The following is a 56,207-nucleotide window of genomic DNA, read 5'->3' on the forward strand; positions in this document are numbered from 1 at the left end:
GCGGCCCCCTGCGAGGGGGCCGCCGCCTTCATGTGTCGGTTCACCGGGGCAGCCGCGCCCCCGGCTTCTCCAGCGGCACGGCCCTGCCGTCCGTGCCGACCACCTTCCGGTCGCCGAGCGGCTGCTCCAGCTGCACGGTCCGGTGCTGGACCTTGGCGATCAGGATGCAGACCTTGTCCTTCCAGGGCTTCTCGGTCACCGTCACGGTCACCTCGCCGGGCGCCTCGGCCGCCTTCGCCCTGTAGTCGGCGCACACCCCGCCCGTGAAGCTCACGGTCAGCTCCCGCCCCTCGGCGGTGTAGCCCTCCACCCGGACGTCCCGGGTGCTCGGCTCGGCGCCCGGCTCGGACGGCCGGGGGCTGGGCTGCCCCTCCGGCGGCGCCGGGCTCAGGTACTTCGGGTCGATCGCCGGATACGTCACCGTGAAGCTGTCCTGCGCCCCCGGCGCCCGCACCTCGAACAGCCAGGCCGGCACCAGCGCCGGCCGGGTGCCCACGGAGTGCGAGGCCAGCCCGAACACCGCGTCCTCGACGGCGATCTGCTCCCGCTGCGGAACGCTCGGCGCGTCCCCGCAGGGCGCCGACTGCTGCTCACCCTCCAGCGGCACGGGACTGGCGCAGCCGCCGATGCCGGCCCGCGGGGCGGTTTCCTGCGCCCCGTTCATCAGCTCCAGCGTCCGCTCGGCGCTGAGCACGGGATACGTCGCCCCCTTCTGCGGTGCCGTCAGCTGACCGCTGGCGGCCACCACGTCGCCCTGGGCGCCGACCGTGACGCCGGTGGGCCAGCCGTACGTCGGCAGCCCGCCGACCACCGGGTCGGCGTTCACCACCCGCCGGGCGCCCATGACCAGGCCGGCCTCCACCTTGGCGGAGTCCTGCCCGACCGCCTTCAGGATCGGCGCGGCCGCCTTCCTCGCGGCCGCCTCGCTCACCGGCTCCTCGGAACCCGTCGCAGGGCCCTTGGCGCACACCGTGAAGCTTCGGCAGTTGTCCGTTCCGGGGTGGTAGCGGTGGAACGTCCAGGTGCCGGGCGCCTCCCGGTTCACCTGGAGGCTGGGGCCCTGGCCGTCGCGGCCCCCGATCCGCCAGGCCGTTCCCTCGGCGACGGGCGTCCCGTCGAGGCTGAGCGCGCCGGCGAGCTGCACCACGTCCTCCTCGGTGACCTCGCCCCTCGGCCAGTGCACGGCCGCCGAGCCGGGGCCCTCCGGGAGGGTGCCGTCGGCCTTGTAGGTGACGCCGTTCGGGTCGGGCTCGCCGGGGGCGATGCCGTTCGGGGCGCCGGATGACGAGTAGCCGTCGAGGGCGAGCGGCGGGGGAGTGGCGTTCCCCGCCGGGGCACCGGAGCCGGTGCCACCACCGGCCGAGGCCGCGAGGTAGGCGCCGCCACCCCCGGCCAGCAGCACGGCGGCGGCCACGCAGGCGATGACGACGGGGGAGCGACGCCGGGCGGCCCCTGGGGCACGCTGCGCGCCCCCGCTCCCGTGATCCGACCGGCCGAGGCCACGTCCCCCAGCGCCGACCCTGACGCCCTCCGAGGCCTGCGCGTCGTCCGGCTCCGAGCCTCGCGCGTCGTCCGGCTCCGGGGCGTGTACGTCGTCCGGCTCCGAGCCTCGCGCGTCGTCCGGCTCCGGGGCGTGTACGTCGTCCGGCTCCGAGGTCTGCGCGTCGCCGCTCCCGTGGTCCAAGCGGGCGACGTCCTGGCCCTCAAGGCCGACACCGACGCCCTCCGGAGCCCGCGCGTCGTCGGGCTCCGAGCCTCGCGCGTCGTCCGGCTCCGGGGCGTGTACGTCGTCCGGCTCCGAGCTCTGCTCGTTGTCCGGCTCCGGGGCCTGCGCGTCGCCCGGGACGGTGTGGCCCTCCGGGGCCCGCGCCTCTTCCGGGGCCTGCGCCTCTTCCGAGGCCTGTTGCGGGCTCCGTCCCTCTTCCGAGGTCGGCGCCTCGTCCGGGTCCTGTGCGTCTTCTGAGGCTTGCGCGCCTCTCGGAGCGAGACCTTCCGGGGAGGCTTCCGCGTCTTCCGGGGCCCGCACTTCGTCCGGATCCTGCGCCGGGGCTCGCGCCTCCTCCGAGTTCCGTGCATCTTCCGGGGCTCGCGCCTCTTCCGGGGCCGCCCCCGCTTCCTCTGAAGTCCGTGCTTGCTCCGCCGCCTCCGCGCCCTCCGGTGCCCGCGTGCCCTCCGGGCTCTGCACGTCCTCCGTGGCCTGCGCGTCCTGGGTGCCTGAGGTGTCCGGGGAGGTGCGCGCGGCGTCCTGCCCGTCGGCGTTCCGCTCGGCGGCGCCGGTCCCGCCCGCGACGTCGTCGTCGTTGTCGGGTCGCTCGGTGTTCACCGCATCGCTCCTTCGGCTGCACAGCTCACGCTGGTGGGTCGTATCCCGTATCCCCTTTACGGGGGACAGCGATGGGACGCAGCGGGGGAGCGCGCGGTTCCCGGCGTGGGCCGGCTCAGTCGCCGTAGTCGGACATCGCGTCCAGCAGACGGGCCGACCTCGGCGGCACGGTCACGCCGTGGATCAGCGACGGCGGAACCGGGCGGGCGGCGTGCCGGTCGGGTGCCGACCAGTGCGGGACCATCCGGGCGCAGTCGCCTCGCAGCGAGGCCAGGTCACCCTCCAGGTCGACGGAGGTGGGAACCGAGGCGTCGAGTTTCGTCATAGCGGCACCGTAGGCACGTCGGGGTAGGCGAAGAAAGATCTACTATCAGGTAGTTTTAGTCATTTCGAAGCCGCCCGCACCCTCTGGCCGGCGCTTCGTGCCCATCCGGCCATCCGCTTCAACCGCGCCACCGCAACCCGGTAGCGTGAATCGTCAACCCCCTCCACTCGGGAGATTCCACGCCGTGCGCATCGCAGTCACCGGCTCCATCGCCACCGACCACCTCATGACCTTCCCCGGCCGCTTCGCCGACCAGCTCGTCGCGGACCAGCTGCACACGGTCTCGCTGTCGTTCCTGGTCGACAAGCTCGATGTCCGCCGGGGTGGCGTGGGCGCCAACATCGCCTTCGGCATGGGCCAGCTCGGAACCCGGCCCATCCTGGTCGGCGCCGCCGGCGCCGACTTCGACGAGTACCGCGCCTGGCTGGACCGGCACGGCGTCGACACGGCCTCCGTGCGCATCTCCGAGACCCTGCACACCGCCCGCTTCGTGTGCACCACGGACGCCGACCACAACCAGATCGGCTCGTTCTACACCGGCGCCATGAGCGAGGCCCGCCTGATCGAGCTGAAGACCGTCGCCGACCGGGTCGGCGGCCTCGACCTGGTCCTGATCGGCGCCGACGACCCGGAGGCGATGCTCCGGCACACCGAGGAGTGCCGCTCCCGGAACATCGCGTTCGCCGCCGACTTCTCCCAGCAGATCGCCCGCATGGACGGCGAGGAGATCCGCATCCTGCTGGACGGGGCGACGTACCTCTTCTCCAACGAGTACGAGAAGGGCCTCATCGAGTCGAAGACCGGCTGGAGCGACGAGGAGATCCTCGGCAAGGTCGGCCACCGCGTCACCACCCTCGGCGCCCGGGGCGTGCGCATCGAGCGGGCCGGCGAGGACCCGATCGAGGTCGGCTGCCCGGAGGAGGAGCGCAAGCTCGAACCCACCGGCGTCGGCGACGCCTTCCGCGCAGGCTTCCTGTCCGGCCTGGTCTGGGGCGTGGGCCTGGAGCGCGCCGCGCAGGTCGGCTGCATGCTGGCCACGCTCGTCATCGAGACGGTCGGCACCCAGGAGTACGCCCTGCGCCGCGCCCACTTCATGGACCGCTTCACCAAGGCGTACGGCCATGACGCCGCCGCCGAGGTCCGGACGCACCTGAGCTGACTACGCCCGCCGGCGGACCACGTAGGCCGTACCCCGGTCCGCCGGCTCCTCACCCACGTACTCCTGGCCCCGCATCGCGCACCACGCCGGGATGTCCAGCCGGGCCGCCTCGTCGTCCGCGAGCACCCGGACCGTGCCGCCCACCGGCACCTCCCCGATGACCTTGGCCAGCTCGATCACCGGGACGGGGCAGAGCTTGCCCACCGCGTCCACGACGAGCGCGTCGTCCCGGACGACCGTGCTGGGCGCCGGCGCCCCGAGCTTCTCCCGGACCCCCGCGACGGCCCCCGGCAGCACCTGGAGGAAACGGTCGACGTCCTCCGCCGCGGCCCCGAGCGGCAGCGACACCCGCACGTTGCCCTCGCTCAGCACCCCCATCGCCTTCAGCACATGGCTCGGCGTCAGCGTGCTGCTCGTGCAGGACGATCCGGACGAGACGGAGAACCCGGCGCGGTCCAGCTCGTGCAGCAGGGTCTCCCCGTCGACATAGAGACAGGAGAAGGTGACGATCCCCGGCAGCCGCCGCGCCGGATCGCCCACCACCTCGACATCCCCGAGCAGTTCCGGAACCCGCGCCCGGATCCGGTCCGTCAGCTCCCGGAGCCGCAGCGCCTCCTGGGCCGCCTCGGCCCGCACGGCCCGCAGCGAGGCCGCCGCGGCGACGATCGCCGGGATGTTCTCGAACCCGGCGGCCCGCCCCGACTCCCGTTCGTCCGAGGGCCCTTGCGGCGCGAACCGCACCCCCTTGCGCACCGCCAGCAGTCCCACCCCCGACGGCCCGCCCCACTTGTGGGCACTGGCCGTCAGCAGCGACCAGTCGCCCGCCACCGGCCCCCACGCCAGCGACTGCGCCGCGTCCACCAGCAACGGCACCCCGGCCGCCCGGCACACCGACGCCACCTCGGCCACCGGCTGCACGGTCCCCACCTCGTGGTTGGCCGACTGCAGACACGCCAGCGCGGTGTCGGGCCGCAGCGCCTCGGCGTACCCCTGTGCGCGCACCGCGCCCTCACGGCCCACCGCCACCTGAGTGGTCGTACCGCCGTCCTTCTCGTGCACCTCCGCCGCATGGAGCACCGAGGAGTGTTCGACCGCTGACACGATCAGGTGACGCCCGGCGCGGCGACGTCCGGCCAGCGCACCCGCGATCCCCGTGTGCACGGCGCGTGTTCCGGAGGGGGTGAACACCAGCTCGTCCGGCCGGCACCCCACCGCCTCGGCCGCCGCCTCCCGCGCCGCGTCCAGCAGCATCCGGGCCCGCCGCCCCTCCCGGTACAACCGCGCCGGATCGGCCCACCCCTCGTCAACAGAGGCCAGCAGCGCCTGCCGCGCAACGGGATGAAGGGGGGCCGCGGAAGCGGCGTCGAAGTAAGCCACACAACCACGCTAACGCCCCTGGGGGTGCGGGGAACCGCGCGACCAGCCACGATGCGCCCGTACCCGCCGGACAAGCCGTGCTTCCGGGTCGTCAGACGCCCGGAACTCCCCCCGGAGAACGGGCAGGAGCCGGGCAACCGACTCCTTCGGCTGACCCGGCGGCGCGTTCGGGCACCCTCCCCGCGAACCCCCGGAGGGCGTCGGCTAGGGTTTGGTCCGCATAAACATCCAAACCCCTGCCCGACGCAGGGCGGCGACCGACCAGCGAGAAGGCCGCAGCCGACAGCGCGGGCGAGACTCTCGGGAAGGCGCTACGTGAGTCCCAACGGCTCCGACCGCTCGCCGCGGCGCCCGATGCGGCGGAAGCTGCTGCAGGCACTGACCGCGGGCCTGGTCCTGGCGACCGCCACCGGTTGCACATGGGAGGACTTCCCCCGCCTTGGTATGCCCACCCCCACCACGGAAGAGGCGCCGATCGTCCTCTCCCTGTGGCAGGGCTCCTGGGCTGCCGCGCTCGCCGTCGGCGTGCTGGTGTGGGGCCTCATTCTGTGGAGTGCCATCTTCCACCGGCGCAGCCGCACCAAGATCGAGGTTCCTCCGCAGACCAGGTACAACGTGCCCATCGAGGCGCTGTACACGGTGGTCCCGATCATCATCGTCTCGGTCCTCTTCTACTTCACGGCGCGCGACGAGACGAAGCTCCTCGACATGTCCAAGAAGCCCGACGTCACGGTCAACGTGGTCGGCTTCCAGTGGAGCTGGTGCTTCAACTACATCGAGAATGTCGAAGGTTCCACGGGGGACGCCAAGACCTCCAAGGAACTGAACGCCATTCCGGACCGCTACAAGAAGGAGTTCCCGGCCGACGCCGGCGGCGTCTACGCCTGCGGCACGCCGGGGGAGCGGAACCCGCAGACGGGCAACCCGGGCCCCACCCTCTGGCTCCCTGAGGGCAAGACGGTCCGCTTCGTGCTCACCTCGCGTGACGTCATCCACTCCTTCTGGGTGGTGCCGTTCCTGATGAAGCAGGACGTCATCCCCGGCCACACCAACGCCTTCCAGGTGACCCCCAACAGGCAGGGCACCTTCCTGGGCAAGTGCGCCGAACTGTGCGGCGTCGACCACTCCCGGATGCTGTTCAACGTGAAGGTCGTCTCTCCGGAGCGCTACGAGCAGCACCTCAAGGACCTCGCCAAGAAGGGGCAGACCGGTTACGTTCCCGCGGGCATCGAGCAGACGCCTCACGAGAAGAACCGGGAGACGAACCAACTGTGAGCATCCTCAACGAACCCGCGGGTGCCGCCGAGGCCGGCTCGTACGAGAACGAGCTGCCGGTGCGGCGCAAGCAGCCCGGCAACGTGGTCGTCAAGTGGCTGACGACCACCGACCACAAGACGATCGGCACGCTGTACCTGGTCACGTCGTTCGCGTTCTTCTGCATCGGTGGCGTGATGGCGCTCTTCATGCGCGCCGAGCTCGCCCGTCCGGGTACGCAGATCATGTCGAACGAGCAGTTCAACCAGGCGTTCACGATGCACGGCACGATCATGCTGCTGATGTTCGCGACGCCGCTGTTCGCCGGTTTCGCGAACTGGATCATGCCGCTGCAGATCGGCGCGCCGGACGTGGCGTTCCCGCGGCTGAACATGTTCGCCTACTGGCTCTACCTGTTCGGCTCGCTGATCGCGGTGGCCGGCTTCCTCACCCCGCAGGGCGCTGCCGACTTCGGCTGGTTCGCCTACTCCCCGCTGTCGGACGCGGTCCGCTCGCCGGGTGTCGGCGCCGACATGTGGATCATGGGTCTGGCCTTCTCCGGCTTCGGCACCATCCTCGGCTCGGTCAACTTCATCACCACCATCATCTGCATGCGCGCCCCCGGCATGACGATGTTCCGCATGCCGATCTTCACCTGGAACGTGCTGCTGACCGGTGTCCTGGTCCTGCTCGCCTTCCCGGTCCTGGCGGCCGCGCTGTTCGCGCTGGAGGCGGACCGCAAGTTCGGTGCCCACGTCTTCGACGCGTCCAACGGCGGAGCACTGCTCTGGCAACATCTCTTCTGGTTCTTCGGGCATCCAGAGGTGTACATCATCGCGCTGCCGTTCTTCGGCATCATCAGTGAGGTCATCCCGGTCTTCTCCCGCAAGCCGATGTTCGGCTACTCGGGTCTGATCGCGGCGACCATCGCGATCGCGGGTCTGTCCGTGACGGTGTGGGCCCACCACATGTACGTCACCGGCGGTGTGCTGCTGCCGTTCTTCGCCTTCATGACGTTCCTCATCGCCGTCCCGACCGGTGTGAAGTTCTTCAACTGGATCGGCACGATGTGGAAGGGCTCGCTGTCCTTCGAGACACCGATGCTCTGGGCGACCGGCTTCCTGATCACCTTCACCTTCGGTGGTCTGACCGGTGTCATCCTGGCCTCGCCGCCGATGGACTTCCACGTCTCCGACTCGTACTTCGTGGTGGCGCACTTCCACTACGTCGTCTTCGGCACCGTCGTCTTCGCGATGTTCTCCGGCTTCCACTTCTGGTGGCCGAAGTGGACCGGCAAGATGCTCGACGAGCGGCTCGGCAAGATCACCTTCTGGACGCTGTTCATCGGCTTCCACGGCACCTTCCTGGTCCAGCACTGGCTGGGCGCCGAGGGCATGCCGCGCCGGTACGCCGACTACCTGGCGGCCGACGGCTTCACCGCCCTGAACACGGTCTCGACGATCAGCTCGTTCGTGCTCGGCCTGTCGGTCCTGCCGTTCTTCTACAACGTGTGGAAGACGGCCAAGTACGGCAAGCCGGTCGGCGTCGACGACCCCTGGGGCTACGGTCGCTCGCTGGAGTGGGCGACCTCCTGCCCGCCGCCGCGGCACAACTTCCTCACCCTGCCGCGGATCCGCAGCGAATCCCCGGCGTTCGACCTGCACCACCCCGACATCGCCGCGCTCGAGGAGCTCGGTCATGGCGGACACGGTGCCAGCGCCCTGGCGGGTAGCAAGGAGGCCGGTAAGTGAAGATCCAGGGCAAGATGTTCATGTGGCTGAGCGTCTTCATCCTGGCCATGGCGATCGTCTATGGCTTGTGGTCGAAGGAGCCGGCCGGCACCACCGCCCTCTTCCTGGCTTTCGGTCTGTCCATCATGATCGGGTTCTACCTGGGCTTCACGGCCCGGCGGGTCGACGCGGGTGCCCAGGACAACAAGGAGGCCGACGTCGCGGACGACGCGGGCGAGCTGGGCTTCTTCAGCCCGCACAGCTGGCAGCCGCTGTCCCTCGGCATCGGTGGCGCCCTCGCCTTCCTGGGTGTCGCGGTCGGCTGGTGGCTGCTGTACTTCTCCGCCCCGCTGATCCTGATCGGCATCTGGGGCTGGGTCTTCGAGTACTACCGCGGTGAGAGCCGCACCCAGTAGGACGCGCCGAGCGCTCAAGGAGCCCGGTCTCTCCGTCAGGAGGGTCCGGGCTCCTTCGTTCTGCACGTTTCACACCCACGGTGTCCCTCGTCCGGATGACTCACCGCGCCGAGATTGACGAATCTTCCTAGCGTGAAGGCATGAGCCACTCCTCGCGCACCCGCAGAATCGCCGGTTGCACGCTGGTGGTGATCGCCCTCGGCGCGGGCGTCACCGCCTGCAGCAGCGACGGCAACCCGCTGTCCGCCACGCCGTACGACGCGGCGGAGCACATCTCCTTCAGCGGCCCCACCAAGGCCGGCAAGAAGGCGGACCCGGACAAGCCCCTGGAGATCACCTCCGAGGGCTCCGAGGGCCGGATCACGGACGTCACGGCCGTGGACGCCGCCGGACGCCATGTCTCGGGTGAACTCTCCGCCGACGGGGGCCGCTGGCACAGCACCTCTCCGCTGGCCGCCAACGCCCACTACACGGTCCGGGTGAGCACCGAGGACGAGGACGGGGCACCCGGCCGACGGGTCGTCACCTTCGACACCGGCAAGCCCCGCACCCAGAAGCGACTCAACGTCACCTTCGGCCCCGAGGCGGGCAAGTACGGCGTGGGCCAGCCCATCACGGCCGACCTGAGCCAGCCCGTCAAGGACAAGGCGCAGCGCGCGATCGTCGAACGCGGCCTGAAGGTGGACTCCAGCATCGTCGTGGAGGGCTCCTGGCACTGGGTCGACGACAAGAAACTCCACTACCGGCCCAAGGAGTACTGGCCCGTCAACGCCACCCTCCAGGTGCGCAGCAACCTCGACGGCATCAAGATCAGCGATCGGCTGTGGGGCGGTACCGCGAAGCCCCTGAAGATCACCACGGGGGACCGGATCGTCGCCGTGGCGGACGGCGGCAGCCACTACATGACGATCTACAAGAACGACAAGGAGATCAACTCCATCCCGATCACCATGGGCAAGCCCGGCTTCGAGACCCGCAACGGGGTCAAGGTGGTCATCGGCAAGGAGTACTTCGTACGCATGCGCGGCACCACCGTCGGCATCGCCGACGGCACGTCCGAGTCGTACGACCTGCCCGTCTACTACGCCACCCGGGTGACCTGGAGCGGCGAGTACGTGCACGCCGCCCCCTGGTCGGTCGGCGACCAGGGTTCCGCCAACGTCAGCCACGGCTGCGTCGGCATGAACACCAGCAACGCCTCATGGTTCTACGAGACCGTCCGCCCCGGCGACATCGTCCAGGTCGTCAACTCCTACGGCAAGACGATGGAACCGTTCGGCAACGGCTTCGGCGACTGGAACGTCGAGTGGGCGAACTGGCGCAAGGGCAGCGCCCTGGTCACCGGCAACCCCGAGGGCCCCGCGGAGACGGAGCGGGTCAGGCTGCAGCCCGAGACCGTCTGAGGCCCGGCGGAGGAACGAACGCCCCTCAGGGGCGCGGGGAAACCACGCGACAGGCCACACAAGGCCCGCAGCCGCCCGAAACCTGTCGCCCCCGCCCCCTCAGGCGCTCGCGAGCTTCTTCTCCCGCAGCAGGGCGGCCAGGGCGTTCGCGAACTCCACCGGCTCCACAGGCAGGGTCACCGCGGCGTCGGCCCGGCTCCACGTGGCCAGCCAGGCGTCCTGCGGCCGCCCGATGAGCAACAGCACGGGCGGGCAGGCGAACACCTCGTCCTTGATCTGCCGGCAGACTCCCATGCCCCCCATGGGCACGGCCTCACCGTCCAGGACGCAGACGTCGATCCCGCCCTTGTCCAGCTCCTTGAGGACGGCGGCGGGGGTGGCACACTCCACGTACTCCACCACCGGAACGTCCGGCGCGGGCCGCTTCCCCGCGGCCAGCCGCACCTGGGCGCGGGTGTTGGAGTCGTCGCTGTAGACCAGCACCGTGGCGGTCGGCTGCATGCTTCCTCCGAGACGTCGGCGTCGTACGCAAAGGCCGGGACGGAACGGCCCGATGCGGCGGATGCTACTCCTTTGAACACCTCGTCAACACCGGTTCGGACACGCCTTCCCTGGGCCATCCGGGCAGTACACACGCTGCGGACACTCCGAACGGCACCCCCCGGAGTGAGGGCGGGATAAGCGACCGACATAATGTCGGTCGTGGCGACAGCAACGACAGTAGATACCGGGCACGCGCACCCGTCGGTCAACCGGCCGAACCTCACCAGCGTCGGAACCATCATCTGGCTGAGTTCCGAGCTGATGTTCTTCGCGGCCCTCTTCGCGATGTACTTCACCCTGCGATCGGTGACCGGTCCCGAGTTCTGGCATGAGAAGGCCTCGGCCTTGAACTTCCCGTTCTCGGCGACCAACACCACGATCCTGGTGCTCTCCTCCCTCACCTGCCAGCTGGGCGTGTTCGCCGCTGAGCGCGGTGACGTCAAGAAGCTCCGGATGTGGTTCATCGTCACCTTCGTGATGGGTGCGATCTTCATCGGCGGCCAGGTCTACGAGTACACCGAGCTGGTGAAGCACGAGGGCCTCTCGCTCTCCTCCGACCCGTACGGCTCGGTCTTCTACCTGACCACCGGCTTCCACGGCCTGCACGTGACGGGCGGACTCATCGCCTTCCTGCTGGTCCTCGGCCGTACCTATGCGGCTCGGAGGTTCACCCACGAGCAGGCGACCGCCGCCATCGTCGTGTCCTACTACTGGCACTTCGTCGATGTCGTCTGGATCGGCCTCTTCGCCACGATCTACATGATCAAGTAGCCGGGACCCGCTCCCGCGCATTCCAGAAGACTCGACGCAGAAGATCCTGACACCGGGGTAATCCGTGAAAAAGCTCTCCGCACGACGACGCCATCCGCTGGCGGCGGTCGTCGTCCTACTCCTTGCGCTGGCGGCCACTGGGGGGCTGTACGCCGTGTTCGCGCCCGCGGACAAGGCGCAGGCCGACGAAACGGCCCAGTCCCTCGCCATCGACGAGGGCAAGAAGCTCTACGCCGTCGGCTGCGCCAGCTGTCACGGCACCGATGGTCAGGGCACCTCCGACGGTCCCAGCCTGGTGGGCGTGGGCGCCGCGGCCGTCGACTTCCAGGTGGGCACCGGCCGCATGCCGGCGGCGACCTCCCAGGGCGCCCAGGTGCCGAAGAAGAAGGTCATCTACACGCAGGCCGAGATCGACCAGCTCGCGGCCTACGTCGCCTCGCTCGGCGCCGGGCCGAACATCCCGACCAAGGAGCAGTACGGCACGGAGGGCGCGGACATCGCCGAGGGTGGCGAGCTCTTCCGCACCAACTGCGCGCAGTGCCACAACTTCACCGGCAAGGGCGGTGCGCTCACCGAGGGCAAGTACGCGCCGTCTCTGGAAGGCGTCGACCCGAAGCACATCTACGAGGCCATGCAGACCGGCCCGCAGAACATGCCCTCCTTCCCCGACACGACGCTGTCCGAGCAGAACAAGAAGGACATCATCGCGTACCTGGAGGCGGTCAACAGCTCCACGACGGAGAGCCCCGGCGGTCTGGAGCTGGGCGGCCTCGGGCCGGTCAGTGAGGGCCTGTTCGGCTGGATCTTCGGTCTCGGTGGCCTGATCGCCGTCGCCGTGTGGGTCGCCGCCCGGACCGCAAAGGCCAAGAAGTCATGAGTAGCCAAGACATCCCAGAAGAGAACCTGCCCGCGAAGCGGGCCGGCGCGGTCGACGTCGCCGACGAGAAGAACCCGTTCGCGGACCCCGGTCTGCCCCCGCACGAGCACCGGGTCCAGGACATCGACGAGCGGGCCGCCAAGCGGTCCGAGCGCGCGGTGGCCATGCTGTTCACGCTGTCGATGCTGGCCACGGTGGCCTTCATCGCCGCGTTCGTGGCGGTGCCGGTCGACAAGGCCGTCTACGTCTGGCCGCTCGGCCACGTCAGCGCCCTGAACCTCGCGCTGGGCCTGACCCTGGGTCTCGCGCTGTTCTGCATCGGCGCGGGCGCGGTCCACTGGGCCCGCACCCTGATGTCCGACGTGGAGATCGCCGACGAGCGTCACCCGATCGAGGCCTCCCCCGAGGTCCGCGCGAAGGTCCACGCGGACTTCAAGCAGGGTGCCAAGGAATCCGCGCTCGGCCGTCGCAAGCTGATCCGCAACACGATGTTCGGCGCGCTCACGCTGGTGCCGCTGTCCGGCGTCGTCCTGCTGCGCGACCTGGGTCCGCTGCCCGAGGACAAGCTCCGCCACACCCTGTGGAAGAAGGGCAAGCTCCTCGTCAACATGAACACGAACGAGCCGCTGCGTCCCTCGGACGTCATCGTCGGTTCGCTCACGTTCGCCAAGCCCGAGGGCCTGGAGGAGCACGACCACGACTTCCAGAACGAGATCGCCAAGGCGGCCCTGATGATCGTGCGGCTGCAGCCGGGCGACATCAAGGACAAGCGCGAGCTCGAATGGTCGCACGAGGGCATCGTGGCGTACTCGAAGATCTGCACCCACGTCGGTTGCCCGATCTCGCTGTACGAGCAGCAGACGCACCACGTGCTGTGCCCCTGCCACCAGTCCACCTTCGACCTGTCCGACGGTGCCCGGGTCATCTTCGGCCCCGCCGGCCACGCCCTTCCGCAGCTGCGGATCGGCGTGAACGACGAGGGTTACCTCGAGGCGCTCGGCGACTTCGAAGAGCCCGTCGGTCCTGCATTCTGGGAGCGCGGATGAGCACTACGACCACTTCCGATTCCCGCTCTCGCGGGAAGGCGCCGGCCGGCGAACGCGTCGCCGACTGGGCCGACGGCCGGCTCGGGATCTACTCCCTGGCCAAGGCCAACATGCGCAAGATCTTCCCGGACCACTGGTCCTTCATGCTGGGCGAGATCTGCCTGTACAGCTTCATCATCATCATCCTCACGGGTGTGTACCTGACGCTGTTCTTCCACCCGTCGATGAACGAGGTGGAGTACCACGGCAGCTACGTCCCGCTGCAGGGCCAGCTGATGTCGGAGGCGTTCGCCTCCACCCTGGACATCAGCTTCGACGTGCGCGGCGGTCTGCTGATCCGGCAGATCCACCACTGGGCGGCGATCATCTTCCTCGCCGGCATGTTCGTGCACATGATGCGTGTCTTCTTCACCGGCGCGTTCCGCAAGCCGCGTGAGATCAACTGGCTGTTCGGCTTCCTGCTCTTCGTCCTCGGCATGTTCACCGGGTTCACCGGCTACTCGCTCCCGGACGACCTGCTCTCCGGCACCGGTGTCCGCTTCACCCAGGGCGCGATCCTGTCCGTGCCGATCGTCGGCACGTACATCTCGATGTTCCTGTTCGGCGGGGAGTTCCCCGGGACCGACTTCGTCGCCCGGTTCTACTCGATCCACATCCTGCTGCTGCCCGGCATCATGCTCGGGCTCGTGGTCGGCCACCTGATCCTGGTCTTCTACCACAAGCACACGCAGTTCGCGGGCCCCGGCAAGTCGAACAAGAACGTCGTCGGCATGCCGCTGCTGCCGGTCTACACGGCCAAGGCCGGAGGCTTCTTCTTCCTGGTCTTCGGTGCCATCTCGGCCCTGGCCGGCATCGCGTCGGTCAACCCGATCTGGGTCCTCGGCCCGTACCGGCCGGACCAGGTGTCCACGGGCGCCCAGCCCGACTGGTACATGGGCTTCGCCGAAGGCCTCGTCCGTGCCATGCCCGGCTGGGAGATCAACTTCTGGGGCCACACACTGGTCCTGGGCGTGTTCGTCCCGCTGGTGCTGTTCGGGTTGTTCCTCGGCGTGATCGCCCTGTACCCCTTCATCGAGTCGTGGGTCACCGGCGACAAGCGCGAGCACCACATCCTGGACCGCCCGCGCAACGCCCCGACCCGTACGGCCTTCGGTGTCGCCTGGGTCACCGGCTACATGATCATGCTGATCGGCGGTGGCAACGACATCGTCGCCACGCACTTCCACCTGTCGATCAACGCGGTCACCTGGTTCGTCCGGATCGGCTTCTTCGCCGGACCGGTCCTCGCCTTCGTCGTCACCAAGCGGATCTGCCTCGGCCTGCAGCGCCGGGACAAGGACAAGGTGCTGCACGGCCGGGAGACCGGCACCATCAAGCGCCTGCCGCACGGTGAGTTCATCGAGGTCCACGAGCCGCTCAGCCAGGAGGCGCTGTACACGCTCACGGCACACGAGCAGTACCAGCCGGCCGAGATCGGCCCGGCGGTCGACGAGAACGGCGTCGAGCGCAAGGTGACGGGCACCGAGAAGCTGCGCGCCAAGCTCAGCAACTCCTACTACGGTGAGGACGCCCAGATCCCCAAGCCCACCGTCGATGAGTACAAGGAGATCACGAGCGGCCACGGCCACCACTGATCGCCGCACTCGCCACGCCACGGCGAAGGGCCCCGTCCGGTGTTCGGACGGGGCCCTTCGCCGTGCCCGGGGCTGGATAGGGTGGACCCAGTTCGAGACAAGTGTCCCGTACGACGGGACTGGACCAGGAGCGGCTTATGAGCGCTGTGACCCCCGCTGGAGGCGACACCGCGGCGGGCCGCTCCTGGCCCGCCCTGCTGAACGGCCTGCTGGACGGCCGTGACCTGAGCGCCGACGACACCGCCTGGGCGATGGACCTGATCATGCGGGGCGAGGCGACGGACGCGCAGATCGCCGGCTTCGCGGTGGCGCTGCGGGCCAAGGGCGAGACCGTCGAGGAGATCAGCGGGCTCGTGCGCACGATGTACGAGCACGCGAACGTCATCGAGGTGCCGGGCGAGACGGTCGACATCGTCGGGACCGGCGGCGACGGCGCGAAGACGGTGAACATCTCCACCATGTCGGCGATCGTCATCGCCGGTACGGGCGCGAAGGTCGTCAAGCACGGCAACCGGGCCGCGTCCTCCGCCTCCGGAGCCTCCGACGTGCTGGAGAAGCTGGGCGTCAATCTGCAACTGACACCGCGGCGGGTCGCCGAGGTCGCCGAGGAGGCGGGGATCACCTTCTGCTTCGCGGTGAAGTTCCACCCGGCACTGCGTCATGTGGCGGCGGCGCGAGGCCAGTTGGGCATCCGGACGACGTTCAACTTCCTGGGCCCGCTGACCAACCCGGCGAAGGTCAAGGCGCAGGCGGTGGGTGTCGCGGACCTCCGGATGGCGCCGATCGTCGCCGGTGTCTTCGCCGGGCGCGGCAACTCCTCGCTGGTCTTCCGCGGCGACGACGGCCTGGACGAGCTGACGACCACGTCGACGTCGCGGGTGTGGGTGGTCCGCGACGGCAAGGTGACCGAGGAGTCCTTCGACCCGCGCGAGGTCGGCATCGACCTGGTGCCGGTTCAGGCGCTGCGCGGCGCGGACGCCTCGTACAACGCCGAGGTCGCCCGGCGCCTGCTGGACGGCGAGCCGGGCCCCGTACGGGACGCCGTGCTGCTGAACGCGGCGGCGGCGCTGGTGGCGCTGGAGCCCGGCGACGGGCCGCTGGCCGAGCAGATCGGCGCCGGGATGGCGAGGGCGGCGCAGGCGATCGACTCGGGTGCCGCCAGGCGGGTGCTGGACCGCTGGGTGGCGGCGAGCAACGCCTGAGGCCGCGTGCGGTGACGCGGGGCGCGGTCCGGATTCTGGACCGCGCCTTGCGAGCCGAAGATCATGTGGCAGGATGCTGTACCAGGTCATGAGCGACAGCTGAAAGGCCCCGGCCGGCTGTCCGGCAACCCTCCGTCCGTGGCGGGGTGCCCCGGGTGAGGACCAGGTCGTAGGCAGCAAGGTCTACGACAAGCGCGGACCCCTCGCGTCACCAGGGGTCCTGGTCGTCGAGGGAGCCTTCCGTGAGCCAGCGAATGCGATAGGGCCGCAGAGCCCCGCCTCCGCACCCCTCTTTCCTTCCACCTCCGCGCTCGAGCGTGCCGCTCGCGTGGTGGTCTCCGTCTGTCTTACGGGAGTACACCCATGTCCGTCTCCACCGCTGCCGCCGGCCAGTCCGTTTGTGCCCCGCTGCCCGTTCTGGGCCGGGACGTGACCGTCCCGCTCGTCACCGGGGGCGAAGTCACCTACGCCGCCCTCGACTACGCGGCCAGCGCCCCCGCCCTCCAGCGCGTCTGGGACGACGTGGCGGCCTACGCGCCGTACTACGGCAGTGTCCACCGCGGTGCCGGCTATCTCTCCCAGTTGTCCACCGACCTCTTCGAGAACGCCCGCAGGACCGTCGCCGAGTTCCTCGACTGCCGTGACGACGACCAGGTGATCTTCACCCGGGCCACCACCGACTCGCTCAACCTGCTCGCCGGCGCCCTTCCCGCCGGCTGCCAGGTCTTCGTCTTCGAGACCGAGCACCACGCCTCCCTGCTGCCCTGGCGGGACGCCGACGTCACCTACCTCGACGCCCCGCGCACCCCGCAGCAGGCGGTGCGGACCCTGGAGCGCGCGCTGGCCGGGCGCGGGTCCCGCGGCCCGGCCCTGGTCTGCGTCACCGGCGCCTCCAACGTCACCGGCGAACTGTGGCCCGTACGGGAGCTCGCCGCGGCCGCGCACGCGCACGGCGCCCGGATCGTGCTGGACGCCGCCCAGCTCGCGCCGCACCACCCGGTCTCCGTGCGGGAGCTGGACGTCGACTGGGTGGCCTTCTCCGGGCACAAGCTGTACGCCCCGTTCGGCTCCGGCGTGCTGGCCGGCCGGGCCGACTGGCTGCGCGAGGCCGAGCCGTACCTCGCGGGCGGCGGTGCCAGCCGCACGGTCGCCCGGCGTGCCGACGGCGGCGTCGACGTGGAGTGGCACGACAGCGCCGCCCGGCACGAGGGGGGCTCGCCGAACGTCATCGGCGCCTACGCCGTCGCGTCGGCCTGCAAGGCCCTCACCGAGGCCGGATACGACACCCTGGTCGCCCGGGAGCAGCGCCTGATCCGCAAGGTCCGCGACGGCCTCGCCGGGGTGTCCGAGGTCCGGATCCTGTCCCTGTTCGGCGACGACGCCCCGCGCGTCGGGGTGCTCTCCTTCGTCGTCGAGGGCTGGAACAGCTCGCACCTCGCCGCCGCCCTCTCCGCCGAGTACGGCATCGGCGTCCGCGACGGGCTCTTCTGTGCCCACCCCCTCGTCCGTACGCTGCTCGGCAGCGACCCGCAGACCCAGGGCGAGTGCGGTGCCCCCGAGGCGGCTCCCGGCGAGAAGTCGCTGAACGCCGTCCGGGTGAGCTTCGGCGCGGGGACGCCGGACGAGCATGTCGAGCGGTTCGTCGGGGCGGTGCGGGAACTGGTCCGAGACGGCGCGAAGTGGAAATACCGCACGGTGGAAGGCCGTTGCGTCCCCGCCGTGTGATCCCGCCGTGTGATCCCGCCGTGTGATCCCGCCGTGTGATCCCGGCGGGATCACCGCCGCGCGGCTCGACGCCTAGGGGCGGTGTCCGGGGGCTAGCTGTCCAGCCCGATCGCGAACGCCGCCTCCAGGTCGTGCTGGGAGTACGTACGGAACGCCACGTGGGTGTCCGTCGCCTCCACGCCGGCGATCTTGCTGATGCTGCCGGGAATGACGTCGGCGAGGTTCTCGTGCTGCTTCACCCGGACCATGGCGATCAGGTCGTAGGTGCCGGTGACCGAGAAGACCTCACTGACGGAGTCCAGCGCGGCGATCTGCTCGGCGATCTCGGGGATCCGGTCCACGCTGGTCTTGATCAGGACGATCGCGGTGATCACGGCTGGTTCTCTCCCTCGGGGGCCGGAGCAGGGGCGGGCTTCACTCTAGTCGTACGGCCGAATCGCGCCCACGCGTAGGCGAAGCCCAGGCCGAAGCCCACCAGGTGGGCCAGATAGGCCACCCCGGGACCGCTGGAGGCCTGGCCCGCCGCGAGCCACTGGAGAGCCACCCAGAAGGGCAGCACCACCCAGGCCGGGAAGCGCAGCGGCAGGAAGAACAGGAACGGCAGAAGGCTGGTCACCCGGGCCCGGGGGAAGAGGAAGAGAAAGGCGCCGAGGACCGCCGAGATCGCTCCCGACGCGCCGACCAGGGACTGCTCGGAGTCGGCGTTGGCCACCGCGTACCCCAGCAGCGCGAGGTAGCCGCAGCCGAGGTAGAAGAGGGTGAACTCGACGCGGCCCATCCGTTCCTCGGTCATCACGCCGAAGACGTAGAGGAAGAGCATGTTGCCGAGCAGATGCACCCAGGTGCCGTGCACGAAGAGGCCCGTGGCCGGGGTGAGGACGGCCCGGGGGGAACCCTCGAACAGTTCTGCGGGTACCACCCCCCAGCGGCGGAAGTACGCCCGCTGCGCGGCGAGCAGCTCGTCGCCCAGGCCGTACACCGGATTCAGGCCCGAGGCGGGGCCGATCAGGAAGATCAGGCAGCACAGGACGATCAGTGCGTACATCACCGGCGCCTGCCGTCGGGGGCCTGTCCGGCGGCCCGCCGTGCTCCAGAAGCTGATCATGGACACAGAGCATGACGTAAGTGGACGCAACCGTGCAGACCGCCTCGCCGCCCGGGACGGACGGGCGTCGAGGACCCGCCAGGCCGTAGGGTTACGAGCCACACGCTCCAGGGAATCTGGCGCAGCACGGAAACGACGCATCACCGAAACTAGAAGGAAAGCGAACAGCCACGATGACGGTTCCCCTGCCGACGGACACCACGCGGTGGCGCTGCACCCTCTGCGGCAATCTGACGCGCTTCGACGTGACGCGCTCCTCGAAGGTCGTCGAGTACGTCCACCTCGATCTCGCCGGTGCGCCGAAGGTCGAGGAACGCGAGGTGGTCAGTGAGACCATCGAGTCGGTGCGGTGCCGGTGGTGCAATGCCGTGGATCAGGTGGAACTCGTGGACAGGCCGGGCGCCGGCTCCTGACAGGGACCGGCCCCGAAGGGGTAGTGGGGTGACGGATGGTGGAGACCGCAGGCGGGGGGCCGGGCGACGGCGCCGCTGAGGTGCTCGACCGTCCGCTGCCCGACGGCGTGCGCCGGAAGGTCGTGCAGATCGTCTCCGACGGTTTCGGCGGCCTGACGATGGCCGAACTGCCCGCACAGCTGCGGCAGTACGCCCGGTTCGCCCCGAATCGCCGGGTCAAGTTCGCCGGCAACGCGATGGCCGCGGCGCTGGAGACCGACCCGCTGTTCCGGCAGCGCATCGGGGAGAAGTTCCGCGAGACCCAGCCCGAGCTGGCCGGTGCCCTGGCCGCCGGTTCGCCGCCCCCGGCCGCGGACCCGCTGGACGTGGCGGCCGCCGCCTACGTGCTGCGCCCGACCGGTTGGGTGAAGCTGGTCGCGGCGGCCGGCGAGGAGGCCCAGCGTGCCGACGCCGAGCGCGCGGACGAGGAGAGCCGCGCCGAACTGGAGCGACTGCGCGCCGAACTCGCCGCCGCCCGCGACCACACCCGCGTCGAGACCGAGCGGCTGCGCACCGAGCTGGACGGCGCCCGCAAGGAAGCCGAATCGCTTCACCGCAAGCTGCGGGCCGCGTTCAGCGACGTCAAGCGCGGCGAGGCGGCGTTGCGCAAGGTGCAGAGCGAGATGGAGGCCGTACGCGCCGAGGGGCACGCCCAGGTGTCCGCCGCCGAGAGCGAGACGCGGCGGCTGAAGGCGCGGCTGGGGGAGGTCGAGGCCTCCCTGGAGGCCACCCGGCGGGCCGCCCGCGAGGGTCGCAGCGTCGAGGACATGCGGGTGCGGCTGCTGCTGGACACCGTGCTCGACGCGGCGCAGGGGCTGCGGCGGGAACTGGCGCTGCCGCCGGTGTCCGTGCGCCCCGCCGAGACCGTGGACGCGGTCGAACCGGGACGAATGACCCCGAAGGACATCGCCGCGCGGGCGCTGTCCGACAGCGACCCCGCGGTCCTCGACCAGCTCCTCGCGCTGCCGCAGGCCCATCTGGTCGTCGACGGCTACAACGTCACCAAGACCGGCTATCCCCAAATGCCCCTGGAGAAGCAGCGGCTGAGGCTGCTCGGGCAGCTCTCGCAGCTGGCCGCGCAGTCCGGCGCCGAGGTGACCTGTGTCTTCGACGGCGCCGAACTGGCCGCGCCGGTGCTGCTGGCGCCGCCGCGCGGCGTGCGGGTGCTGTTCTCCAAGCCGGGCGTCACCGCCGACGAGCTGATCCGCCAACTGGTGCGCGCCGAGCCGCCCGGGCGGCCGGTCATCGTCGTCTCGACCGACCGTGAGGTGGCCGACGGGGTGGCCCGGGCCGGGGCGCGGCCGGTGGCGTCGGCGGTACTGTTGAAGCGGCTCTCGCGCAGCTGAGACGCGCCCCTTGCGCAACCTAAGTCCCAACCGCCCAATGTGCCCCGGGAATGCCCGAATTGATGGGACCGTCACGCAACGTAGCGTCAACATGCATCACTGCACGTGAGTTGTAGGTAAAGGATGCGCTCGGTCACCGAGATTTTTCATGTGAGGATTTGATCTGATCACAGCTGGGTCACTAGGGTCTGGCCTCGAACCTCCGATCGGGTGATCACTCACAAGAAGGAGATTGCCCCCGTGGCGTCCCACCGTCGACCCAAGCAGCCGAGTCGCACCCGTGTGACCGTGCTGACCACCGCAGCCGCCGCTGCCGTCGCCCTCAGCTCGCAGGCCGCCAACGCCGCGCCGAGCGAGAAGCCGAGCAAGGACGAGGTCAAGGCCAAGGTCGACAAGCTCTACGAGGAGGCCGAGCAGGCCACCGAGAAGTACAACGGCGCCAAGGAGAAGCAGGAGAAGCTCCAGAAGGAGATCTCCACGATCCAGGACAACGTCGCCCGTGGCCAGGAAGAGGTCAACGAGCTGCGTGACGGCCTGGGTTCGATGGCCAGCGCCCAGTACCGCTCGGGCGGCATCGACCCCTCCCTGCAGCTGTTCCTCTCCGCCGACCCGGACGACTACCTCGACAAGGCCTCCACCCTCGACCAGTTGAGCGCCCAGCAGGTCGAGTCGCTGAAGAAGATCCAGGAAAAGCAGCGCGTACTCGCCCAGGACCGCGCCGAGGCCTCGGACAAGCTCAAGGACCTCGCCACCACCCGCAGCGAGCTGGGCAAGAAGAAGAGCCAGGTGCAGGGCAAGCTCGCCGAGGCGCAGAAGCTGCTCAACTCCCTCACCGCCGCCGAGAAGGCGGCCCTGGCGGCCGAGGAGGACCGGGCCAGCCGGGCCAGCGAGCGCACCGCCCTCGGTGGCTCGGGCGCCCCCGCCACCGGCCGCGCGTCCTCGGCCTACGCCGCCGCCCAGAGCGTGATCGGCTCGCCCTACGTCTACGGCGCCTCCGGCCCGTCCTCGTTCGACTGCTCGGGCCTGACCTCCTGGGCCTTCGCCCAGGCCGGTATCGGTATCCCGCGTACCTCGCAGGCGCAGGCCAACGCCGGCACCCGGATCTACTCGCAGAGCGACCTCCAGGTCGGCGACCTTGTGATCTTCTACGGCGACCTGCACCACGTCGGCTTCTACGCCGGCAACGGCCAGGTACTGCACGCCCCGCGCAGCGGCACCGTCGTGCGCTACGAGTCGATCAACAACATGCCGTACCAGTTCGGCGTCCGGATCTGAGGCCTCCCGGCCCCTTCGAGATCAGGACTCCGTACCGCCCGTTCGGGCGAATTACGGGAACGGGCTGTGACCCCACACCCCGCCGGTGACCTGCGTCAGCGGCGGGGTGTCACGTTGTGTGCCCGCCGAGGCCTTTGGCCGCTGCCCCACGGCGGGGCTACTGTCTGCCGCGTTTCCCCCACCACCGGGCCGCCGCCCGGGGTCGGGGGATTTTCCTGTCCGCCAGTGGAAGGAGCGCGGCTTCCCGTGGGGTCCCATCGCCGCCTTGCACCGTCCGGGTCCGACCGGGGCGCCTGCGTGGCCCGTCTCGCCGTCGGCGTGCTGTCCGCCGCCGCGGCCGCCTTCGCCGCCGTCCCGGCGCACGCCGTTCCGCACGACGACACGCGCTCCGAGGTGGACCGCCTCTACGCGGAGGCGGAGAAGGCCACCGAGGCCTACAACAAGGCCGACGAGCGCGCCGACGCGCTGCGTGGGGAGGTGGGCCGGGCACAGGACCGGATCGCCCGCCAGCAGGAGAGCATCAACTCCATGCGGGACGCGCTGGGTTCGCTGGCCGGGGCCCAGTACCGCTCCGGCGGCCTCGACCCCTCCCTCGCGCTGCTGTTCTCCGACGACCCGGAGGACTACCTCGACAAGGCCGCCGCCCTGGACCGGATCACCGTCCACCAGGCCGCGCAGCTGAGGGAGCTCCAGGAGGCCATGCGCGACCTCACCCAGGAGCGCACCCGGGCCGCCGAGAAGCTCGGCGAACTGGAGAAGAGCCGCAAGGCCGTCGCCTCCCACAAGCGCACCGTCGAGAGGAAGCTCGCCACGGCCCGTGAGCTCCTCAACGCCCTCCCGGAAGGTGAGCGCGCCGCCTACGACCGGGCCTCCCGCTCCGGCCGCTACGCCATGCCCGACCTCGGGGAGGCCGCCCCCGCCTCGGGCCGGGCCGCCGCCGCGGTCGCCGCCGCCCGTGCCGCGCTCGGCAGGCCCTACGTCTGGGGCGCGTCAGGGCCGGGCGGCTTCGACTGCTCCGGGCTGATGCAGTGGTCGTACGCCCAGGCCGGGATCGCGCTGCCGCGCACCTCGCAGGCCCAGCGCGTGGCCGGCCATCAGGTCCCGCTCTCCGAGGCCCGGCCCGGCGACCTGATCACCTACCGGGGCGACGCCAGCCATGTCGCGATGTACATGGGCAACGGCCAGGTCGTCCACGCCCCCTATCCGGGCGCGCCGGTGCGCTACGACCCGGTCGGCATGATGCCGGTCTCGGGGGTCACCAGGGTCTGACCCGGCGCCGCCGGCCCCCGTACGATCGGGAACGTGGCAGGTCGAAGGCGGGCGTCGGGTTCCTCGGTGGTGGCGCTCTGTCTGCTGCTCGTCGCCCTGGTCGGCTGCGGGCACGGCCCCGTCGCCGACACCGCCCGCGACGACGTGCAGCGGCTGCTCGACCGGCGGGCGGCCGCGGTCCTCGGCAGGGACGAGAGCGGGTACCGGCGCACCGGGTCGGCGGCCGGGTTCGCCGCCGTGCGGGCGCTGCCGCTGGCGGACTGGTCGTACCGGGTGACGGCCCTGCACCACACCGGCGACCGGGCCACCGCCGACGCCGAACTGCGCTACCGGATCGACGGGTTCGACAAGGCGCCCGTGTCGGCGCGGCGCACCCTGGGCCTGACCCGGGACGCGGGTGGCCGGTGGTCCGTCACCTCCGACCGGCCCGCGCCGCGGTCCCCCGAGCAGCTGTGGGACCGGGGCGCGGTGACCGCCGTCCGCGGCGAGCACACCCTGGTGCTCGGGGCCGGTCAGTCACGGGAGACGCTGGGGACCTACGCGGACCTGGGGGACCGGGCCGTCCCCGCGGTGTCGCGGGCGTGGGGGACGGACTGGAGCGGGCGCGTCGTCGTGCTCGTACCCGAGTCGCTGGAGGCGATGGCCGGGCTCCTCGACTCGCCCGCCTCCTCGTACCGGGGGATCGCCGCCGTGACGACCGGCGAGACGGGAGCGCCACGGGCGCCCGCCGACCGGATCATCGTCAACCCCGAGGCGTACGGCGTCCTGGGCTCCGTCGGAAAGCAGGTGGTCCTCACCCACGAGACCACCCATGTCGCCACCCGCGTCCACACCGGCACCGGCACCCCGCTGTGGCTGTCGGAGGGGTACGCCGACTGGATCGGCTACCGCGACAGCGGCCGCACCCCGGCCGAGGCCGCACCGGAGCTGGCCCGCGCGGTGGCCGCGGGGGACGTCCCGTCCGCACTGCCGGACGACGCGGCCTTCGGCTTCACCGGCGACGCGACCGCGCTGGCCCAGGCCTACGAGGGCGGCTGGCTGGCGGGCCGGCTGATCGCGGAGCGGTGGGGCGAGCGGCGGCTGGGCGAGTTCTACCGCTCGGTGGCGGCCGACGGCGTGGACGCCGCGACGGCGGACGTCCTGGGGACCACACCACAGGAGTTCACCGCGCTGTGGCAGGAGTATCTGCGGGCTGAGCTCGGCTGAGGCGCGCGAAACGGGCCAGGACGGTCGGGTCCGGGACGGGCCGGTCCGGGAAGCGGTCAGGAATCGAGAAGCGCCCCGGTCCGGGTCCCGCCTAGCGTGACGGGCATGGACATCTCCCTGCGCGCGAGCTTCCTGCCGCACGACGACCCCGACGCCTCCCTGGCCTTCTACCGGGACACCCTCGGCTTCGAGGTCCGTGCCGACGTCGGCCACGGGGGAATGCGGTGGATCACGGTCGGCCCCGCCGGGCAGCCCGGCACCTCCCTCGTGCTCCAGCCGCCGGCCGCCGACCCCGGCGTCACCGAGGACGAGCGGCGCACCGTCGTCGAGATGATGGCCAAGGGCACCTACGCCGGGATCCTCCTGGCCGCCCCCGACCTCGACGCCGTCTTCGCCCGGCTGCGGGCCGGCGACGCCGAGCTCGTGCAGGAGCCGACCGAGCAGCCGTACGGCGTGCGGGACTGCGCCGTCCGCGACCCCGCGGGCAACATGATCCGGATCCAGGAACTCCGCTGAGCCCGTGACCTGGACGGATGTCCGGGCCGGCGAAGCGCCGTCCCGTGCCACGCACGAAGCTGGTTGGATCGAGCCAGGCGACGCCCGCGGAGCCCGCGACGGCGGCCCCGCCCCGAAGGATGGAGACATGAGCATGCCCACGAGAAGGAACACGCAGTCGCCTGCGCCGCACGCCGCCGACAGCCACGACATGATCCGCGTGCACGGCGCGCGCGAGAACAATCTGAAGGACGTCAGCATCGAGATCCCCAAGCGCAGGCTGACGGTGTTCACCGGTGTGTCCGGCTCGGGCAAGAGCTCGCTGGTGTTCGACACGATCGCCGCCGAGTCGCAGCGGCTGATCAACGAGACGTACAGCGCCTTCGTGCAGGGCTTCATGCCGACGCTGGCGCGACCCGAGGTCGACGTGCTCGACGGGCTGACCACGGTCATCAGCGTCGACCAGCAGCGGATGGGTGCCGACCCCCGCTCCACCGTCGGCACCGCCACCGACGCCAACGCCATGCTGCGGATCCTCTTCAGCCGCCTCGGCAAGCCGCACATCGGCCCGCCCAGCGCCTACTCCTTCAACACCGCCTCCGTCCGGGCGAGCGGCGCGATCACCGTGCAGCGCGGCGCCAGGACCAAGTCCGAGAAGGCGACCTTCGAGCGCACCGGCGGCATGTGCGCCCGCTGCGAGGGCCGCGGCACGATCTCCGACATCGACCTCACCCAGCTCTACGACGACTCCAAGTCGATCTCCGAGGGTGCCTTCACCATCCCCGGCTGGAAGTCCGACAACGTCTGGACCGTCGGCCTGTACGCCCAGTCCGGTTTCCTCGACCCGGACAAGCCGATCAGCCGGTTCACCAAGAAGGAGATGCAGGCCTTCCTCTACGGCGAGCCGACCAAGGTGAAGGTCAACGGCGTCAACCTCACCTACGAGGGCCTGATCCCCAAGATCCAGAAGTCCTTCCTGTCCAAGGACAAGGAGGCGATGCAGCCGCACATCCGCGCGTTCGTGGAGCGGGCGGTCACCTTCACCGTCTGCCCCGAGTGCGACGGCACCCGGCTCAGCGAGGGCGCCCGGTCATCGAAGATCAACAAGATCAGCATCGCCGACGCCTGCGCCATGGAGATCCGGGACCTGGCCGAATGGGTCCGCGCCCTGCGGGAACCCTCGGTGGCGCCGCTGCTCACCGCGCTCCAGCAGACCCTCGACTCGTTCGTGGAGATCGGCCTCGGCTACCTCTCGCTGAACCGGCCGTCCGGCTCGCTGTCGGGCGGTGAGGCGCAGCGCGTGAAGATGATCCGCCACCTCGGCTCCTCGCTCACCGACGTCACCTATGTCTTCGACGAGCCCACCATCGGCCTGCACCCGCACGACATCCAGCGGATGAACGACCTGCTGCTGCGGCTGCGGGACAAGGGCAACACGGTGCTCGTCGTGGAGCACAAGCCGGAGGCGATCGCCATCGCCGACCACGTCGTCGACCTCGGTCCCGGCGCCGGCACGGCGGGCGGCACGGTCTGCTTCGAGGGCACCATCGAGGGCCTGCGGGCCAGCGGCACCGTCACCGGCCGCCACCTCGACGACCGGGCATCCCTGAAGGAGACCGTGCGGACGCCGAAGGGAGTGCTGGAGATCCGCGGCGCGACGGCGAACAACCTGCGCGACGTCGACGTCGACATCCCGCTCGGGGTGCTGTGCGTCGTCACCGGCGTCGCCGGGTCCGGCAAGAGCTCGCTGATCCACGGCTCGATCCCGGCCCGCGAAGGCGTGGTCTCGGTCGACCAGAGCCCGATCCGCGGCTCCCGGCGCAGCAACCCGGCGACGTACACCGGACTGCTCGACCCGATCCGCAAGGCCTTCGCCAAGGCCAACGGCGTCAAGCCGGCGCTGTTCAGCGCCAACTCCGAGGGCGCCTGCCCCACCTGCAACGGCGCCGGTGTCATCTACACCGACCTGGCGATGATGGCCGGCGTGGCCACCACCTGCGAGGACTGCGACGGGAAGCGGTTCCAGGCCGAGGTGCTGGAGTACCGGCTCGGCGGGCGCGACATCAGCGAGGTGCTCGCGATGTCGGTGGCCGAGGCCGAGGAGTTCTTCGGTGCCGGGGAGGCGGCCACGCCGGCCGCGCACAGGATCCTCGACCGGCTCGCCGACGTCGGGCTGGGCTACCTCACCCTCGGCCAGCCGCTCACCACGCTGTCCGGCGGAGAGCGGCAGCGGCTGAAGCTGGCCACGCACATGGCCGACAAGGGCGGCGTGTACGTCCTCGACGAGCCGACCACCGGCCTGCACCTCGCCGACGTCGAGCAGCTGCTCGGTCTGCTCGACCGGCTCGTGGAGTCCGGGAAGTCGGTCGTCGTCATCGAGCACCACCAGGCGGTCATGGCGCACGCCGACTGGATCATCGACCTCGGCCCCGGCGCCGGTCACGACGGCGGCAAGGTCGTCTTCGAGGGCACGCCGGGCGACCTGGTGGCCGGCCGCTCCACTCTGACCGGTGAGCACCTCGCGGCGTACGTCGGCGGCTGACCGTGCCGCTCGCCGAAGCCCGGGTGCCGGCTCGGCCCGTCACCCGGGCCGGCGCCCTGTGCGAGACTCGGCGGGTGAAACGGCAGGATCTCGACGACCTCGTCCGGCTGCGGCGGGCCCGCGACCGGATGGACCGTGACTACGCCGAGCCGCTCGACGTCCCGGCGCTGGCGCGCGAGGCCCTGATGTCGGCGGGGCACTTCTCCCGCAGCTTCCGCGCCGCCTACGGGGAGACGCCTTACAGCTATCTGATGACCCGCCGGATCGAGCGTGCCAAGGCGCTGCTGCGGCGGGGCGACCTCACGGTGACCGAGGTGTGCTTCGCGGTGGGCTGTACGTCGCTCGGGTCGTTCAGCTCGCGCTTCACCGAGCTGGTCGGCGAGACGCCGAGCGCCTACCGGGCCCGCGGGCACGACGACGGCGCCGCCATTCCGGCCTGCATCGCCAAGATCTACACCCGACCGGTCAGGAACGGAGAAGCCGGCCGCGTCGATCGGCCGTAGCCTCGGCCGCATGGACATCACGCTTTCCACCTGCTTCATCGCCGTCGACGACCATGACAAGGCGATCGCCTTCTACCGCGACGTGCTCGGCCTGGAGGTGCGCGCCGACGTCGGTTTCGAGGGGATGCGCTGGGTGACCGTCGGGTCGCCCGCCCAACCGGACGTGAGCCTCGTGCTGGAGCCGCCCGCCGCCGACCCGAGCACCTCGCCGGCCGACAAACAGGCCCTGGCGGAGCTGATGGCCAAGGGCCTGCTGCGGGGCGTCATCTTCACGACGGAGGACTGCGACGCCACCTTCGAGCGCGTCAGCGGCGCGGGCGCGGAGGTGCTGCAGGAGCCGATGGACCAGCCCTACGGTGTCCGCGACTGCGCGTTCCGCGACCCCGCAGGCAACCTGCTGCGCTTCAACCAGCCCCTCGGGAAGCCCGGGAAGTGAGCCCACCGGTCGGGGGCGCGTCGTCGGTGTCCCGTGGGGCGAAGGGTTCCTGCCGCCGGGGCGCCGAGGCGCGCCACAGCTCGCGGGCCGCGACGAGGGTGGCCAGCACCAGCAGGCCGTTGCGGACGAACAGCAGGGTGACGCCGAGCGGGTCGCCGGCCACGACGTGCGAGAACCAGAGCGGGAACTCCAGCATCGTCACGAACGACGCCAGCAGGACGAGGGCGGCCGGTACGCGCATGCCGGAGCGGCCGAAGCACAGGCAGGTCGCCGCGAGCCCGACCAGCCACACCATGTACTGCGGGCTGATCACCCGGCTCGTGGTCGTGAACATCAACACCGCCACGAAGGCCGCGTCCGCCGGAGTGTGCGGCAGGAACGCCGCGGCCGTCAGCCGCCACAGCAGCAGCCAGCCGAAGGCGATCCCGGTCAGCATCAGGGCGCCGGTGCTCACCACGTCGACGTGGGGACCGAGGAACTCCACCGAGCCGTAGTTGAGCAGCACCTGCCCGTCCCAGCCGAAGTGCCGTGCCACATGGAACACCAGCGCGCCCAGCGACTCGATCTCGGTGCCCCGGTCCCGCTGGAAGGTCAGGAACGCGAAGGCCCCCGGCATGGCCAGTGCGAACAGTGCCGCCAGCGTCCCCGCCGTCAGCCCCGCGGCGACCCACGCCCGGCGCCGCACGGCCCCGATCAGCAGCAGCACCGGCCACACCTTCAGCATCGCCCCGAGGCCCGCGAGCGCCCCCATCAGGCGGGGCCGGCGGGCGCCCGCGAGCAGCGCGGCCACGGCGACGGCCGTGACCATCACGTCGTAGCGCGCGTAGACCGTGGGGCCCAGCAGCGGGACGCCCACCACCCACACCCAGGCGCCGCGCCTCGCCCGGCCGCGGCGCCGGCCCGCGTCCCACAGCAGGGCGAGGACGGCCAGGTCGGCGAGGAGGACGAGGACGAAGAAGGCGTGCGCGTAGTCGAGGAAGAACAGCAGCGCCGGGGAGAGGATCGCGAGGGCGGCCCCGGGTGGGTACTGCCAGGTGACGTCGTCCAGAGGGAACGTTCCGGTGCGCAGCACCTCGTACCAGCCCTGGTAGATCACGGAGACGTCGCCCGTGACGTCCGGGCCGGGGAAGACGTAGACCTTGAAGACGAGCAGGAGCAGCAGCAGCCGGGTCGGTGCCCAGAGCGCGAGGAGTCCGGTCACGGATCGCGTCCCGTCCGTCCTGTCCACCCTGCGCCCCTGTTCGTCTCGCTGCGGCCTTCGGCGCGTCGGCCGTGTGCCGCCCGTCGTCCGACGGGGCCATGATCCCCCGGCCACCTGTGCGGGAACGACGCAGCGCGGCCGTGCCGGGCTGCGAGTGTACGTTCGGTAGGGTCGGCGCTGATGCGCAAGACCTTGATCGTGACGAACGACTTCCCGCCCAGGCCCGGCGGCATCCAGGCGTTTCTGCACAACATGGCGCTCCGGCTGGACCCCGACCGGCTCGTCGTCCACGCCTCGACGTGGAAGCGGGGCCGCGAGGGCGTCGAGGCAACCGCCGCCTTCGACGCCGAGCAGCCCTTCACCGTCGTACGCGACCGGACGACCATGCTGCTGCCGACGCCCGCCGCGACCCGGCAGGCCGTCGCCCTGCTGCGCGCGCACGAGTGCACGTCGGTCTGGTTCGGCGCCGCGGCACCGCTCGGGCTGATGGCACCGGCGCTGCGCCGGGCGGGCGCCGAGCGGCTGGTGGCCACCACCCACGGGCACGAGGCCGGATGGGCCCAGCTGCCCGCCGCCAGGCAGCTGTTGCGTCGGATCGGCGACTCCGCCGACACCCTCACCTACCTCGGTGAGTACACCCGCTCGCGGATCGCGGGAGCGCTCACCCCGGACGCCGCCGCGCGGATGACCCAGCTGCCGCCCGGTGTCGACGAGAAGACCTTCCACCCCGGCTCCGGCGGCGACCGCGTGCGGGCCCGGCTCGGGCTCACCGAGCGGCCCGTCGTCGTGTGCGTCTCCCGGCTCGTGCCGCGCAAGGGGCAGGACACACTGATCCTCGCCATGCCGCGCATCCTGGCCAAGGAGCCGGACGCCGTGCTCCTGATCGTCGGGGGCGGGCCCTACGAGGGGGAGCTGCGCAAGCTGGCACGGGAGACCCGGGTCGAGGACTCCGTCGTCTTCACGGGCTCCGTGCCCTGGTCGGAGCTGCCCGCCCACTACGGGGCCGGCGACGTCTTCGCCATGCCGTGCCGCACCCGGCGCGGCGGGCTCGACGTCGAGGGGCTCGGCATCGTCTACCTGGAGGCGTCCGCGACCGGGCTGCCGGTGGTCGCCGGCGACTCCGGGGGCGCGCCCGACGCCGTCCTCGACGGGGAGACCGGATGGGTCGTGCGCGGCGGCTCCGTGGAGGACTGCGCCGACCGGATCGTCACGCTTCTCGGGGACGCCGAGCTGCGCCGCCGGATGGGGGAGCGGGGGCGTGCCTGGGTCGAGGAGAGGTGGCGGTGGGACCTGCTGGCCGAGCGTCTGAAGGAACTGCTGTAGACAGCGCCTGAAGGAACCGCTGTGGACGCGACGCGGCGCGGGTCCCGTCGACCCGACCGGGCACCCGCGCCATGACGGTGCGTCACATGTCCCGCTACTTCTGGTAGATCGCCTCGATCTCGGTCGCGAAGTCCTTCGCCACCACGTTCCGCTTCAGCTTCAGCGAGGGCGTGAGGTGCCCCGAGTCCTCGGTGAACTGCGAGTCCAGGATGCGGAAACTGCGTACCGACTCCGCCTTGGAGACCGCCGCGTTGCCGTCGTCGACGGCGGACTGGATCGCCGCCAGCAGGTCGGGGTCCTCGCGCAGCGACGCGGCCGTGGAACCGGCCGGTTTGCCGTGGTCGGAGGCCCAACGGCCGAGGAACTCCTCGTCGATGGTGATGAGCGCGCCGACGAACGGCCGCGCGTCGCCGACCACCATGCACTCCGCGACCAGCGCGTGCGCCCGGATCCGGTCCTCGATCACGGCCGGTGCCACGTTCTTGCCGCCGGCGGTGACGATGATCTCCTTCTTGCGGCCGGTGATCCTGAGGTACCCGTCCTCGTCGAGGGTGCCGATGTCACCGGTGTGGAACCAGCCGTCGGCGAGGGCCTCCTCGGTGGCGCCCGGGTTGTTCCAGTACTCCTTGAACAGGTGCTCGCCGTGCAGGAGCACCTCGCCGTCGTCCGCGATCCGCACCACCGAGCCCGGCAGCGGCTGGCCGACCGTGCCGATCTTCTGCCGGTCCCACGGGTTGAAGGCGGTGGCGGCACAGGACTCGGTCAGGCCGTAGCCCTCCAGGACCGTGAAGCCGATGCCGCGGAAGAAGTGGCCGAGGCGCTCGCCGAGCGGGGCGCCGCCGGAGATGGCGTACTCGCCACGGCCGCCGAGGACCCCGCGCAGCTTGCTGTAGACGAGCTTGTCGAAGACCTTGTGCTTGATCCGCAGGCCCATCGAGGGACCGGACGGGGTGTCCAGGGCCTTGCTGTACGCGATGGCCGTGTCGGCGGCCTTGTCGAAGATCTTGCCCTTGCCGTCCGCCTGGGCCTTGGCCCGGGCCGAGTTGTAGACCTTCTCGAAGACGCGCGGCACACCGAGGATCAACGTCGGCCGGAACGAGGCCAGTTCGTCGGTGAGGTTCTTGATGTCCGGGAGGCAGCCCAGCTTGATCGGCGCCATCATCGGGGCGACCTGGACCAGTCGGCCGAAGACATGGGCGAGCGGCAGGAAGAGCAGCACGCTGCACTCGCCGGTGCGGAACAGGGGGCGCAGGCGCTCGACCACGTTGCCGCACTCCGCGAAGAAGCTGCGGTGGGTGAGCACGCAGCCCTTGGGGCGGCCGGTGGTGCCGGAGGTGTAGACGATCGTCGCGGGGTCGTCGGCCTTCGCCAGCGAGCTGCGCTCCTCGACCGCCGCGTCGCCGACGTCCTGGCCCAGGCGGCCCAGCTCGTCGATGCCGCCGCCCTCGATCTGCCAGACGTGCTTGAGCTCGGGCAGTCCGTCGCGCACCGACTCGACGGCGGCCGTGTGGCCGCCCGTCTCGACGACGCAGGCGGTCGCGCCCGAGTCGCTGAGGATCCACTGCACCTGCTCCGGAGAGCTGGTCTCGTAGACCGGCACGGTGATCGCGCCCGCGCTCCAGATCGCGAAGTCCAGCAGCGTCCACTCGTAGCGGGTGCGGGACATCAGGCCGACCCGGTCGCCCGGCTGCACGCCGGAGGCGATCAGGCCCTTGGCGGCGGCCCGGACCTCGTCGAGGAAGGCGGCGGCCGTCACGTCCTGCCAGGCGGCGCCTTCCTTGCGGGCGATCACGGCGACGTCCGGATGCTGCGCGGCGTTCCTGCGGACGATGTCCGTCAGGTTGCCGTCCGAGGGGACTTCGTACAAAGCCGGAAGGCTGAACTCGCGCAAGACTGCTGCTCCTCATAGGGCGCCGGCGCCACGACGTTGTGTGATGCGACGGTCCGGTCCAAGGCTCGGGCAGGGTGCTCAGGATCCGGCGGGAGCCGAGGGATCCCACTGGTTGAAAACCTGAGCACGACGGGACTGCCCGGACGTTACCCGCCGGTATGGCGTCTAGGACAGGGGGGTCCGGCGAGATGTTCGCTGCGTCACACAGGTGGTGCGTCAACGATGTTCCTGTTGGTGCTCCTGCGCGCACAGTAGTCGACGGCTTTCCCGACTGGCGAGTAATCGCAGGTCCGGCCGCCACTGTTCACGTTTGTCGCACACGCTTACCCTTGATCACCATGGCACCCACACCAGCCGGCAACCGCAGGACGCGGATCCACGTGGTCAGCGACGTGCACGGCAACGCGCGTGACCTGGCACGGGCCGGAGACGGCGCGGACGCGCTCGTCTGCCTGGGGGACCTCGTCCTCTTCCTCGACTACGCCGACCACTCGCGCGGCATCTTCCCCGACCTGTTCGGCGTGGAGAACGCCGACCGCATCGTCGAACTGCGCACCGCCCGCCGCTTCGAGGAGGCGCGTGAGCTGGGCGCGCGGCTGTGGGCCGGGGTGGGGGAGGACCGGGCCGCGGTGATCGAGCGGGCGGTGCGCAAGCAGTACGCCGAGTTGTTCGCGGCGTTCCCGACACCGACGTACGCCACCTACGGCAATGTCGACATGCCGACGTTGTGGCGGGAGTACGCCGGACCGGGCACGACGGTGCTGGACGGCGAGCGGGTGGAGATCGGCGGCCGGGTCTTCGGCTTCGTGGGCGGCGGCCTGCGCACGCCCATGCGCACGCCGTACGAGATCGGCGACGAGGAGTACGCGGCGAAGATCGAGGCGGTCGGCGAGGTCGACGTGCTGTGCACACACATCCCGCCGGACGTGCCGGACCTCGTCTACGACACGGTGGCGCGGCGCTTCGAGCGGGGGAGCCGGGCGCTGCTCGACGCCATCCGCCGCACGCGGCCCCGCTACTCCCTCTTCGGGCACGTCCACCAGCCGCTCGCCGCCCGGATGCGGATCGGGGCCACCGAGTGTGTGAACGTGGGGCACTTCGCGAGCACCGGGCGGCCGTGGGCACTGGAGTGGTGAGGCTCGGGGCCGGTCGGCGCAGGTAGCGGTGACGGCGGGGGGTGCGCCGCGCGGTAGCCTTCACGCTGCACACACGTGCGCACGACCACCTCTTGCCCGACCGCGTTCGGAGGAGCCACGGCGATGGCGGAACACACCAGCTCGAGCATCGAGATCGAGGCGGCTCCGGCCGACGTCATGGCGGTGATCGCCGACTTCGCCCGCTACCCGGACTGGACCGGTGAGGTGAAGGAGGCGGAGGTCCTCAAGACCGACGGGCAGGGCCGCGCCGAGCACGTCCGGCTGGTCATGGACGCCGGCGCCATCAAGGACGACCAGACGCTGGCCTACACGTGGACCGGCGAGCACGAGGTCTCCTGGACGCTGGTGAAGTCCCAGATGCTGCGCTCCCTGGACGGCTCCTACCTCCTCAAGCCGGCCGGTGCGGGCGGCACCGAGGTCACCTACCAGCTGACGGTGGACGTCAAGATCCCGATGCTGGGGATGATCAAGCGCAAGGCGGAAAAGGTGATCATCGACCGCGCGCTGGCGGGCCTGAAGAAGCGCGTGGAGTCCGGCCAGTAGGTTTCCCACCACGCCGTCGGCCGCACGCGGCCGGGCCGCCCCCACCCCGGTACGGTTCACCCTCATGCGCACCATCCTGATCACCGGGCCCGGCGGCAGCGGCCGTACCACCATCGCCGCGGCCACCGCGCTCGCCGCCGCCCGTGAGGGCGTCCGCACCCTCGTCCTCGGCACCGACCGCGGCGACAGCCTCGGGGCAGCGCTGGGGACCGCGACCGGCCCCGCCCCCGTGGCGGCCGCGCCGGGACTCACCGCCTGGCGGCCCGACCCCGCCGTCGGTTTCCGCGACGACCTCACCCGGCTCCAGGAGCGTGCGTCCGGACTGCTCGACCTGCTCGGCGCCGGTCCGCTCGACCCCGAGGAGTTCACCCCGCTGCCCGGCGCCGGGGAAATCGCCGTGCTCCGCGCCCTGCGCGACGCCGCCCTCGCCGAGGCGCACGAGCTGCTCGTCGTCGACCTGCCGCCCACCCCGCAGGCCCTGGCCCTCCTCGCCCTCCCCGAGGAACTCCGCCGCTACCTGCGCCGGCTGCTCCCGCCCGGGCGGCAGGCCGCCCGCGCCCTGCGCCCCGTACTCGGCCGGCTGGCCGGCGTGCCGATGCCCGCGGACTGGCTGTACGAGACGGCCGCCCGCTGGGACCTCGAACTCGCCGCCGTGGAAGCCGTCCTGGCCGAGCGGGCCACGACCGTACGGCTCGTCGCCGACCCCACCCCGGCCGGCGGTGACGCCGTCCACACCGCCGCCCTCGGCCTCGCCCTGCGCGGCCTGCGCCCGGACGCGCTGATCGCCAACCGGGTGCTCCCCGAGGAGGGGGGCGACGGCTGGCTCGCCGGGCCGCTCGCCCAGCAGCGCAAGGCCCTCGACGACTGGCGCACCGCCTACGACCTGCACCCCGTCCCGCATCTCGGGCACGACCCGAGGGGCACCGACGACCTCGCCGGCCTCGCCGTGCCCGTGCTCAGGACCGCCCCCGCCAAGGTCGGGTGGCCCGTCGAGGACCGGCTCGCCGAGGACGGCGTGCTCGTCTGGCGCCTCCCGCTGCCCGGCGCCGTGCGCGAGGAGCTCGATCTCGTCCGGCGCGGTGACGAAGTGGTCGTCACCGCCGGCCCGTTCCGCCGGGTCGTGCAGCTGCCGTCCGCCCTGCGCCGCTGCGCCGTCGCCGGGGCGGGCCTGCGCGAGGGCGAGCTGCGCATCCGGTTCACCCCGGACCCGGAGCTGTGGCCGCGGACGCCGTGAAACCGCTGCGCCCGTTCGGGTAACGTCGTAGGGACGAAACGTAGTCAGGAGCCCGCCATGAGCGAAGAGCGCCCCCACCCCGACGCCGCTCAGGACCAGCCGGCCGACGAGCCGATTCCCACGGGTGACGCCGACGCGTGGGCGACCGCGTGCGCCGAGGACCTGGAGGCGGAGAAGGCCCGCCGCCGGGAAGAGCACGGGCCGCCGCCCGGCTCGGCCGCCGAGGAGCTGCGCCGACTCGTCGACACGGTCGCCGACAAACTGTCCGGACTTCAGGCGCCGCTGTTCGGCGCCGTCGCCGGGCCCGCCGCCCAGCAGGTGGTGCAGCAGGTCGTGCAGCAGGCCAAGGCCGCCGTGGAACCCGTGATCGAGCGCAACCCGGACGTCTTCGACCACCTTGCCGCGGCCGGCCACGAACTCCTCGCCGCCTACCGCTCCGCGGTCCAGGCCCAGGAGCACCGCTGGACGGCCGGCCCGGACGCCGCCGACGCCTCCGACGAACTGAAGAACCTCGACGAGACCCCTCGCGACCCCGGTGAGGGCACGGGTCCCGGCCAGCGCATCGACTTGGACTGACCCTCTGCTCGGGTACGGTTGGCCGTAGCGGGGCTCGACCGGAACTGAGGGATTCATGGGACTCACCATCGGCGTCGACATCGGCGGCACGAAGATCGCGGCCGGCGTGGTAGACGAGGAAGGCAACATCCTCTCGACCCACAAGGTGCCGACCCCGGGCACGCCCGAGGGCATCGTGGACGCCATCGCCTCCGCGGTGGAGGGCGCACGCGCGGGGCACGAGATCGTGGGCGTGGGCATCGGTGCGGCCGGCTACGTCAACCGGCAGCGCTCGACGGTCTATTTCGCCCCCAACATCGACTGGCGCAACGAGCCGCTGAAGGAAAAGGTCGAGGCACGCACCGGGCTGCCCGTCGTGGTGGAGAACGACGCCAACGCCGCCGCGTGGGGCGAGTACAAGTTCGGCGCGGGCAAGGGCCACCGCAACGTCATCTGCATCACGCTCGGCACCGGCCTCGGCGGCGGCATCATCATCGGCAACAAGCTGCGCCGCGGGCACTTCGGCGTGGCCGCCGAGTTCGGCCACATCCGGATGGTGCCGGACGGGCTGCTGTGCGGCTGCGGCTCGCAGGGCTGCTGGGAGCAGTACGCCTCGGGCCGCGCCCTCGTGCGGTACGCCAAGCAGCGCGCCAACGCCACCCCGGAGAACGCCGAGGTGCTGCTCGGCCTCGGCGACGGCAGCCCCGACGGCATCGAGGGCAAGCACATCTCCATGGCCGCCCGCCAGGGCGACCCCGTCGCCGTCGACTCCTACCGCGAGCTCGCCCGCTGGGCCGGCGCGGGCCTGGCCGACCTCGCCTCGCTCTTCGACCCCTCCGCGTTCATCGTCGGCGGCGGGCTGTCCGACGAGGGCGAGCTGGTCCTGGACCCGATCCGCAAGTCGTACAAGCGCTGGCTGGTCGGGGGCAACTGGCGCCCGGTCGCCGAGGTGATCGCCGCGCAGCTGGGCAACAAGGCCGGCCTGGTGGGCGCCGCCGACCTGGCCCGGGAGCCCGACCCGATCATGTGAGGGACGACGCTCGCACGCCTTCTGGGGCGCGGGGAACTGCGCGACCGGCCACACACCACCGGCAGTCGCACGGGGATCCCGCGCCCCGAGTCGTCAGGCGCCGAAACCCCGGTCCCGACTACATTGACCTGCATGGCAACCTCCTCGCCGCTCCCCAACTCCCGCACCGAGGACGACGGTTCCGTAATCCTTCGCGTGCTCAGCTACAACATCCGCTCGATGCGCGACGACACCGCCGCGCTCGCCCGCGTCATCGGCGCCTGCGACCCCGACCTGGTCCTGATCCAGGAAGCCCCCCGCTTCTTCCGCTGGCGCAAGAAGCTGGCCCGGCTCGCGGCCGCCTCCGGCCGGATGATGCTCTCGGGCGGGGCCACCGCCGCGGGCCCGGCGCTGCTGTGCTCGCCGCGGGCCACGGTGGAGCGCACCGAGGACGTGCTGTTGCCGCTCACCCCCGGACTGCACCGGCGTGGCTTCGCGACCGCGGTGGTCCGCTTCGCTGGCGCCCGCCTCGGGGTGGTCAGCTGTCACCTGTCGCTGCAGAAGGACGAGCGCCACACCCAGGGCGGCATGCTCCTCGACCGGCTCGCCGGCCTGGGCACGGAACATGTGATCGCGGGCGGCGACCTCAACGAACGGCCCGGCGGACGCACCTTCCGGCTCCTGGCCGACGGGCTCCAGGACTGCTGGGCCACCGCTCCCTGGGGCGGCGAGTACACCTCGACCCCGGCCGACCCCCACCAGCGCATCGACGCGATCTTCGCGACCAAGGGGATCGAGGTCCTCGGCTGCGGGGTGCCGCACGGTCAACCGGGGGTGACGGAGACAGACCTGAGGGCGGCCACGGACCATCTTCCGGTCCTGGCCGCCCTCAGGGTCCCGCGTGCGTGAGCGGGGTCAGACCACCGCGCCCCGTCCCGGATCGTCGTCGTCCTCCTCGTCCGTCCGCATCCGCATCACCAGGGTCGCGAAACCGCCCAGGAAGCCGCCGATGCCGAGCGTGGTCAGCCACCACGTCATGTCCCAGCCGAGCAGCACCGCCAGCAGAAGCAGCACCGGGCCGCCCAGCACGCCCAGCCACGCGAACTTCGCCGTGGCGTCGGCGGCGGGCAGCGGCGGCGGCTCGGGCGGTACGAAGTGGCCCTCGTCGGCGTCGGTGAAGTCGTCCTCGGACGGCTCGGGCGCCGTGTAGTCACGGGGTCCGCCGCCCACGCCGGGCGCGAAGGTCACCGAGCTGCCGAGCGGCTCCGGCGTCTCCTTCTTCGGCTTCGGCTCGGGCTCCGGCCCGGGCCCGGCCGGCTCGCCGCCGGCGTCGTTCGTCTCGGGCTCCAGCAGGGCCAGGTCCTCGACCGACTTGAAGGGTTTGGCCCCGGGCGGGTCCGGCGGCTCCTCCCCGAACCCGGCGACGATCGCCGCCCAGGCGGCGTCCTCGTCGAACGGCACGTGCTGCTCACCGGGCTCGCGCCCCTCCCCGGCGCGGGCCTCCCGATCCTCCCGCTCTTCGCGGTCCTCGCGGTCGGAGTCGTGCTCAGCCACCTGCGGCCGTCCCTTCCTTGCCGACACTGGGTGCGAGCCGGCCGATGAACGCGAGGCTCTCCTCGAAGATCCGGTCCGCGTCGTAGTCCAACGTCGCGACGTGGTAGCTCTGTTCCAGCAGCCCCTCCCGCACGTCCGTGGACGACACCCGGCTCAGGATGCGCGCCGAGTCGGCAGGTGGCACCACGTGGTCCTGCGGGCTGTGCAGAAGCAGCAGCGGCTGCGTGACCTGCGGGAGCTCGCCGTCGACGACCCGGAAGAAGGTCCGCAGGGAGTGCGCGGCGTGCAGCGGGACCCGGTCGTAGCCGACCTCCACCCCGCCGGGCCGGGCGATGTCGCTGGTGATCCCCTTCGTCGACCGCACGAGATGGCGGGCGACGGACAGGGCGTGCGCCGACAGTCCGTGCACCTTGTTCGCCGGGTTGACGACCACGACACCGCTGACCGCGTCCCCGTGCCGGGCCGCGAGCCGCAGCGCGAGGGCGCCGCCCATCGACAGGCCGAACACGAACACCTGTGCGCAACGGCGACGGAGCGCGCGCAGCTCGCGGTCCACCTCGGCGTACCAGTCCTGCCAGCCGGTGAGCTCCATGTCCTCCCATCGCGTGCCGTGCCCGGGCAGCAGCGGTAGGGCGACGGACAGACCGCGCTCGGCGAGGTACTCCGCCCAGGGGCGCAGTGACTGGGGGGAACCGGTGAAGCCGTGGCAGAGCAGGACGCCGACTTCTCCACCGTCGTGGCGGTACGGCTCGGCTCCAGGAAGGACCGGCACCTTCGGTCTCCTGTTCATGTGAGAGGGGCGTGAGAAGAGTTCAGGTTGCTTCACCGTACGCGACCGCACTGACACGGACCAGGGCCGTCGGAGTCCCGGGGCCGTCCGGCCCGGGGACGCCCTGGCCGGGCGGCCGGGTTAAGGTCTCATCGACAGACACAGGAGGCACTCGGTTGTTGTACGGCGCGATGAAGGTTTCCATCGGGGGACCGCTGAAGCTCGTCTTCCGGCCCTGGGTGGAGGGCCTGGAGAACGTTCCCGCCGAAGGCCCCGCCATCCTGGCGAGCAACCACCTGTCCTTCTCCGACTCGTTCTTCCTGCCCGCGGTGCTCGACCGCAAGGTCACCTTCATCGCGAAGGCCGAGTACTTCACCACGCCCGGGGTCAAGGGGCGCCTGACCGCCGCCTTCTTCAAGGGTGTCGGCCAGCTCCCGGTGGACCGCTCCGGAGGCCGCGGCGCGGGCGAGGCGGCGATCAAGAGCGGTATAGAGGTCATCGAGCAGGGTGAGCTGTTCGGCATCTACCCGGAGGGCACCCGCTCGCCCGACGGCCGCCTCTACCGCGGCAAGCCCGGCGGGCTCGCGCGCGTGGCGCTCGCCACCGGGGCGCCCGTCATCCCGGTCGCGATGATCGACACGGAGAAGATCCAGCCGCCCGGAAAGGTCCTGCCGAAGCTCATGCGGCCCGGGATCCGGATCGGCAAGCCGCTGGACTTCCGCCGCTACCAGGGCATGGAACATGACCGGTTCGTGCTCCGGGCGGTGACCGACGAGGTCATGTACGAAATCATGAAGCTCTCCGGCCAGGAGTACGTCGACATGTACGCGACCGCCGCCAAGCGGCAGATCGCGGACGCGGCCAAGGCGGAGAAGGAAGCGGCCAAGGCCGCCAAGGCGGCGCTCGCGCAGGCGGAGAAGGAACAGGCGCAGAAGGAACAGGCACAGAAGGAAAAGGACCAGGCCGACCAGGGGTGACGGCCGAGCGGGGGACGGGGGGACATGGCCGCGCGCGAGAGAGTCATGAGAATGTCGGTCGAGCAGCCGCTGTGGCGTGCGCTCGCCGGCTACCGCGTACTGACCATGCTGTACGCGATCGCGGTGTTCGCCACCTCCTACCGGGAGTTCGCCCGGCCCTGGGTCGCCGTCGGCTACTTCACCGTCCTGTGCGTGTGGACCCTGGCCACCCTGCCGCTGGTCTCCGGCGCCGCGAGGTGCACCAAGCGCTTCCTCACCGCGGACCTCACCGTCGCTCTCACCGGCATCCTGCTCACCCTGGTCGCGGACACCCCGGAGCGGATCGCCGACGGCCGCCCGACCCTGCCGACGATATGGACCGCCGGCTCGGTGCTGGCCTTCGCGATCAAGGGCGGCTGGCGCTGGGCGGCCGTGGCCTCCAGCCTGGTCGCCGCCGCCAACCTGGTGCAACGCGGCAGCCCGGCCCGCGACACCGTGCACAACGTGATCCTCGTCTGGGTCGCCTCCATCGCCATCGGCTACGTCGTCGAGGTGGCCCGCGCCTCCGAGCGCACCCTCGCCCGGGCCCTGGAGATCGAGGCCGCGACCCGGGAGCGCGAGCGGCTCGCCCGGGACATCCACGACAGCGTGCTCCAGGTGCTGGCGATGGTGCAGCGGCGCGGCGCGGTCATCGGCGGCGAGGCGGCCGAACTCGGGCGCCTCGCCGGTGAGCAGCAGGTCGCCCTGCGCACCCTGGTCTCCGGCGGCCTGCTGCCCGTGTCCCGGGTGTCGGAGGACGCCGCCGAGGGGGCGGTCGTACGCGCCGTGGAGGAACCGGACGACGACGGCGGCCCCGTCGATCTGCGGACGCTGCTCGCACTGTTCGCCACCGCCCGCGTCAGCCTCGCCGAGCCCGGCGCACCGGTCCGGCTGCCGCCGCCGGCCGCGCGGGAGCTGGCCGCCGCCGTGTCGGCGGCCCTGGACAACGTCCGCGAGCACGCCGGCGCGGACGCGCGGGCCTGGATCCTGGTCGAGGACGAGCCCGACGTGGTGATCGTGACCGTCCGCGACGACGGCCCCGGCATCCCGGAAGGCCGTCTCGCGCAGGCCGAGGACGAGGGGCGGCTCGGCGTGGCGCTGTCGATCCGGGGCCGGCTGCGCGACCTGGGCGGCACGGCCGAGCTGATCTCAACGCCCGGACAGGGCACGGAAGTAGAGCTGAAGGTACCGAAGCAGATGGCACGGGGGCGGCGATGAGCGCACAGCAGGGCCCGATCAAGGTGATGGTGGTCGACGACCACCCCATGTGGCGCGACGCCGTCGCCCGTGACCTCGCCGAGGCCGGTTTCGAGGTGGTCGCCACCGCCGGCGACGGCGACCAGGCGGTACGCCGTGCCAAGGCGGCGGCGCCCGACGTCCTCGTCCTGGACCTGAACCTGCCCGCCAAGCCCGGCGTCCAGGTGTGCAAGGAACTCGTCGCCCACAACCCGGCGCTGCGCGTGCTGGTGCTGTCGGCGAGCGGGGAGCACGCCGACGTGCTGGAGGCCGTGAAGTCCGGCGCGACCGGCTATCTGCTGAAGTCGGCGTCCACGGAGGAACTGCTGGACGCGGTGTGCCGTACGGCCGTCGGGGACCCGGTGTTCACGCCGGGCCTGGCCGGGCTGGTGCTCGGTGAGTACCGGCGCCTCGCCGCGGACCCGGCGCCGGGCGCCGCGACGGACGCCGACGAGCCCAAGGCGCCCCGGCTGACCGACCGTGAGACCGAGGTGCTGCGGCTGGTCGCCAAGGGTCTCGGCTACAAGCAGATCGCCGAGCGGCTGGTAATCTCCCACCGCACGGTCCAGAACCACGTCCAGAACACCCTCGGCAAGCTCCAGTTGCACAACCGGGTGGAGCTGGTGCGGTACGCGATAGAGCGCGGCCTCGACGAGGAGTGAGGCGGGGCGGTCCCGGCCCCAGCCAACCGGTCGCCGACTCACCGGAATTGCCCTTACGGGCCATGCCGTAGTGACCTGAGTCACCATTAGCGTGCTCGTACGGCACACGGCAACCGCGGCGAAGGGACAATTCCATGCGGGTCGGAGTACTGACCGGAGGCGGCGACTGCCCCGGGCTCAACGCCGTCATCCGGGGCATCGTCCGCAAGGGCGTGCAGGAGAACGGCTACGACTTCGTCGGTTTCCGGGACGGCTGGCGCGGTCCGCTCGAAGGTGACCTCATGCGCCTCGACATCCCGGCCGTGCGGGGCATCCTGCCCCGCGGCGGCACGATCCTCGGCTCCTCGCGCACCAACCCGTTCCAGCACGAGAACGGTGTCGCCCGGATCAAGGAGAACCTCGCCAAGCAGGAGGTCGACGCGCTCATCGTGATCGGCGGCGAGGACACCCTGGGCGTCGCCGCACGCTTGTCCGACGACTACGGCGTGCCCTGCGTCGGCGTCCCGAAGACGATAGACAACGACCTGTCCGCCACCGACTACACCTTCGGCTTCGACACCGCCGTCGGCATCGCGACCGAGGCGATCGACCGTCTGCACACCACCGCCGAGTCCCACATGCGCGTCCTGGTGGTGGAGGTGATGGGCCGGCACACCGGCTGGATCGCCATCCACTCCGGCCTGGCCGGCGGCGCCAACGTCATCCTCATCCCCGAGCAGCGCTTCGACGTCGGCCAGGTCTGCGCCTGGGTGACGTCCCGGTTCAAGGCGTCGTACGCGCCGATCGTCGTCGTCGCGGAGGGGGCCATGCCCAAGGACGGCGACATGGTGCTCAAGGACGAGTCCCTCGACTCCTTCGGGCATGTGCGGCTGTCCGGGGTCGGCGAGTGGCTGGCCAAGGAGATCGAGCGGCGGACCGGCAAGGAGGCCCGCACGACGGTCCTTGGGCACGTCCAGCGCGGCGGCACGCCCAGTGCCTTCGACCGCTGGCTCGCCACCCGCTTCGGCCTGCACGCCATCGACTGCGTCCGGGAGGGCGACTTCGGCTCGATGGTCGCCCTGCGCGGCACCGACATCGTCCGGGTCCCGATCGCCGCCGCCACGGCCCGCCTGAAGACGGTCGACCTGCAGCTGTACGAGGAGGTCGGCGTGTTCTTCGGCTGACCGGCGTCGTACGGGTATGGGCCCTATATTCGGCCTATTCGGCTCATACCCGTACAGACTCATACCCGTACAGAACGGAGATGCCGTGGAAATCCTGGCCTTCGGTGTGCAGGCCGACGAGAAGCCGCTGATCGAGCGGGCGTTCAAGGGCCACCACGACATCCACTGCCTGGGCGTCTTCCTCATGGAGGACACCGCGCCCATCGCCGCCGGCCACGAGATCGTCTCCACCAGCGTCAACGCCGGCCTCGGCGCGCCGGTCCTGTCCGTCCTGGCGGCCGGCGGGACCCGGATGGTCGCCCAGCGCTCGACGGGCTTCAACAACATCGACCTCGACGTCGCCGAGCGGCTCGGCATCACGGTGGCCCGGGTGTCGTACTACTCGCCGTACGCGGTCGCCGAGTTTGCCTGGACCCTCGCCATGGCGGTCAACCGCCGCGTCGTCCGCGCCTCCACCCGCACCCGCGACTTCCACTTCCGCCTGGACGGGCTGATGGGCCGCGACATGTACGGCCGCACGGCCGGCGTCATCGGCGCCGGCAAGATCGGTGAGGCCTTCGCCCGGATCGCGCACGGCTTCGGCATGCGGCTGCTCGGCTGGGACATCGCCGAGAACCCCGAGTGCATGCAGCTCGGCATGGCGTACGTCCCCAAGGAGCGACTGCTCGCCGAGTCCGACCTGGTCACCCTGCACGTCCCGCTGATGCCGGAAACCCGGCACCTCATCGACGCGGACGCCCTGAGGACGATGCGCGACGACGCGATCCTGATCAACTCCAGCCGTGGCGGGCTTGGTCGACACCGCCGCCCTCGTCCACGAGCTGCGCGCGGGCCGCTTCACGGGTGTGGGTCTCGACGTGTACGAGGCGGAGGCCGGGCTGTTCTTCCTCGACAAGTCCCTGCAGGCCGTGGCGGACGACACCCTCGCCCGCCTCGTCACCTTCCCAACGTCCTCGTCACGTCCCACCAGGCGTACTACACCGAGGACGCCGTCGGCCAGATCGTCGACACCACGGTGCGCAACGTCCTCGACTACATCGCGGGCCGCCGCTCCGGGAACGTGCTGGTGCCGCGCAGCTGACCGATCAGGTCCCGGACGATTCCGGCGCCGTCCAGCGTCAGCACCGACTCCGGGTGGAACTGCACCCCGGCGAACCCGGGCCCCCGCAGGGCGTGCACCTCCCCGGAGCCGCTACGGGCGACCTCGATGCCGTGGGCGGCCAGCTCCACCGCCGCCCCGTCGTCGCAGTGGGCCACGAAGCTGTTGTAGAAGCCGACGGTCTCGGCCCGGCCGAACAGGTCGACGGTCGTCTGCGCCCCCTGGTACGGCACCGCCTTGCGCACGATGTCCAGCCCGAGCTCGGCCGCGATCAGCTCGTGCCCGAGGCAGACGCCGAGCACCCCGTGCCGGCGGCCGCGCAGCACCTCGGCGGTCAGCTCCCGCAGCAGGCGCATTCTCGGATCGCCCAGGTCGGACGGGTCGCCGGGGCCGGGCCCGATGACGAGCGGTCCCTCGTGCCCGAGCAGGGCCGCGCGCAGTCCGGGCTCGTCGTAGCGGCGGACGGTGACGGTGAGGCCCGAGGAGCGCAGCACGTGCGCGAGCATCACCGTGAAGGTGTCCTCGCCGTCGACGACCAGGGCGTGCCCCGTCAGGTCCGCCGTCGGCTCCTGCATCCGCAGCCAGAACGGCGCGAGGGACGCCCGGCGCCCGTCCAGCGCGGCCCGCACCCGGGGATCGTCGGCCAGCACCGGCCGTACGGCCTCCTCGGGCGGCCGCCGGTCGCGCACGCCCAGCGCCGCCAGTACCCCCGCCGCCTTGGCGTGGGTCTCCGCGACCTCGCCCGCCGGGTCCGAGCCGCGCACGAGCGTGGCGCCCACCGGCACCCGCAGCCGCCCGGCCGCGTCGATGTCGGCGGTGCGGATGACGATGGGGGAGTCCAGGGTCTGCGCCCCGCCGGAGTCCCGGCCGAGGAGGGCGAGGGCCCCGCCGTAGTAGCCGCGCCCGCCGGCCTCGTGCCGTTCGATGACCCGGCAGGCGTTCTGCACCGGTGAACCGGTGACGGTCGCCGCGAACATGGTCTCCTTCAGCACCTCCCGCACATCCAGCGAGGACCGGCCGCGCAGCTCGTACTCGGTGTGCGCGAGGTGCGCCATCTCCTTCAGCCGCGGCCCGACGACCACCCCGCCCATGTCGCCGACCGTGCACATCATCTTGAGCTCCTCGTCGACGACCATCGACAGCTCCTCGATCTCCTTGCCGTCGGCGAGGAAGGCGAGCAGGTGCTCCGGCGTGGGGCCCTCGGCGGGATAGCGGTACGTCCCGCTGATCGGGTTCATGACGACGGTGCCGCCCGACATCCGCACATGGACCTCGGGGCTGGCCCCGACGAGGGTCCGGTCCCCGGTGTGCACCAGGAACGTCCAGTACGCGCCCCGCTCCCCGACCAGCAGCCGCCGGAACAGCGCCAGCGCGTCGGCCCGGCCGAACCCCGGGATTTGGCCCTCGTACGTGCGCCGGATGACGAAGTTGGCGCCCTCGCCCCGCCCGATCTCCTCCCGCAGCACCCGCCCGACGATCCCGGCGTACTCCTCGTCCCCGACGTCGAAGCCGCCGCCCTCGACGCGCACCTCGTGCCCCGGGAGCTGCCGCAGCGCCTCGGCGAGCGGGATGCCGTACGTCTCCTCGGGTGTGAGCGCCAGCAGCGGGGTGCCGTCGTCGCGGACGTCGAAGCCGCGCTCGCGGATCTGACGGTGCGGGACGAGCGCGAGGCTCTCGCCGGGGAGGTCGGCGAGGCGGTCGTAGGTGCTCACCGGGCCGAGCAGCAGTTCCACGGTGTCGTGGTCGTGGCCCGGGGTGCGGCGGCGGAGCAGGGCGAAGGGGCGGTCGCCGTGCGCGAGCTGTGCCAGGTCCATGGTTCCTCTTCCGTCGTCGTGATCGGTTCGGGGAACGGGCTCCGCAAACGCCGAAGGCCGCCCCTCGGGCGGCCTTCGCGAAGTCTTGCGTACGCGCAGTCAGTGGGCCGCCGAGGAAGCGGTCCACCACCAGTTCTGGGTCGAGTGCGCGTACATGTGCCGCACCTTACCCCATGTCCGCAGAGCGGCATCCGCGTCTCACTCCCTGGGCGGCGGGCGGGACGGCCGCACAGCACCCCGTAATGTTGAGGTTGTGACCGTGAACGCTAAGACCAGCGCGAGCGCTGGCAACACCTGGCGAGACCTGCCCGCGGCGCAGCAGCCCGAGTACCCCGACACCGAGGCTCTGCGCGCAGTGATCGCGGACCTCGAGTCGTATCCGCCGCTCGTCTTCGCGGGCGAGTGCGACCAGCTGCGCGCCCGGATGGCGGCCGTCGCCAAGGGAGAGGCGTTCCTGCTCCAGGGCGGCGACTGCGCCGAGGCCTTCGACGCGGTGTCCGCGGACCAGATCCGCAGCAAGCTCAAGACCCTGCTCCAGATGGGCGCCGTGCTGACGTACGCCGCGTCCGTGCCCGTGGTGAAGGTGGGCCGGATCGCCGGCCAGTACTCCAAGCCGCGCTCCAAGCCGACCGAGACCCGCGACGGCGTGACGCTGCCGACCTACCGGGGCGACTCCGTCAACGGCTTCGACTTCACCGAGGCGGCCCGCGTCCCGGACCCGGAGCGGCTGAAGCGGATGTACCACGCGTCCGCCTCCACGCTGAACCTGGTGCGCGCCTTCACCACCGGCGGCTACGCCGACCTGCGCCAGGTGCACGCCTGGAACCAGGACTTCGTGAAGTCGTCCCCGTCCGGCCAGCGCTACGAGCAGCTCGCCCGCGAGATCGACAACGCGCTGAACTTCATGCACGCCTGCGGGGCCGACCCGGAGGAGTTCAAGACGGTCGAGTTCTTCTCCTCGCACGAGGCGCTGCTGCTCGACTACGAGTCCGCGCTCACCCGCGTCGACTCGCGCACCGGGCAGCTGTACGACGTCTCCGGCCACATGGTGTGGATCGGTGAGCGCACCCGGCAGCTGGACCACGCGCACATCGAGTTCGCCTCGAGGATCCGCAACCCGATCGGCATCAAGCTCGGCCCGACGACCACGCCGGAGGAGGCGCTCCAGTACATCGAGCGTCTCGACCCCGAGCGGGAGCCCGGCCGGCTGACCTTCATCGTCCGCATGGGCGCCGACAAGATCCGTGACCGGCTGCCCGAGCTGGTCGAGAAGGTCACGGCGTCCGGCGCGGTGGTGGCCTGGGTGACCGACCCGATGCACGGCAACACCTTCGAGGCGGCCTCCGGCCACAAGACCCGCCGCTTCGACGACGTGCTCGACGAGGTCAAGGGCTTCTTCGAGGTGCACAAGGGCCTCGGCACCCACCCGGGCGGCATCCACGTCGAGCTGACCGGTGACGACGTCACGGAGTGTGTGGGCGGCGGCGACGAGATCTTCGTCGACGATCTGCACCAGCGCTACGAGACGGCCTGCGACCCCAGGCTGAATCGCAGCCAGTCGCTCGACCTGGCGTTCCTGGTCGCGGAGATGTACCGGGACCAGTAGGCACCCAGCAGCCGCATCGGGCTGCTGCCGGCACGTGCGATGGGGCGCGGATCACACATGATCCGCGCCCCTCCACTTTCGCAGCCCGGATGTGCCGGGTAAGGTTAGGTTTGCCTCACCGACTACGGGGACGGCACCACGAATCGACCCCGCCGGGAGGTGAACCGCGTGTATGTCTGCAGTTGCTTCGGTGTCACCGAGCAGCAGGTCAAGAACCACGCGGAGAACGGTGCCTGCACCCCTCGCCAGATCGCCTCGGCCTGCAAGGCGGGCACGGACTGCGGCGGCTGTGTACGCCGTATCCAGGCGCTCCTCGGTCGCGGCAGCTGCCCGCGCCCGGAACTGGCGAAGCAGGGCAGGTCGCCCCTGACCGAGGTGGCGCAGGTGACCGCCGAGGCCGCCTGAGCCCCGGAGCTAGTGGGTGGAGAAGCCGCCCGTGCCCGGTCCGGAGGCGTCCGGCTGGCTCTGCTCGATCAGCGTCGACAGGTACAGCGACTCTCCGAGCTTGTCGATCAGTTCGAGCTGCGTGTCCAGGTAGTCGATGTGGTGCTCCTCGTCGGCGAGGATCGCCTCGAAGATGTTGGCCGAGGTGGCGTCGCCCTTGGCGCGCATGACCTCCACACCGCGCCGCAGCCGGTCGATGGCCTCGACCTCGATCTGCCGGTCCGCCTGGAACATCTCGGTCACTGTCTGGCCGACGCTGACATGGAACAGCCGCTGGTAGTTGGGCAGGCCGTCCAGCAGCAGGATGCGGTCGGTCAGTACCTCCGCGTGCCGCATCTCGTCGAAGGACTCGTCCCGGGTGTACTTGGCGAGCTTCGTCCACCCCTTGTGGTCCTGCAGCTTGGAGTGCAGGAAGTACTGGTTGATCGCGGTCAGCTCGGCGGTCAGCTGCTCGTTGAGCAGTTCGAGCACCTCGGGGTCGCCCTGCATGAGGGGGCTCCTTCCACGTCGGGAGGTCGAAACTGGAGGTTGCGCCGCATGATTGCACCGGGCATCCAAGATCGTCCAGTAAGTGCGTGCTTAGTAAGTAAGTACACACTTAGCCTGACTTAACCGAGTTGCCCGATTCTGAACGGGGCTGGTCCTGTGCACCGTCCACCGTCTGTCAGGATGGAGTCATGGGTCACCCGGAGGAGCGCGAATCTGCGGCAGCGGCATCGTTCGAGCTTCCGCCGGGGCAGCGGGTGCAGCGTGGATGGCCGGTCACGCACTACGGGCCGGTGCCCAAGTTCCGGTCCGAGCGCTGGGAGTTCAGGGTCTTCGGCGCCACCGCCGACGGGGACAAGCACTGCTGGACCCACGAGGAGTTCACGGCCCTGCCGTACACCTCCGTGGTGGCCGATCTGCACTGCGTCACCAAGTTCAGCATGCTCGGTGCGGAGTGGGGTGGCATCCCCGCCCGGACCGTCGTGGACCTCGCACCGCCCGCCTCGAATGTCACCCATGTGATGGTGTGGGCGGAGTACGGTTTCAGCTCGAACCTGCGGCTCGCGGACTTCGCCGACGAGCGCACGATCTTCGCCACCCACAAGGACGGTGAACTGCTCACCGCCGAACACGGCTTCCCGCTCCGCCTGATCGTGCCGCACCTCTACGCCTGGAAGGGGCCGAAGTGGGTGCGCGGCGTGGAGTACATGACCGCCGACCGCCGAGGCTTCTGGGAGGAGCGCGGATACCACAACATCGGCGACCCCTGGCGGGAGCAGCGCTACTCCTACCAGGAGGAGCCCGGGGACGGCCCCGAGCTCTGACTCCCGCTGACCGCGACCGCCGGTGCGGCTGTGCTCAGTGGTGGTACTGGTGCACCACCGCGTGGCCCTTGCCCCGGCCGATCATCCACTTGTTGACCGGGACCGTGACCACGAAGGCGACCGCGAGGGCGATCGCCAGGACGACCCAGAAGAGCGCGGAGTCGAGCCCCGCGTCCATCGCCCCCGGCCAGAACGCGATCACGCCGTTGTCGACCAGCTCCATCACGGCGATCGACAGCGTGTCCGCGGCCAGCGCCACCTGGATGCCGGCCCGCAGGCCCACGCCCGCCTTCAGCACCCCGCGCAGGGTGAGGGCGTAACCGAAGAAGAAGGCCAGCACGATCGCCAGGACCAGGGTGGAGACGTCGCCCCAGCCGAGCGCGGTGCCGATGACCATGCCGAGCACCTCGCCGATGGCGCAACCGGTCAGGCAGTGCAGGGTGGCCTGCACGGCCATGGGCCAGCCGGCGGGGGTGTGGCTGTGGTGCGTGTGTGCGTGCTGCATTCGTGCCCCCTGTGTCAGGTGATGGTTCCCGCATCGAGCAGGAACCATATACCCCCCGGGGGTATTCCGGGAACGTGCGGGAGTCCTCGACCACCCGGATTCGTCAGCCGCCCCGGAGCTCTGCTCGGGCGTCCCGGAGTCCCGCTCAGCCGTCCCGGAGCTTCTTCAGCCGCTCGACGTCGGCCGCGTGCCCCTCCTTGCCGCCGGGCGTCTCGATGATCAGCGGGACGCCCTCGGTGGCGGGGTGGGTCATCAGGGCGCGGAACGGGTCCTCGCCGATGTGGCCGGCGCCGATGTTCTCGTGCCGGTCCTTGTGGGCGCCGACCAGGTCCTTGGAGTCGTTGGCGTGGATCAGCTTCAGCCGGCCCTCACCGACCGTGCCGACCAGCAGGTCCAGCGTCTGGTGCATGCCGTCGGGGCCGGTCAGGTCGTGCCCGGCGGCGAAGACGTGGCAGGTGTCGAGGCAGACGCCCAGCTTGGGGTGGGCGTCCAGGGCCTCGAAGTAGGGCCCGAAGTCCCAGGTGCGTGAGCACAGCGAGGCGCCCTGACCCGCCGTGGACTCCAGCAGGACGTAGGGGTCCTCGTCGGTGAGCTCGTCGAGCAGCGGCAGCAGGTACTCCCGTACCTGCTTCAGCGCCACCGACCGGGCCCGCCCGCCGGTCGCGCTTCCGGTGTGCACGACCACGCCGAGCGCGCCGATCGCCCGCCCGCGCCGCAGCGAGTGCCGCAGCGACTCCACCGACCGCTCGGCGGTGGCCCCCGTGTGCGAGCCGAAGTTGATCAGGTACGGCGCGTGCACATAGGCCGGGATCGACTCCTCGGCGCACGCCGCGCGGAACGCCTCGTCCTGCCGCGGATCACCGGCGGGCGTGGCCCAGCCACGCGGGTTGGCGACGAAGACCTGCACGGTCTCGGCCTTCAGGTCGTGGGCATAGGTGAGGCCCACGGAGTGCAGGCCGCCGGCCACCGGGACGTGGCCGCCGACGGGGTTGCGGGAGGGACCGGGGTGCTGACTGTTCACCCGTTCAGGGTGTCATGCGCCCCGCGGCCTGCCGTCAGCGGATCTTGAGGGTGATCGTCGACCCCTTGGGCGCGGTCTTCCCGCCCCGCACGGACTGGTCGCGCACGGTGTCGCCGAACAGGCCGAGCAGGCCGCGGTCCTCCTCGACCTCGAAACCGGCGCCCTGAAGCTTCTGCCTGGCCTCGCCCACGCTGTCGCCCACCACGTCCGGAACCTCGATCATCTCCGGTCCCTTGGAGAGCGTCAGCGTCACCGTGTCACCCTCGGCGGCCTCGCCGCCGGGGCCCGGGTTCTGCCGGGCGACCTGGCCCGCCTCGTGCTCCGAGTTGATCCGCTCCGTCGCGACGCGCACCTTCAGGCCCGCCTCCTGGAGCTCCTCCCTGGCCTCGGCCGGGTCGCTGCCCGTGACGTCCGGGATGTCGACGGGGGCGCCCTTGCTGACGGTGAGCGCGATCGCCGTGCCGGCCCGCGTCGTGGTGCCCGTCGCGGGGTTCGAGCTGATCACGGAGCCCCGCGGGACGTCCTCGCTGAACTCCCGGGTCACCATGCCCGGCTCCAGACCGCTGTCCTTGAGGAGGTTGCGCGCCTTGTCCAGCCGGTCGCCCGCGACGTCCGGCACCTTCACCGTCTCGGGGCCGTCGGAGACGGTCAGCGTCACGGAGTCGTTGTGCCGGATCCGGGCGCCGGGCGCCGGGTCGGTGCTGATGACCGTGCCGCGCCTCACCGTGTCGCTGTAGGCGTGCCTGACCTGCCCGACCTCCAGACCGGCGTCCGCGAGCCGGTCCTCGGCCTGCGCCTCGGTCTTCGCCAGCAGCGGCGGGACCTCGGTGAACTGGCCCGAGTTGATGTACCAGACACCCAGACCGAGGCCCAGTGCCAGCAGGACCGCGGCGATGAGTGTGACGACCGTGCGCCGCGGGCGGGGGCGGCGGCGCGGGGTGTCCAGGGGCGGCGACTCCAGACGGCTGGTCCGGTTGTACCGGGACTCGTCGTCCTCGTTCACGGGCAGCTGCCGCAGTGCGGTCAGCGCGCGCGGGATGACGCTCGTGCGGTCGTCGGCGTTGTCGTGCTGCGCGGTGACCGCCTGCGGGGGCACCGCGTCGAGTTGCTCGGCACCGAGCGCGGCCCGCGACTCACGGACCCGGGCGAGCAGCGCCACGGCGTCGTACGGGCGGATCTCCGGCATGCGGGCGGTCGCCGCCGCGACCAGCTCGTCCAGCTCGTACGCCAGCCCGGGCACGGCAGCCGAGGGTGGCGGGACGTCCTCGTGCACATGCCGGTAGAGCACCTGGGCGGGGGAGTCCCCCGTGTGCGGCTTGCCGCCGGTCAGCATCTCGTAGAGCACCACACCGCACGCGTACACGTCGACGCGGGGATCGGCGCTGCCGTGCTCGATCTGCTCGGGGGCGAGGTAGGAGACGGTGCCGAGGACGGACCCGGTGGTCTGGGTGACCGTGTCCACGGACCGGACGAGCCCGAAGTCGGCGACCTTGACCCGGCCGTCGTCCCCTATGAGGACGTTCTCCGGCTTCATGTCCCGGTGCACGAACCCGGCGCGGTGGGCGGCGCCCAGCGCGGCCAGGACCGGCTCCAGGATGTCCAGCGCGGCCCGCGGCTGCAGCGCCCCGCGCTCGCGCAGCACGTCCCGCAGGGTGCAGCCGGAGACGTACTCCATCGCCAGGTAGACGTACGACCCGTCCGCCCCCTGGTCGAACACCTGGACGACATTGGGGTGGGCGAGCCGGGCCACCGACTTGGCCTCGCGGATGAAGCGCTCGACGAAGGAGACGTCGGCGGCCAGGGTCGGATGCATCACCTTGAGCGCGAGGACGCGGTCGAGGCGGGTGTCCACGGCTCGGTAGACCGTGGCCATCCCGCCGACCGCGATCCGCGCGTCGACGCGGTAACGGCCGTCGAGCAGTTGCCCGACCAGAGGGTCCTGAAGGGTCGTGTCCACGCAGGCGAGTGTACGAGCCGTCACCGACACCGCTCGCCGGTTCCCGGAGCATCGGGGCGGTACTGCAGCGGACCTGTGACGTGTCTGACGCGCCCACGCGCGACCACGTGGTAGGGGATCACTGGAAGGCGGGCCGCTCCGGGTCCAGCGCGGCCATCCCCGCCACCGGCGAGGAGGCCTCCGCGAAGTGCCGCCGGGGGATACGCCCCGCCAGCCGGGCCAGCCGTCCCGCCTCCACGCCGTTGCGCATGGCGGCGGCCATCAGCACCGGTTCCTGGGCCCGGGTCACGGCTGAGGCGAGCATCACACCCGCGCACCCCAGCTCCATCGCGAACGCCGCGTCCGACGCCGTACCCGCTCCGGCGTCCAGGATCACCGGCACGCGCGCGTGCTCGACGATCAGCTGGAAGTTGTGCGGGTTGCGGATGCCGAGCCCCGAGCCGATCGGCGACCCGAGCGGCATGATCGCGGCACAGCCCACGTCCTGGAGCCTGCGCGCCAGCACGGGGTCGTCGTTGGTGTACGGCAGCACCGTGAAACCGTCGTCCACCAGCGTCTCCGCGGCGTCCAGCAGCTCGATCGGGTCCGGCAGCAGGGTGCGCTCGTCGGCGATGACCTCCAGCTTGACCAGATCGGTGCCGAGGGCCTCGCGCGCGAGGCGGGCGGTCAGCACGGCCTCCCCAGCCGTGAAGCAGCCGGCCGTGTTGGGCAGCACCCGGATGCCCAGTCTGTCCAGCACCGACAGGACGGAGCCGTGCACATCCGGGTTGACGCGCCGCATCGCCACGGTGGTCAGCTCGGTCCCGGAGGCGACCAGCGCCCGCTCCAGCACGTCCAGGCTGGGCGCACCGCCGGTGCCCATGATCAGCCGCGAGGTGAAGGTCGTACCCCCGAGGACAAAGGGATCGTCGGCCATGGGTCAGCCTCCTTGGACGGCGGTGAGGACCTCGACACGGTCACCCTCGGAGAGGGGCGTGACGGGCCACTGCGCGCGCGGGACGACGGTTTCGTTGAGGGCGGCGGCCACACCGGAGGGCGCCGCGGTGAGGGTGCGTACGAGGGTGTCGAGGGCCGTGCCGTCGGTGATCCGGCGGGGCTCCCCGTTGACGGAGATGATCATGCGGGCTGCTCCGTGAGTGCGGCGCTGAAGCGCTTCGGCGTGAAGGGACGGGCCTCGTCCGGGAGTTCACCGGTGGTCAGGACGTGCGCCATGGCGTCGCCGGTGACCGGGGTGAGCAGGACGCCGTTGCGGTAGTGGCCGGTGGCCAGCAGCAGGCCGTCCAGACCGGTCGGGCCGAGCAGGGGGGCGTTGTCGGGCGACCCGGGGCGCAGACCCGCGCGGGTCTCGGTGAGGGGCAGCTCGGTGATGCCGGGGACCAGCTCGTGCGCGTCGCGCAGCAGCTCGTACACGCCGCCGGCGGTGACCGTGGTGTCCCAGCCCAGTTCCTCGCTGGTGGCGCCGACGACCAGCTCGCCGCTCTCGCGCGGCACCAGGTACACATGGCTGCCGCGCACCACCGCGCGCACGGTGCGGTTCAGGAACGGCGCGTGGGCCGGCGGCACGGTCAGTCGCAGCACCTGCCCCTTCACCGGCCGCACGGGCGGCAGCACGGCGTCCGGGACGCCCGCCAGCCGCCCGCTGAGGCTCCCGGCGGCCAGCACCACCTGCCCGGCGCCCACCTCGGTCCCCGCGCGCGTGACGACGCCCGCCGCCCGCTCCCGGACGACCAGCAGCCGCTCGGCCCACTCCCGGTGGAAGACCACGCCCGCCCGCTCGCAGGCGGCCACCAGGGCGGCCGAGAGCCGCCGCGGGTCGATCTGGTGGTCGCCGTCCACCCGCAGCCCGCCGCGCACACCCGGCGCGAGCATCGGCTCCAGGCGGCGGCAGTCCCGGCCCGACAGCCACTCGGAGTCCAGCCCGGAGCGGCGTTGCAGGGCATGCAGTTCGCGAAGGTGGGCGCGGTCGTCGGCGTCCAGCGCGACGGCCAGGGTGCCGCACCGGCGGTAGCCGAGGTCGTGTCCGGTGAGGTCGGTGAGCTCGGCCGCGAACTCCGGATAGCGGCGGGCCGAGGCGAGGTTCAGACCGAGCAGGGTCTCCTCGCCGTAGTGGAGTTCCGTGACGGCGGCGAGCATGCCGGCCGCCACCTGGGCGGCCCCGCCGCCGGGTTCGGGGTCGATTACGGCGGTGGCGAGTCCGCGCTGTGCGGCCCGCCAGGCCGTGACCAGGCCGATGATTCCGCCCCCGATGACGAGGACGTCTGACGTACGTGCGGAGGACGACACGGGCTTCAGCCCCTCCCTTCGCCGGCATGACCCGGATCAGGTTCGTACGGTCGGAGGCCGGCCAGCCTCCCTCTCAGCCCGGTACGTCCGGGCTCCCGCGAGTGCTCTACGGTGGCCACCCTAGCTCTTGCCCGCACGCCTCTGTAAGGGAGCCTCCCGGCATGGCCCGCTCACTGGACGGACTCGTCCTCGCTCCCGTCGCCGACCAGGCCCCGGGACAGGTCGGGACGCGCACCCGGTTCACGTACCACGAGCAGGACGGCGAGATCCGGGCCGAGTACGCGGGTGGCGACGTCGTCCGCGGATACCTGGTGGGCACCCGCGAGGGCGACCGGCTGGACTTCCGGTACGTGCAGCTCAAGCAGGACGGTACGACGTCCTCGGGGCACTGCGTCTCGACGGTCGTGGATCTGCCCGACGGGCGGGTGCGACTGGAGGAGAGCTGGGAGTGGGAGTCGCAGG

55 protein-coding genes and 2 riboswitches (1 of these 57 running past the window's edge) are annotated in these 56,207 nt (G+C 71.3%); of the genes, 36 read left to right on the forward strand and 19 right to left on the reverse strand.

The features are described from left to right. Positions 1-40 precede the first annotated feature (40 nt). Together ACFV6X_RS29540 and ACFV6X_RS29545 are read right to left on the reverse strand one after the other, a co-directional pair. On the reverse strand, positions 41-2,323 hold the full coding sequence (locus ACFV6X_RS29540) for a hypothetical protein (protein ID WP_385388531.1): 2,283 nt from the start codon (positions 2,321-2,323) through the stop codon (positions 41-43). Between the two features lie 115 nt (positions 2,324-2,438). Then, complete coding sequence (locus ACFV6X_RS29545; RefSeq protein WP_385388534.1) at positions 2,439-2,648, reverse strand: hypothetical protein; 210 nt, start codon at positions 2,646-2,648, stop codon at positions 2,439-2,441. Between the two features lie 184 nt (positions 2,649-2,832). Here ACFV6X_RS29545 and ACFV6X_RS29550 point away from each other — a divergent pair, with 184 nt between their 5' ends. Continuing rightward, positions 2,833-3,807 carry a carbohydrate kinase family protein gene (locus ACFV6X_RS29550; RefSeq protein ID WP_385388537.1) on the forward strand — a complete coding sequence of 325 codons (975 nt, stop codon included), beginning with the start codon at positions 2,833-2,835 and terminating at the stop codon, positions 3,805-3,807. Here the strand turns inward: ACFV6X_RS29550 and ACFV6X_RS29555 are convergent, their stop codons facing one another. Next, positions 3,808-5,184, reverse strand: a complete 1,377-nt coding sequence (locus ACFV6X_RS29555) for a cysteine desulfurase/sulfurtransferase TusA family protein (RefSeq protein WP_385388540.1) — start codon at positions 5,182-5,184, stop codon at positions 3,808-3,810. A gap of 315 nt (positions 5,185-5,499) precedes the next feature. Between ACFV6X_RS29555 and coxB the strand changes: the two genes are divergently transcribed. The 4 genes from coxB (at position 5,500) to ACFV6X_RS29575 (ending at position 9,987) form a co-directional block, all read left to right on the forward strand. Then, positions 5,500-6,459 carry a cytochrome c oxidase subunit II gene (coxB, locus tag ACFV6X_RS29560; protein ID WP_385388542.1) on the forward strand — a complete coding sequence of 320 codons (960 nt, stop codon included), beginning with the start codon at positions 5,500-5,502 and terminating at the stop codon, positions 6,457-6,459. Further along, positions 6,456-8,189 carry a cytochrome c oxidase subunit I gene (gene ctaD / locus ACFV6X_RS29565; RefSeq protein WP_385388544.1) on the forward strand — a complete coding sequence of 578 codons (1,734 nt, stop codon included), beginning with the start codon at positions 6,456-6,458 and terminating at the stop codon, positions 8,187-8,189. The genes coxB and ctaD overlap by 4 nt, the downstream gene beginning before the upstream one ends. After that, a complete protein-coding gene (locus ACFV6X_RS29570) occupies positions 8,186-8,584 on the forward strand; it encodes a cytochrome c oxidase subunit 4 (protein WP_385388546.1) in 399 nt (132 codons plus the stop codon). Before ctaD ends, ACFV6X_RS29570 begins: the two co-directional genes overlap by 4 nt. A 140-nt stretch (positions 8,585-8,724) precedes the next feature. After that, positions 8,725-9,987: an Ig-like domain-containing protein gene (locus ACFV6X_RS29575; protein ID WP_385388549.1), complete on the forward strand. Its 1,263-nt coding sequence runs from the start codon at positions 8,725-8,727 to the stop codon at positions 9,985-9,987. Between the two features lie 99 nt (positions 9,988-10,086). Here the strand turns inward: ACFV6X_RS29575 and ACFV6X_RS29580 are convergent, their stop codons facing one another. Then, on the reverse strand, positions 10,087-10,488 hold the full coding sequence (locus ACFV6X_RS29580) for a hypothetical protein (protein WP_385388550.1): 402 nt from the start codon (positions 10,486-10,488) through the stop codon (positions 10,087-10,089). A gap of 192 nt (positions 10,489-10,680) precedes the next feature. Between ACFV6X_RS29580 and ACFV6X_RS29585 the strand changes: the two genes are divergently transcribed. The 6 genes from ACFV6X_RS29585 to ACFV6X_RS29610 all read left to right on the forward strand — a co-directional run bounded on the left by ACFV6X_RS29585 (position 10,681) and on the right by ACFV6X_RS29610 (position 17,785). After that, a complete protein-coding gene (locus tag ACFV6X_RS29585; RefSeq protein WP_385388552.1) occupies positions 10,681-11,301 on the forward strand; it encodes a heme-copper oxidase subunit III in 621 nt (206 codons plus the stop codon). A 64-nt stretch (positions 11,302-11,365) separates the two neighbouring features. Beyond that, positions 11,366-12,178 carry a c-type cytochrome gene (locus ACFV6X_RS29590; RefSeq protein ID WP_365448447.1) on the forward strand — a complete coding sequence of 271 codons (813 nt, stop codon included), beginning with the start codon at positions 11,366-11,368 and terminating at the stop codon, positions 12,176-12,178. Continuing rightward, a complete protein-coding gene (locus ACFV6X_RS29595; RefSeq protein WP_385388554.1) occupies positions 12,175-13,224 on the forward strand; it encodes a Rieske 2Fe-2S domain-containing protein in 1,050 nt (349 codons plus the stop codon). The genes ACFV6X_RS29590 and ACFV6X_RS29595 overlap by 4 nt, the downstream gene beginning before the upstream one ends. Next, positions 13,221-14,858: a cytochrome bc complex cytochrome b subunit gene (locus ACFV6X_RS29600; RefSeq protein WP_385388557.1), complete on the forward strand. Its 1,638-nt coding sequence runs from the start codon at positions 13,221-13,223 to the stop codon at positions 14,856-14,858. Before ACFV6X_RS29595 ends, ACFV6X_RS29600 begins: the two co-directional genes overlap by 4 nt. A gap of 137 nt (positions 14,859-14,995) precedes the next feature. Continuing rightward, entirely contained in the window at positions 14,996-16,060 is a 1,065-nt protein-coding gene (gene trpD / locus ACFV6X_RS29605) for an anthranilate phosphoribosyltransferase (protein ID WP_385388560.1), read from the forward strand. Between the two features lie 84 nt (positions 16,061-16,144). After that, positions 16,145-16,261: riboswitch (SAM riboswitch) on the forward strand. A gap of 162 nt (positions 16,262-16,423) precedes the next feature. Then, on the forward strand, positions 16,424-17,785 hold the full coding sequence (locus ACFV6X_RS29610; protein ID WP_385388563.1) for an aminotransferase class V-fold PLP-dependent enzyme: 1,362 nt from the start codon (positions 16,424-16,426) through the stop codon (positions 17,783-17,785). 92 nt (positions 17,786-17,877) lie between these two features. Here the strand turns inward: ACFV6X_RS29610 and ACFV6X_RS29615 are convergent, their stop codons facing one another. Next, positions 17,878-18,159 carry an Lrp/AsnC ligand binding domain-containing protein gene (locus ACFV6X_RS29615; protein ID WP_365448457.1) on the reverse strand — a complete coding sequence of 94 codons (282 nt, stop codon included), beginning with the start codon at positions 18,157-18,159 and terminating at the stop codon, positions 17,878-17,880. Continuing rightward, positions 18,156-18,890, reverse strand: a complete 735-nt coding sequence (locus ACFV6X_RS29620; RefSeq protein WP_385388565.1) for a rhomboid family intramembrane serine protease — start codon at positions 18,888-18,890, stop codon at positions 18,156-18,158. Before ACFV6X_RS29620 ends, ACFV6X_RS29615 begins: the two co-directional genes overlap by 4 nt. 173 nt (positions 18,891-19,063) lie before the next feature. On the opposite strand from ACFV6X_RS29620, the gene ACFV6X_RS29625 reads away from it, so the two are divergent. The 9 genes from ACFV6X_RS29625 (at position 19,064) to ACFV6X_RS29665 (ending at position 28,414) form a co-directional block, all read left to right on the forward strand. Further along, positions 19,064-19,303 (forward strand): hypothetical protein, encoded by a 240-nt coding sequence (locus ACFV6X_RS29625; RefSeq protein ID WP_016639563.1) that lies wholly within the window; start codon positions 19,064-19,066, stop codon positions 19,301-19,303. A gap of 35 nt (positions 19,304-19,338) precedes the next feature. Beyond that, entirely contained in the window at positions 19,339-20,688 is a 1,350-nt protein-coding gene (locus ACFV6X_RS29630) for an NYN domain-containing protein (RefSeq protein ID WP_385388567.1), read from the forward strand. Positions 20,689-20,928: 240 nt separating this feature from the next. Beyond that, complete coding sequence (locus ACFV6X_RS29635) at positions 20,929-21,963, forward strand: NlpC/P60 family protein (protein ID WP_385388568.1); 1,035 nt, start codon at positions 20,929-20,931, stop codon at positions 21,961-21,963. A 246-nt stretch (positions 21,964-22,209) separates the two neighbouring features. After that, a complete protein-coding gene (locus tag ACFV6X_RS29640) occupies positions 22,210-23,232 on the forward strand; it encodes an NlpC/P60 family protein (RefSeq protein WP_385388571.1) in 1,023 nt (340 codons plus the stop codon). 33 nt (positions 23,233-23,265) lie between these two features. After that, positions 23,266-24,438: a hypothetical protein gene (locus ACFV6X_RS29645; protein ID WP_385388574.1), complete on the forward strand. Its 1,173-nt coding sequence runs from the start codon at positions 23,266-23,268 to the stop codon at positions 24,436-24,438. A 105-nt stretch (positions 24,439-24,543) separates the two neighbouring features. Continuing rightward, positions 24,544-24,954, forward strand: a complete 411-nt coding sequence (locus ACFV6X_RS29650) for a VOC family protein (RefSeq protein ID WP_385388577.1) — start codon at positions 24,544-24,546, stop codon at positions 24,952-24,954. A 127-nt stretch (positions 24,955-25,081) separates the two neighbouring features. Then, positions 25,082-27,475 carry an ATP-binding cassette domain-containing protein gene (locus tag ACFV6X_RS29655; RefSeq protein ID WP_385388578.1) on the forward strand — a complete coding sequence of 798 codons (2,394 nt, stop codon included), beginning with the start codon at positions 25,082-25,084 and terminating at the stop codon, positions 27,473-27,475. Between the two features lie 128 nt (positions 27,476-27,603). Then, positions 27,604-27,978, forward strand: coding sequence for a helix-turn-helix transcriptional regulator (locus ACFV6X_RS29660; protein WP_365448557.1), 375 nt, complete (start codon positions 27,604-27,606; stop codon positions 27,976-27,978). A 10-nt stretch (positions 27,979-27,988) separates the two neighbouring features. Continuing rightward, positions 27,989-28,414, forward strand: a complete 426-nt coding sequence (locus tag ACFV6X_RS29665; RefSeq protein WP_385388581.1) for a VOC family protein — start codon at positions 27,989-27,991, stop codon at positions 28,412-28,414. Here the strand turns inward: ACFV6X_RS29665 and ACFV6X_RS29670 are convergent. After that, complete coding sequence (locus tag ACFV6X_RS29670) at positions 28,383-29,642, reverse strand: glycosyltransferase 87 family protein (protein WP_385388584.1); 1,260 nt, start codon at positions 29,640-29,642, stop codon at positions 28,383-28,385. The genes ACFV6X_RS29665 and ACFV6X_RS29670 overlap by 32 nt on opposite strands. A gap of 153 nt (positions 29,643-29,795) precedes the next feature. Between ACFV6X_RS29670 and ACFV6X_RS29675 the strand changes: the two genes are divergently transcribed. After that, on the forward strand, positions 29,796-30,938 hold the full coding sequence (locus ACFV6X_RS29675; RefSeq protein ID WP_385388587.1) for a glycosyltransferase family 4 protein: 1,143 nt from the start codon (positions 29,796-29,798) through the stop codon (positions 30,936-30,938). 94 nt (positions 30,939-31,032) lie between these two features. Here ACFV6X_RS29675 and ACFV6X_RS29680 read toward each other — a convergent pair whose 3' ends face one another. Continuing rightward, positions 31,033-32,829 (reverse strand): AMP-dependent synthetase/ligase, encoded by a 1,797-nt coding sequence (locus ACFV6X_RS29680; RefSeq protein ID WP_385388590.1) that lies wholly within the window; start codon positions 32,827-32,829, stop codon positions 31,033-31,035. Between the two features lie 338 nt (positions 32,830-33,167). Here ACFV6X_RS29680 and ACFV6X_RS29685 point away from each other — a divergent pair, with 338 nt between their 5' ends. The 6 genes from ACFV6X_RS29685 (at position 33,168) to ACFV6X_RS29710 (ending at position 38,236) form a co-directional block, all read left to right on the forward strand. After that, a complete protein-coding gene (locus ACFV6X_RS29685) occupies positions 33,168-33,965 on the forward strand; it encodes a metallophosphoesterase (protein WP_365448483.1) in 798 nt (265 codons plus the stop codon). A gap of 123 nt (positions 33,966-34,088) precedes the next feature. Further along, positions 34,089-34,529, forward strand: coding sequence for an SRPBCC family protein (locus ACFV6X_RS29690; protein WP_385388593.1), 441 nt, complete (start codon positions 34,089-34,091; stop codon positions 34,527-34,529). Positions 34,530-34,593: 64 nt separating this feature from the next. Then, complete coding sequence (locus tag ACFV6X_RS29695; RefSeq protein WP_385388595.1) at positions 34,594-35,763, forward strand: ArsA family ATPase; 1,170 nt, start codon at positions 34,594-34,596, stop codon at positions 35,761-35,763. A 57-nt stretch (positions 35,764-35,820) separates the two neighbouring features. Then, on the forward strand, positions 35,821-36,339 hold the full coding sequence (locus ACFV6X_RS29700; RefSeq protein ID WP_385388597.1) for a DUF5304 domain-containing protein: 519 nt from the start codon (positions 35,821-35,823) through the stop codon (positions 36,337-36,339). 55 nt (positions 36,340-36,394) lie between these two features. Beyond that, entirely contained in the window at positions 36,395-37,348 is a 954-nt protein-coding gene (locus ACFV6X_RS29705; RefSeq protein ID WP_365448491.1) for an ROK family glucokinase, read from the forward strand. 132 nt (positions 37,349-37,480) lie between these two features. After that, a complete protein-coding gene (locus ACFV6X_RS29710; protein ID WP_385388599.1) occupies positions 37,481-38,236 on the forward strand; it encodes an endonuclease/exonuclease/phosphatase family protein in 756 nt (251 codons plus the stop codon). Between the two features lie 6 nt (positions 38,237-38,242). Here ACFV6X_RS29710 and ACFV6X_RS29715 read toward each other — a convergent pair whose 3' ends face one another. Continuing rightward, positions 38,243-38,881 carry a hypothetical protein gene (locus ACFV6X_RS29715; RefSeq protein ID WP_385388602.1) on the reverse strand — a complete coding sequence of 213 codons (639 nt, stop codon included), beginning with the start codon at positions 38,879-38,881 and terminating at the stop codon, positions 38,243-38,245. Further along, positions 38,874-39,653 carry an alpha/beta hydrolase gene (locus ACFV6X_RS29720; protein WP_385388604.1) on the reverse strand — a complete coding sequence of 260 codons (780 nt, stop codon included), beginning with the start codon at positions 39,651-39,653 and terminating at the stop codon, positions 38,874-38,876. Before ACFV6X_RS29720 ends, ACFV6X_RS29715 begins: the two co-directional genes overlap by 8 nt. A gap of 188 nt (positions 39,654-39,841) precedes the next feature. Between ACFV6X_RS29720 and ACFV6X_RS29725 the strand changes: the two genes are divergently transcribed. The 5 genes from ACFV6X_RS29725 to ACFV6X_RS29745 all read left to right on the forward strand — a co-directional run bounded on the left by ACFV6X_RS29725 (position 39,842) and on the right by ACFV6X_RS29745 (position 44,787). Then, positions 39,842-40,627, forward strand: a complete 786-nt coding sequence (locus ACFV6X_RS29725; RefSeq protein ID WP_385388607.1) for a lysophospholipid acyltransferase family protein — start codon at positions 39,842-39,844, stop codon at positions 40,625-40,627. A 24-nt stretch (positions 40,628-40,651) separates the two neighbouring features. Further along, a complete protein-coding gene (gene macS, locus ACFV6X_RS29730) occupies positions 40,652-41,863 on the forward strand; it encodes a MacS family sensor histidine kinase (RefSeq protein WP_385388609.1) in 1,212 nt (403 codons plus the stop codon). After that, positions 41,860-42,543 (forward strand): response regulator, encoded by a 684-nt coding sequence (locus ACFV6X_RS29735; RefSeq protein ID WP_385388610.1) that lies wholly within the window; start codon positions 41,860-41,862, stop codon positions 42,541-42,543. The genes macS and ACFV6X_RS29735 overlap by 4 nt, the downstream gene beginning before the upstream one ends. 134 nt (positions 42,544-42,677) lie before the next feature. Further along, the gene (locus ACFV6X_RS29740; RefSeq protein ID WP_385388612.1) at positions 42,678-43,706 is read left to right on the forward strand and encodes a 6-phosphofructokinase; all 1,029 of its coding nucleotides are present in this window, start codon (positions 42,678-42,680) and stop codon (positions 43,704-43,706) included. An 85-nt stretch (positions 43,707-43,791) separates the two neighbouring features. After that, complete coding sequence (locus ACFV6X_RS29745; RefSeq protein WP_385388615.1) at positions 43,792-44,787, forward strand: NAD(P)-dependent oxidoreductase; 996 nt, start codon at positions 43,792-43,794, stop codon at positions 44,785-44,787. Here ACFV6X_RS29745 and ACFV6X_RS29750 read toward each other — a convergent pair. Beyond that, on the reverse strand, positions 44,739-46,619 hold the full coding sequence (locus ACFV6X_RS29750; protein ID WP_385388618.1) for an anthranilate synthase family protein: 1,881 nt from the start codon (positions 46,617-46,619) through the stop codon (positions 44,739-44,741). The two genes, ACFV6X_RS29745 and ACFV6X_RS29750, sit on opposite strands and share 49 nt — an antisense overlap. Positions 46,620-46,718: 99 nt before the next feature. Beyond that, entirely contained in the window at positions 46,719-46,775 is a 57-nt protein-coding gene (locus ACFV6X_RS29755) for a trp operon leader peptide (protein ID WP_385388670.1), read from the reverse strand. Positions 46,776-46,872: 97 nt separating this feature from the next. Here ACFV6X_RS29755 and ACFV6X_RS29760 point away from each other — a divergent pair, with 97 nt between their 5' ends. Both ACFV6X_RS29760 and ACFV6X_RS29765 read left to right on the forward strand, forming a co-directional pair. Next, the gene (locus tag ACFV6X_RS29760; RefSeq protein ID WP_385388621.1) at positions 46,873-48,225 is read left to right on the forward strand and encodes a class II 3-deoxy-7-phosphoheptulonate synthase; all 1,353 of its coding nucleotides are present in this window, start codon (positions 46,873-46,875) and stop codon (positions 48,223-48,225) included. Between the two features lie 159 nt (positions 48,226-48,384). Next, complete coding sequence (locus ACFV6X_RS29765) at positions 48,385-48,630, forward strand: bacterioferritin-associated ferredoxin (RefSeq protein WP_385388624.1); 246 nt, start codon at positions 48,385-48,387, stop codon at positions 48,628-48,630. A 9-nt stretch (positions 48,631-48,639) separates the two neighbouring features. On the opposite strand, the gene bfr is transcribed toward ACFV6X_RS29765, so the two are convergent. Next, entirely contained in the window at positions 48,640-49,158 is a 519-nt protein-coding gene (bfr, locus tag ACFV6X_RS29770; protein WP_385388627.1) for a bacterioferritin, read from the reverse strand. Between the two features lie 188 nt (positions 49,159-49,346). Here bfr and ACFV6X_RS29775 point away from each other — a divergent pair, with 188 nt between their 5' ends. Then, positions 49,347-49,979 (forward strand): sulfite oxidase-like oxidoreductase, encoded by a 633-nt coding sequence (locus tag ACFV6X_RS29775; RefSeq protein WP_365448517.1) that lies wholly within the window; start codon positions 49,347-49,349, stop codon positions 49,977-49,979. A gap of 34 nt (positions 49,980-50,013) precedes the next feature. On the opposite strand, the gene ACFV6X_RS29780 is transcribed toward ACFV6X_RS29775, so the two are convergent. The 6 genes from ACFV6X_RS29780 to thiO form a co-directional block, all read right to left on the reverse strand. Continuing rightward, complete coding sequence (locus tag ACFV6X_RS29780) at positions 50,014-50,484, reverse strand: DUF4396 domain-containing protein (protein ID WP_385388630.1); 471 nt, start codon at positions 50,482-50,484, stop codon at positions 50,014-50,016. Positions 50,485-50,629: 145 nt separating this feature from the next. Then, complete coding sequence (locus tag ACFV6X_RS29785; RefSeq protein ID WP_385388633.1) at positions 50,630-51,505, reverse strand: deoxyribonuclease IV; 876 nt, start codon at positions 51,503-51,505, stop codon at positions 50,630-50,632. Positions 51,506-51,539: 34 nt separating this feature from the next. Continuing rightward, the gene (gene pknB, locus ACFV6X_RS29790) at positions 51,540-53,462 is read right to left on the reverse strand and encodes a Stk1 family PASTA domain-containing Ser/Thr kinase (protein ID WP_385388636.1); all 1,923 of its coding nucleotides are present in this window, start codon (positions 53,460-53,462) and stop codon (positions 51,540-51,542) included. A gap of 118 nt (positions 53,463-53,580) precedes the next feature. Next, a complete protein-coding gene (locus ACFV6X_RS29795) occupies positions 53,581-54,378 on the reverse strand; it encodes a thiazole synthase (RefSeq protein ID WP_385388638.1) in 798 nt (265 codons plus the stop codon). Between the two features lie 3 nt (positions 54,379-54,381). Beyond that, complete coding sequence (gene thiS, locus ACFV6X_RS29800) at positions 54,382-54,582, reverse strand: sulfur carrier protein ThiS (protein ID WP_365448527.1); 201 nt, start codon at positions 54,580-54,582, stop codon at positions 54,382-54,384. Further along, a complete protein-coding gene (gene thiO / locus ACFV6X_RS29805; RefSeq protein WP_385388640.1) occupies positions 54,579-55,745 on the reverse strand; it encodes a glycine oxidase ThiO in 1,167 nt (388 codons plus the stop codon). Before thiO ends, thiS begins: the two co-directional genes overlap by 4 nt. After that, positions 55,742-55,854: riboswitch (TPP riboswitch) on the reverse strand. It overlaps the preceding gene by 4 nt. Before the next feature lie 52 nt (positions 55,855-55,906). Between thiO and ACFV6X_RS29810 the strand changes: the two genes are divergently transcribed. Next, positions 55,907-56,207 carry the 5' portion of a hypothetical protein gene (locus tag ACFV6X_RS29810; RefSeq protein WP_385388642.1) on the forward strand. Its footprint extends 62 nt past the window's final position, so 301 of the gene's 363 nt are visible here — the first part of the coding sequence; the start codon lies at positions 55,907-55,909; its stop codon lies beyond the right edge, outside the window.

The sequence above is a fragment of the Streptomyces sp. NPDC059861 genome (genome assembly GCF_042731435.1).
Classification (GTDB): Bacteria; Actinomycetota; Actinomycetes; order Streptomycetales; family Streptomycetaceae; genus Streptomyces.

Excerpts from the sequence above, each read along its gene's own strand:
- ACFV6X_RS29545 (WP_385388534.1), bottom strand. The coding sequence starts at position 2,648 with ATGACGAAACTCGACGCCTCGGTTCCCACCTCCGTCGACCTGGAGGGT.
- ACFV6X_RS29575 (WP_385388549.1), top strand. The coding sequence starts at position 8,725 with ATGAGCCACTCCTCGCGCACCCGCAGAATCGCCGGTTGCACGCTGGTG.
- ACFV6X_RS29580 (WP_385388550.1), bottom strand. The coding sequence starts at position 10,488 with ATGCAGCCGACCGCCACGGTGCTGGTCTACAGCGACGACTCCAACACC.
- ACFV6X_RS29585 (WP_385388552.1), top strand. The coding sequence starts at position 10,681 with ATGTCGGTCGTGGCGACAGCAACGACAGTAGATACCGGGCACGCGCAC.
- ACFV6X_RS29595 (WP_385388554.1), top strand. The coding sequence starts at position 12,175 with ATGAGTAGCCAAGACATCCCAGAAGAGAACCTGCCCGCGAAGCGGGCC.
- ACFV6X_RS29600 (WP_385388557.1), top strand. The coding sequence starts at position 13,221 with ATGAGCACTACGACCACTTCCGATTCCCGCTCTCGCGGGAAGGCGCCG.
- trpD (WP_385388560.1), top strand. The coding sequence starts at position 14,996 with ATGAGCGCTGTGACCCCCGCTGGAGGCGACACCGCGGCGGGCCGCTCC.
- ACFV6X_RS29610 (WP_385388563.1), top strand. The coding sequence starts at position 16,424 with ATGTCCGTCTCCACCGCTGCCGCCGGCCAGTCCGTTTGTGCCCCGCTG.
- ACFV6X_RS29620 (WP_385388565.1), bottom strand. The coding sequence starts at position 18,890 with ATGATCAGCTTCTGGAGCACGGCGGGCCGCCGGACAGGCCCCCGACGG.
- ACFV6X_RS29625 (WP_016639563.1), top strand. The coding sequence starts at position 19,064 with ATGACGGTTCCCCTGCCGACGGACACCACGCGGTGGCGCTGCACCCTC.
- ACFV6X_RS29630 (WP_385388567.1), top strand. The coding sequence starts at position 19,339 with ATGGTGGAGACCGCAGGCGGGGGGCCGGGCGACGGCGCCGCTGAGGTG.
- ACFV6X_RS29650 (WP_385388577.1), top strand. The coding sequence starts at position 24,544 with ATGGACATCTCCCTGCGCGCGAGCTTCCTGCCGCACGACGACCCCGAC.
- ACFV6X_RS29655 (WP_385388578.1), top strand. The coding sequence starts at position 25,082 with ATGAGCATGCCCACGAGAAGGAACACGCAGTCGCCTGCGCCGCACGCC.
- ACFV6X_RS29660 (WP_365448557.1), top strand. The coding sequence starts at position 27,604 with ATGGACCGTGACTACGCCGAGCCGCTCGACGTCCCGGCGCTGGCGCGC.
- ACFV6X_RS29665 (WP_385388581.1), top strand. The coding sequence starts at position 27,989 with ATGGACATCACGCTTTCCACCTGCTTCATCGCCGTCGACGACCATGAC.
- ACFV6X_RS29675 (WP_385388587.1), top strand. The coding sequence starts at position 29,796 with ATGCGCAAGACCTTGATCGTGACGAACGACTTCCCGCCCAGGCCCGGC.
- ACFV6X_RS29685 (WP_365448483.1), top strand. The coding sequence starts at position 33,168 with ATGGCACCCACACCAGCCGGCAACCGCAGGACGCGGATCCACGTGGTC.
- ACFV6X_RS29690 (WP_385388593.1), top strand. The coding sequence starts at position 34,089 with ATGGCGGAACACACCAGCTCGAGCATCGAGATCGAGGCGGCTCCGGCC.
- ACFV6X_RS29695 (WP_385388595.1), top strand. The coding sequence starts at position 34,594 with ATGCGCACCATCCTGATCACCGGGCCCGGCGGCAGCGGCCGTACCACC.
- ACFV6X_RS29700 (WP_385388597.1), top strand. The coding sequence starts at position 35,821 with ATGAGCGAAGAGCGCCCCCACCCCGACGCCGCTCAGGACCAGCCGGCC.
- ACFV6X_RS29705 (WP_365448491.1), top strand. The coding sequence starts at position 36,395 with ATGGGACTCACCATCGGCGTCGACATCGGCGGCACGAAGATCGCGGCC.
- ACFV6X_RS29710 (WP_385388599.1), top strand. The coding sequence starts at position 37,481 with ATGGCAACCTCCTCGCCGCTCCCCAACTCCCGCACCGAGGACGACGGT.
- ACFV6X_RS29725 (WP_385388607.1), top strand. The coding sequence starts at position 39,842 with ATGAAGGTTTCCATCGGGGGACCGCTGAAGCTCGTCTTCCGGCCCTGG.
- macS (WP_385388609.1), top strand. The coding sequence starts at position 40,652 with ATGGCCGCGCGCGAGAGAGTCATGAGAATGTCGGTCGAGCAGCCGCTG.
- ACFV6X_RS29735 (WP_385388610.1), top strand. The coding sequence starts at position 41,860 with ATGAGCGCACAGCAGGGCCCGATCAAGGTGATGGTGGTCGACGACCAC.
- ACFV6X_RS29740 (WP_385388612.1), top strand. The coding sequence starts at position 42,678 with ATGCGGGTCGGAGTACTGACCGGAGGCGGCGACTGCCCCGGGCTCAAC.
- ACFV6X_RS29750 (WP_385388618.1), bottom strand. The coding sequence starts at position 46,619 with ATGGACCTGGCACAGCTCGCGCACGGCGACCGCCCCTTCGCCCTGCTC.
- bfr (WP_385388627.1), bottom strand. The coding sequence starts at position 49,158 with ATGCAGGGCGACCCCGAGGTGCTCGAACTGCTCAACGAGCAGCTGACC.
- ACFV6X_RS29775 (WP_365448517.1), top strand. The coding sequence starts at position 49,347 with ATGGGTCACCCGGAGGAGCGCGAATCTGCGGCAGCGGCATCGTTCGAG.
- ACFV6X_RS29780 (WP_385388630.1), bottom strand. The coding sequence starts at position 50,484 with ATGCAGCACGCACACACGCACCACAGCCACACCCCCGCCGGCTGGCCC.
- ACFV6X_RS29795 (WP_385388638.1), bottom strand. The coding sequence starts at position 54,378 with ATGGCCGACGATCCCTTTGTCCTCGGGGGTACGACCTTCACCTCGCGG.
- thiS (WP_365448527.1), bottom strand. The coding sequence starts at position 54,582 with ATGATCATCTCCGTCAACGGGGAGCCCCGCCGGATCACCGACGGCACG.